The organism is Corynebacterium sp. HMSC064H12 (assembly GCF_001809925.1).
In the GTDB taxonomy this organism is placed as follows: Bacteria; Actinomycetota; Actinomycetes; order Mycobacteriales; family Mycobacteriaceae; genus Corynebacterium; species Corynebacterium jeikeium_D.
The window spans coordinates 36,365-93,576 of record NZ_KV799341.1 but is presented as its reverse complement, the minus strand read 5'-3'; the positions used below and the strand labels follow the sequence as shown (position 1 = coordinate 93,576).

The window sequence follows — 57,212 nt, the reverse complement described above, 5'->3', positions numbered from 1 at the left end:
GTTGTGGTACTCGAAGGGGCGCAGAGTCAGCAGCTCACCGTGCACAATCGCCGAGAGCACGCCAGCATGGATTTGGCTGCGGCCAGTGATGAAGTCACCGAGCACGTGCAGACGCTGCTCCTTCATCGCGGACGAGAGCTTGTCGTCACCGACCGGACGGCCGGCCTTCATCCGCGCCTCGGAACCGTCTTCAGTTTCACCTGCGGGCGATGCGTTCAACGCAAACTTGGCCAGCACCTGCTGCGGAGCGCGCTGCCACACGCGAGTGGTCTCGCCAATCGACTCGGGGGAAATGGTGTCGGCAACCCGCAGGGCTGCTGCGAGCACGGGGTCGGTGATATTGCCGTCGTCGGGAAGCGATGGCTCGCCGCCTTCTAGCCACGCCGATGCCCGAGCGCCACGCAGGACCGACTCGGAGCCGGTGACGTTGTGCTTGCGCAGGTTGGCCTTGTGTCGGTGGACGGCCTGGATAGCCTTGGCCGCGACATCAGCCGCGTGCGCAACGCCGTCGAGCTGCCACAGGGGCGCGAGGGGGTCCTTGGGGTCAAGCTGCGGAATAGCAGCGGCGGGAGCACTGTCAGCGCCACCGGCACCCGATTCAGATGCCTTCGCCTGCGCTGCCTCACGCTCTGCGCGCTTCTTCGCCGACACGGAGGACACACCCAGGCTCATGCCAGCTAGGCCCCCCTTTCCGGCACCGGCGCCATTGCCGACACCATTGCCAGCACCGGCGCCAATTCCATCGGCTCCACGCACGTTCTCAGGCTGATTGTTCATATCCCACACCCTAATTCTTCACCGCTAAGTAAGTGACAAACTTATATAGAAATGGTCAAAGATGAGAAAAACTTCAACGAGTTCTTGGCTTTTTCGCCCTTATGGCGCGCCCTACCCACAATCAGAGGTAGTATGGCAGTTTGTAACTGCAGTTTTAAAGTTTCAAACCATCTTTTCCAACCATCTGCGTAGGAGGAAGTACACGTGAGCAACGACGATACGAAGGGTCTCTTTACCGACGGCACCGAACCGCGTGTTACCGCTATCCCGCTGAGTGATGTGGATAGCAACGCATCGGGTGATGCTAGCGTCGGCCAGCTCGTGTCTAATGCTTCTTCGCAGATTTCCGCTCTGGTTCGCTCTGAGATTGAGCTGGCCAAGGCCGAAATTGCTGGCGAGGCTAAGAAGGGCGCAGTTGGCGGTGGCTTCTTCGCGGTTGCCGGCGTCGTCGCGCTGTACTCCTCGTTCTTCTTTTTCTTCTTCCTCGGCTGGCTGCTGGATGTTTGGCTGCCAACCTGGGCTGCGTTCCTCATCGTTTTCGTTCTGATGCTGGTCATCGCCGGTGTTGCAGCACTGCTGGGTCTGAAGAAGGTCAAGTCGATCCGCAAGCCGGAGAAGACCATCGAGTCGATGCAGGAGCTGAAGGGGGTCGTGCCGTCGGGGTCGGCGAAGAAGTCTTCGCAGTCGAACGGTATGTACACCTAAAGGCTTGAAAGAAATTGGGCGGGACTTTGTTGGTCTCGCCCTTTTGTCTTATTCAGTCCCGGTTTAAGCCCTTCGGATAAGGTATTTTCCCCTCATGACCTCCCTCCGCGATTCTCTCACTGGCCCCTGGCGTCATCGTCTCATTCACGTCCGCGGCCAGCGCCTACACATCGCCGAGTGCGGCCGCCCCTCCGATCCGCTCGTGTTGTTTATTCACGGCTCGACTGGCGGTTGGTTTGAATGGCGCGAGGTTTTGCCGCTGCTTAACGACGACTCGGGCGATCCCCTCCCCGTGCACGCTGTGGCTATTTCTATGCGTGGCTACGGTCAGTCCGACCGAACACCGCAAGGCTACGATCCGTTTGAGGCGGCCCAGGACATCGCCTCATCGATTCGCTCGTTGGGGCATTCGACCGCGCTGCTGGTCTGTCAGGGGTTCGGCACCTGGGTGGCGTGGACGTTGGCTTCGCGGCAGCCCAATCTTGTCTCCGGAATTATTGGTTGTGGTGCTGCACATCCGAAAGTGTGGCTGAACCAGTTGAAGAGCCCGTGGTCGGAGGACTTCCGCAGTAGCCTGGCTCCTCTGCTGCGCCGTTCGTGGTGGGACTCGCGGCCACGGGTACCGCAGTTGCGTCGCAATAAGTTCAGCACGCAGGCGGCTGAGGCTCGCCAGCAGCGGCTCATTGAGCGCATCGTGCGCGAGTCCATGTCCACCGCCGGGGAGGGGTTCGCCGAGGCCCCCGCGGGGAAACAGACCGCGGAACTCATGACCGATAGCCTGGCCAGTGGTGCACTCCGTCCTGCACTGGCTCACATGAATTGGTGGACGCGGCCGGCTCCGGCCGCTTTCCGCAAGTGGTTGAGTGCGATGGAGGGCCCGTCGAAAAGCGATGAGCACACGGTGCTGCTCGTCGGCGAGCAGGACACTCGTACCCCACGTGCGCTAGTGGAGCTCAGCTCGAGTCACGTGCGCGTTGTGCCGGATTGTGGGCACTTCCTGCCGGCAGAGAAACCTCAGGCTGTGGTGCAGGCAATCAGGGATCACTTGGACTGGTTGCCGGAGGGGTCTTAGGCTTCGGCTCGGCTGAAGCTAGCCGGAACTCTCCTGCGGTTGCGGCTGGGGCTGACCTGTCCACAGACACACAACTTTCCGCTTACCCCGCCACGCACTGCTGCGTGCCGATGGCCCCGTAGTTATTCATCGCCTCATCGATGTGTGGCTGGACCTCGGCGTGCGTCAGCGCGTAACCAGTCTGGTCATTGTTCACACCGGCACCGAAGACCAAGCCCAGGATCTGGCCCTGCGGCGTAATCAGTGGGCCGCCCGAGTTGCCGTGGCGCACATCCGCCTTCAGAACATAGGACTGACGCTCGTGCCGAGTCGACGAATAAATATCCGGGCCTCGAATAATGATGTTCTCCGTCACGCGCGCAGGTGTGGCCTTAAAGGGCCCGGACTCGGGAAAGCCCAGCACTACCGCGTCATCGCCCGGACGAGCTTCCTGATCTGCCCACTGCATGGGCTCCAGGGGTAGGTCGGTGGTTCGGAGCAGGGCGACGTCGTCAAGCGGATCGTAGTGCACGACGTTCGCGTCAGCCATGCCGACCACGGTTTCCAGTCGAACAGTGGTGGCACCGGCAACCACGTGCGCGTTGGTCAGAATCAGATCCGGCGCGATGACAAAGCCCGTGCCCTGCAGCAAGCGTTCGCACTGCGGGGCCTCGCCCAAGACGCGGACGATGGACGGTCGAATACTGTCGACGACACCCTGCGAAATCACGTTGGGGTCGGCGGGTTCATCGGGGACGTTCTGCTTGTAGCCGAATGGCGGAGCGATGGCGGGCATTCCATCATCGCGGAGCTGACGGAGGATGCCACTGAAGCCGTCGCTCCATTCGTCGGGCGCGACCTGGTCAATGAGGTTCATGCCCTTGGACTCACGCACCCAGTCGGCAAACTGCCCAGGCACGGCGGTGGCCAGGGGTACGGCGATCATCCATGTCACTACCAGCGCCGTCACGGACTGCACGATGGCACCGAGGCTAGAATCCAGGCCGACAGCCAACGGCGAGCGAATGGTATTCCGCAGCGACTGCCCTGCCACTGTTCCCACCGCATGACCAATCAACGCCAACAGAATCACCGTGCCGAGGCCCAGAAGAACCTTTCCCGACTGGTTCTCGACCTGCGCCATAGCTAGCGGCGCCAAGGGCACACCAATGACCAAGCCCAGGACAACGCCCAAAATGGCCATAATCGACGAGACGGCGCCCTGCTGCCAGCCGACGATAAGCGCGAAAATGAAGACCGCCAGCAGCGCAACGTCAAACACAGCGATTGCAGGCATCATCGTCGGCCTCCCTTCAGTACGGACAGTTTTTCACCATTAGCGGAACGCGCGAGCACCGGCAAAAGTTTCTGCACGTTGGTGTCGTCCCACGGTTCCGACCAGCCGGCCACGTCTAGCAAGTAGGACAGCACGCCGCCGGTAAAGCCCCAAACGACGAAGTCACCAACCTTAAATGCCGGTCCTGTCCAGCCGTGATAGCCCAGCATCATGCGGTTGTCCGGATTCGTCAGGTGGCTAATTGGCACATTGAGCACCGATTCCGTCTCTGCAGGGTCGACCACACGCAGCGGATGCGGTGCATGCCAATACGCCAACACCGGATTCACCGCGAAGCCAGTCCGCGAAATGTCAATCGAGTCCAGCACCCGCACCGGCGTCACCGTCTCTCGGTTCAGGCCGGTTTCTTCCTCGGCTTCACGCAGCGCGGTATCGATTTCATCCACGTCCTCGGGATCGACACGACCGCCCGGAAAAGCCATCTGGCCTGCATGCTTACGCAGGGTTGTCGCCCTGTGCGTAAGTACCACGCTGGCATCCTCCGGCCGTTGGTGCGCCTCCGCATCACCGCTGATCAGCACCAACACCGCCGACCGCGCCGGATTCCGCAACGGTTTCTCCTGCGTCGAGGAGTCTCGCCGCAACTTCGCAAACGCACGCTTCACGCTTGACGACGAAGCGGAGCGACCGGCCACCTGCTGCTCCGAGTGGCCTGTTGTGGCGTGGCTGGCGCTGCTGGCGTGACCTGCCGCGTCGTGATCAGCACTGACCAGGTGCGGCGGCAAACTATTGGTCAACCACTTCGGCAGATACAGCCCCGAGCTTGCGTCACGATTCCACGACTGTCCCTGAGTCACTTCAATGCACCTCGCACGAGATCAGTAATCTGCTGCGCATCGGTGAATTCACCAGGATGAATGGCCGCCACCGTGCCATCTGCCTTAAACACCACGGTGATGGGCACAACTCGCGGTAGATTCAACGCTGGTCCGACCACGTCGACCGTGTCCGAGTAGGTCGGTAGCTTCACTCCGATTTCCTGCAGGAAGGCTTGGCCACGCCCCGCCTCGCGAGCCGCATGCACCGTCGCCACCTGCACATCTGGGTTGTCCTTGGCCCATTGCTCGATAAGCGGTAGCTCTTGGCGACACGGCGCACAGTTCCACGCCCAGACATTAAGCACCGTCGGCTTGCCCGCGACGACCTGCCCCATGTCCACCAGTTCCACTTGCCCAGCCTCGTTGTCCTGGCCTGCTGAGTCTCCCGACTCCGCCAACAGCGGCAAGCGCACACCGGTCAGTGAGCCACTACCCGCTACCGCCGCGATCTCATCCTTTGACATCGCTGGCGCTGCCGGTGCACCATCCACTTCACCATCACTGCCAGCGCCATCACCATTGCCAGCGCCATCCGCACCGACACTCACACCAGATCCGGTCCCACCACCGTCGGCCTCGTCATTGCCATCAGTGGTATTCACAATCGCGAAAATCACCAGACCCACAATGCTAACTCCCGCGATGAGCAGCGTAATCAGCGATGCCGAACGGTTAACGTCCACCTGCCGATCCTCATAGTGGCCACCATTGTGACTATGACCGCCCTGCTCATTCACGAAAAGTGCTCCTCGACTAGTCCTGTGTCGCTGTGGTGTTGCGCGCGCTATCCCCGTCGTCAAGCGCGGAAAGTTCCTCCCCACTGTAGCCGTCATTAAGACCGGCCAGGTAGAGAAGCCATTCCCTGTCGTCTGACTTAATCAACTTCTCCGCAGTCTCCGGCTCCGCCGGACCCTCGACGCCATACGACGGGCAATCCGCCGCCAAGAAGCACGCCCCGCACGCCGCCCGGCGCGAATGGCACACCCGGCGACCGTGGAAAATCAGCCGGTGCGAAAACCACGTCCACTCCGCGCGCGGTAGCACGTCCATCATCTCGTGCTCAACGCGCACCGGATCTTCCTGCTCTGTGAGGCCCATGCGCCGCACCAGACGCCCAAAATGCGTATCGACCGTCAAACCCGGCACCCCAAAAGCATTCCCCAGCACCACGTTTGCCGTCTTTCGCCCCACGCCCGGCAGCTTCACAAGCTCCTCCAACGTGCCCGGCACCTCGCCGCCGTGCTGCTCCATCACCCCCTGCGCAAAACCGATGATGTTCGCAGCCTTATTCCTGTAGAAACCCGTCGGCCGAACGAGCTCCTCGACCTCTTCCTGGTTCGCAACCGCCAAATCGGCTGGGCTGGGGTACCTAGCGAACAGCGCCGGCGTGGTCATATTCACCCGCACGTCCGTACACTGCGCCGACAGAATCGTCGCCACCGCAAGCTCATACGGATTACGAAAGTCCAGTTCACAGTGCGCATTCGGGTACGCCACCGCCAGCGTGCGGTTAATCCGCCGCGCGCGCCGCACCATACCCAGGCGCGTCTCCTTCCCCCGCGCCGCCGGATGCGCCCCCACCGCCCGACGCTTCTTCGACGTCAGGGATCCCTGCGGGTGCGTGGGCTGGGGTTTGCTCGTCGCCTGGTGCTTGCTTATCTGGTGCTTGCTTATCGACGATGCCTTGCCGGTCGTATCCATGGTCGTAGTGTATCGGCTACCCCGGATTGCAATTCGCGTGCGCACCTTTCGCGGGCCGAATCCTTCGATTCGTCCGGGATGCGGATGGAACCGGTAGCAGCTCGGGCATATTCGGTCAAAAACCAAAGAAGTCATGCCCCACCACATCTTGGAACACCGTTAGCGAATTATTAGTTATAAATACACAGTTCAGCGGCTTTTCACCAGAATTCCCCACAGGCGCAGTGGCTCTTTTGCTACAGTGGTGCTTATCACATCTTGGTGACGGCGTAGTTTTGGGATGCATCTGTAGAGGCGATTTGTCGTGAAATTCGCCCAGGGATGAACCTGCCTTGAAAGCTGGCAGCGGCGTTACCGGGAAAGACCGAAAGTAGTGGGACTAGTGGGACGGGGTAGTTTCTCTTCCTGTTTGGCCACTGCAATCTGTAGTCGAGTGCTAATTTGGCGGCTGCTGGCCTGTATTTACGGTGGTTAGTGGCCAAAGACAGGAGAATTTTACCGTGGATGACGTCAAGGAGATTCTCTCCCGGGCCGGTGTATTTCAGGGAGTCGACCAGGAGGCTGTGCAGGCCTTGCTCGGCGAGCTCGAGACGGTTCGCTTCCCGCGTGGAACCACCATCTTCAATGAGGGTGAGCCGGGCGATCGGCTCTACATCATTATTGATGGCAAGGTGAAGCTGGCTCGTCGCTCAGCCGACGGTCGTGAAAACCTGTTGACCATCATGGGCCCGTCCGACATGTTCGGCGAGCTCTCCATCTTCGACCCGGGCCCGCGCACCTCTTCGGCGGTCTGCGTCACCGAAGTTTCCGCCGCGTCCATGAGTGCCGATCAGCTGCAGGAATGGGTTGGTTCGCACCCTGATGTTCCAGCTCAGCTGCTGCGCATGCTGGCCCGCCGTCTGCGCCGCACCAACAATTCACTGGCTGACCTCATTTTCACCGACGTCCCTGGTCGCGTTGCTAAGTCCCTGCTTCAGCTGGCCAATCGCTTCGGTGTTCAGGAAGGTTCTGCTCTCCGCGTGAACCACGACCTGACTCAGGAGGAAATCGCACAGCTCGTCGGCGCCTCCCGGGAAACCGTGAACAAGGCTCTGGCAGAGTTCGCCCACCGCGGCTGGATTCGCCTTGAGGGCAAGTCCGTGCTCATCTCCGATACGGAGCGTTTGGCTCGACGCGCACGTTAGCTTGTTGCGCACGTTAGCTTGTGGCGCACGTTAGCTTGTTGCGCTTGTGGCGCTGCCCAAACGACTCACATCCCGCAGCCTCTGCTTTTGGATCCTCGGTTCCCGTAGGAGCACATGAAACGCATGAGGCTCGCGGGATTTTTGTTGTCTTCCCCCGCTGGCCTGGCATGCTGACCTGGTATGCCGGCCTGCCATGCTGACCTGGCATGCCGGCCAAGTTTGGCGCACTTATCGATGCTTTTCTGCCACTTATCGATGCTTTCCCGGCACCTATCGATGCACCATTCACCGATTTCTCCTTGCATCAATCACTTATCGATGCGCTGTTCACTTGTGCGCGCGCTATAGCTCATCGACAAGTGGATACCTCATCGATAAGTGATTGAGCTGGCCCCGACGAGGCCAACCCACCCAACCGGCACTAGCCCACCCCAACCAGCACTACCCCAAACAAAAAGCGCGCAACCCGCAAAATTGCAGGTCACACGCTCTTTTCATGCGGTGAGTCAAGCTCAGCTTCACTCAAGCTCGGCTTCAGCCTAGCCTCAATTAAGCCCAGCCCAGACCAGCCCAGCAACTGGCCCAAGCCGAAGCCAAAGCCAAAACCCAAGCCGAAGCCCAGCAACTACTCCCCGTGATCGCGCAGGTAGCGCAGGGTCACACGAGTCGACTGCTCAGCAGCATGACGCAGCACCGGATCGACATCGGTGTAAATCTCATCCACAATCTGGTCGACCGTAGCTTCGTCGCCCAGCTTGGCAACGGCATCCTTCACCTGCTGAAGGCGCAGCTTACGACGCTCAATGTACTTCTGCGTCATCACAGTGATGTCCGGCAGGTCAGCACCATGACCAGGCAGCAGACGAACACCCTTGCCGCGCGAATCCAGCATTTTCAGGGTTTCCATGTACTTACCCAGGTCGCCGTCGGTCTCCGAGATCATAGTGGTGTGGCGGCCAGCGATCGTGTCACCGGTAACGATGCCTTCAACATCGTCCTCGCCATCACCAGTGTGGATGAAGAAGCAGACGGAATCAGCGGTGTGACCAGGGGTTGCCACGACCTCAATCTGCGGAGTCACTCCGTCGAGGACGATACGTTCGCCGTCGACAAGCGGATCCTGACCTCCCGCGCAGTACTGAGACTCCAGCTCACGAATCGGCGCGCCGGTGAGCTGGCGGAAACGTGCGGCGCCATCAGCATGGTCGCCATGACGGTGCGTCAGCAGAATCAACGCAACGTCGCCGGCATAACGCTGCAGGACGTTCAGGTGTCCCTCGTCCTCCGGACCCGGATCGATGACAATGCTGCGGCTATCCCCCTCAGCCTTAATAACGTAGGAGTTCGTACCCTCCAGCGAAGAGTAGCTGGGGTTCGGGCACAGAACGACGCCCACAGACTGAGAAATCTGACGCAGTTGGCTATACGCAGGATGCTCCATGTCCTCTATCCTACGTGGTTGCGCAATCCGGGGAGCGCGCCACGTCGTCCAATTCGGCTCATTTGGGTGTAAGCACGCTTTACGACGCCCCGGAGAACGCAACATTCCCGCTGTTCACGGCAGCAAACACAGCAGCTACTGGGCTACTTCAACGATGATCTCGACTTCCACGGGAGCGTCCAGCGGAAGCTGATTCACACCCACTGCCGAGCGAGCGTGCTGGCCGCGTTCGCCAAAGACGTCGCCGAAGAGTTCCGAGGCTCCATTGATAACGCCCGGCTGACCAGTGAATCCGGCGGCGGAGTTGACGAAGCCGACGACCTTCACGATGCGGGTGACATTGTCGAGGCCAACCTCAGCATCGACTGCGGCCAAAGCGTTAAGAGCGCAGGTGCGGGCTGCCTCCTTGGCCTCCTCAGCAGTGACTTCTGCGCCGACGTGGCCGACGTGGGTGAGCTCGCCGTTAACGAATGGGAGCTGACCGGAGGTGAAAACGAGGTTGCCCGTGCGCGTTGCGGGTACGTAGGCCGCCACTGGCGCGGCAACTGCAGGCAGGGTAAGCCCCAGGGCTTCGAGGGCCTGGGAAGGAGTGCGAGATTCAGAGTTGCTCATTTAAGTTAAGCCTTTCCATGGCGGCTGGGGGCCGGGCGAATAAAGCCGGACAAAGCAAGATGGCAGCCAACAGTGAGTCAGCTGCCAATCGAAAGCACAACCGCCGTTGTTAGTTAGGTGCTAGACACCGAGGTAATTAGTCAGCCTTCGGGCGCTTGAAGTAACCGACGTGGTTTTCGCCGGTCGGGCCCGGGAGAACAGTGACAAGTTCCCAGCCGTCCTCACCAAAGTTGTCCAGGATGGCCTTGGTGTTGTGAATGAGCAGCGGTGCGGTGAAGTATTCCCATTTAGTAGTCATGGAAGCTACTTTATCTGTCCCCCAGCCTCGCGCGCTGGGGGTTTAGTTTTACTTCGGTCTAAGTTCGGTTTTTACTTAGCCAGCTTTGCCTTGCGCTGAGCTGCGTACTGCTCAGCGTAGAAGTCGGCCCACGAAGTAATTTCCGGGTGCTCGCGCAGCATTGCGCGGCGCTGACGCTCGGTCAGGCCACCCCAGACGCCGAACTCGACGCGGTTATCCAGAGCGTCGGCACGGCACTGCAGAACCACTGGGCAGTGGCGGCAGATAACTGCGGCTTCGCGCTGTGCGGCGCCGCGAACGAACAACTTATCCGGGTCAATATCGCGGCACTTAGCGCGCGGGACCCACTCCTGACGATCGCGGAAGCTCTCTACACCGAGCTCGTAGTCTGGCGTAGTAGCAGTGCGGTTGCGATCGGGAATCGTGGCGGTCATTGTAGCCTCCTCGTGCCTGCGATTTTCGTTATTTCGAAATAGTTTCAACTAAATAGTGCTGAAATTTTGTTGTAAGTCTATTCACACCACCCAAATAATGTCGATTGGGTCACACTGGGAGGGTGGACGTGGCGCAGCTCTAAATACAACAATGCAGGTGGGGCAACTTTTTCCAACAAAAGCACGGGGGTGATTTGCGTCACTATGAAAATCTTTTTCCGGAAACCACCACACGACGAGTTGCCCGGTATTGTAAGGGCGCTCGTAGCACTCCGCCCCCGCTCGCCAGGCGTTTTTCTGGGCTCGCCGGGCATGCCTCTAGGCGGATTTTCGAAAACTCACTTCGGCTCAATCCGCCCTACCTTGTAGTGTGATTGCTGTGAATAAAGGTTCGACGCTGTTCAAGCTCTCCGTTGCCACTGTGTTGGCTGCGTTGATTGTGGCCAGCGCCCTCTTTCCTCTTGTGGGCGGCTCGGCCTACCTCGTCGCGCGCACGGCTGATGAATTCGCGTCGGCGTCGCGGTCGGTGATTTCTAAGGACGCACCAGGGGTCACCACTATTACGGATCGGAATGATCAGCCAATTGCGTGGCTCTATGATCAGCGGCGGTTTAATGTGCCGTCGGAACGCATCTCGCCCGCTATGAAGGACGCGCTGGTCAGCGTGGAAGATAGGCGCTTTTATGAGCACTCTGGTGTGGACTGGAAGGGCACTGCTCGTGCGGCGGTAAAGAACTTCATGTCCCAGTCGGTGCAGGAAGGCGCCTCCACAATTGAGCAGCAGTTGATTAAGAACCACACGCTGCTGGTGGACGCAGAGTCGGAGTCGGAGCGCCGCGCTGCTACTGCCACGGATTATGGTCGCAAGATCCGCGAGATTCGCATCGCGTTGGACCTGGAAGATGAGCTGACGAAAGACGAGATTCTGACTAAGTACCTGAACTTGGTCCCCTTCGGCAATGGCGCTTTCGGCGTGGAAGCTGCAGCTCAGACATACTTCGGCATTCCCGCGTCGGATCTGAATGTCCCGCAGGCCGCTCTGCTCGCGGGCATGGTTCAGCAGTCCTCCGGGCTCGATCCGTATACGAATCCGGAAGGTGCGCATGCACGGCGTAACGACGTGCTTGCGGCTATGGAATCCACGGGGGCAATCGGCCCGCAGGAGGCTCAGGACGCCAAGGCAGCTGATCTCGGCATCCTCCCAGAGCCTCAGCGCCTGCCGCAGGGCTGTATCGCGGCGGGCGATCGCGGTTTCTTCTGTGACTATGTGGTCTCCTACTTGGAGAACCACGGTATTGAGACCGAGAAGCTCAAGCGCGGTGGCTTCCATGTGAAGACCACACTGGACCCGCGTGTGCAGGACAGCGTGCAGGAGTCTCTGCGTCAGCAGGCCTCACCGACTGCGGATGGCGCAGCCGAGGTTATGAGTTTGCTTGAGCCTGGGGATGACTCCAGGAAGTTGCTCGCGATGGCGTCGTCACGCGTATACGGCCTCGATGCGGAACAAATGCAGACCGTGCAGCCGCAGCCATTTACGCCGGTGGGCAATGGCGCGGGCTCGATTTTTAAGATTTTCGCGGCGACGTCGGCGGTGGAAAAGGGGCTGGGTATTGACACCAACTTCCCGGTGCCGCGTCGTTATGAGGCCTCCGGGCTGGGCACCGGTGGCGCAGAGGGCTGCCCGCCGGGCCTGTACTGCGTGGAGAACGTAGGTAGTTTCCCGCCGTCGATGTCGCTACGTGAGACGCTCGCACGGTCGCCGAATACTCCTTTTATTCAGATTTCGGAGCTGGTCGGCGTCGATGGCGTGATGGACATGGCGGTACGCCTGGGCATGCGCTCATACACGGAGCCGGGCAGTTTTGATGGCGAGTCCTCGGTGGCGGACTATGTCTCGGAGCATAAGCTCGGCTCGTTCGTGCTGGGTCCGACGCCGGTGAATAACCTTGAGCTGTCCAATGTCGCTGCCACCCTGGCCAGCAATGGCCGCTGGTGCGAGCCCTCTCCAATTGAGTCGATCACGGACTCCAAGGGCAATGCGGTCAAGCTGAATGTGCCACCGTGCGAACAGGCAGTGGAGCCGGGTGTCGCGCACGCGATTGCTAATGCGCTCAGCAATGACGCCACCGATGGCACCGCGAAGGATGCCGCGAAAGAGCTGAATTGGGAAGGTCCAGTCGCGGCTAAGACCGGTACCACCGAGTCGAACCAGTCCGCGGCATTCCTGGGCTTCACCGGCGGCCTGGCCGGATCGGTGTACGCCTACAACGACACCCCGACTGTCACGGAGCTGTGCACGTCGCCGCTGCGCCAGTGCCCGAACGGCAACCTCTTTGGTGGTCGCGAGCCCGCGCGGACATGGTTCGGCGCAGTCGGCCCGGTCATCGAGGACTATGGCGGAAAGAACCTCCCACCACTGGATTCGGACTACGGACTGGGTACCTCTATCACCCAAATGCCGAATGTGGTGGGCATGCAGAAGGCCGAGGCCCGGGAGACCCTTAAGAAGGCCGGCTACAAGGTAGAGGAACGCACAGTCTCCCTCACCGGCGAGTCGCGAGGAATCGTGGTCGGGCTGGATCAGCCGCCGCTGCTACTCAAGGGTGGCACCGTCACGATCCGCGTGGCCGATGGCACCCGCCGTCCGACCCCGCCGCCAGCACCGTCGCCGCGGCCGGACTCGACGACGAACCGGCCGGATCCGCTACCGCAGTTCCCTCGTCCGAATACTCCGCCAGCGCCGAGCTTGCGGGATCTGATTCCGCTGCTGCCGTTCTAGTTCGCCCTAGAAGGCAGCTCCAACGCTTATCGCCGAAAAGGGAAAACGGCGAAAGGTCGCGCTAGCCCTGCAGGGCAGCCTTAACGGCCTCGGAAAGCCGCTTGCCATCGACCTGGCCAGCGGCCTTTTCCTTAGCCACCTTCATAACCTGGCCCATGATCTTCATGCTCGGCGCGTCATCGCCAGCAACCTCGGCCACAGATTCCGCGACGAGGTTCTTCACGGCGTCGTCGTCAAGCTGTTCCGGCTGGTAGCGGGCGAAAACCTCTGCTTCGGCGAGTTCGGCGTCGGCAAGTTCCTGACGGCCGTTCTGGGCGTACATCTCAGCGGACTCGCGACGCTTCTTGACCTCCCGCTCAATCACACGCAGCACCTCGTCATCGGTGAGCTCGTGCTTGGAGCCGGAAACCTCCTCGGTCTGGATGGCGGCCTTCAGCATGCGCAGCGCCGCAACGGTTTCCTTGTCGCGGGCCTTCATCGCGGCGGTCATATCGGAGACAATTGTGTTCTTCAGTTCACTCATACGCCCTAGATTACCGCTGTAGTTGATAGTGTCTCTGTCATGACATCGCGCGCTTTTTCCAACCAAATTCTGCGGTCTGCCGCAGCTCTCGCCACGCTTGGCTTGACGACGTTCCTCTACGCGAACCAAATCGAATTGCGTGCATTTAAACTCCACCGTGTGCAAGTTCCCGTGCTGGCACCCGGCACGCTCGCCCGGGTGGGAAAGCGCGAGGGTGAGCCTTTCCGGATTCTGCATGTCTCCGACTTCCACATGCTCCCCGACCAGAAGTTGAAGCAGAAGTGGGTTGCCAGCCTCGATGCTCTGAACCCTGACCTGGTGATTAATACCGGCGACAACCTGGGCAGCGACAAGGCCGTCCCCAGTGTCCTCGCAGCGCTCGGCCCCCTACTGAACCGTCCGGGTGCCTTCGTGTTCGGTACGAATGACTACTTCGCGCCACGGCCTGTCAATCCGCTGAAGTACCTGACAGGCAAGAAGCGCAAGCCCTCACGCGTCGAACTGCCGTGGCGCGGCATGCGCGCTGCGTTTATCGAGCACGGCTGGCAGGATGCCACCCATGCCCGGCTGGAGTTTGTGGCGGGTGGCGTGAAGGTGGCGCTGTCCGGTGTGGATGACCCTCATCACGAGTTGGAGGACTATTCGCAGATTGCCGGTGCCCCGAATGCGGATGCCGACATCGCTATCGGCCTGTCGCACTCGCCGGAGCCCCACGTGTTGGATGCTTTTGCGGAAGACTGCTACGACCTGGTGCTTTCCGGCCATACCCACGGTGGTCAGGTCTGCCTGCCCGGAGGGAAGGCCATTGTGACCAACTGCGGTATCGACCGCTCGCGGGCCTCGGGGCTGTCGCGCTGGACCGAGAAGACGTGGCTGCACGTTTCTAATGGCCTCGGCACTTCCCCTTACGCCCCGGTGCGCCTGTTCTGCCGCCCATCCGCGACCTTGATTGAGGTTGTGGAGCGGGATTCGTAGTTCGTAGGGTGCGACAGGGCCTGTGCCCCCCCCACACACAGCCCGTTAAGCAGGCGTTTTGCATTCTTGCTCGGCGTCGGGCTAAAGTAAGTCCTCGCAAGCACAGCGCTGGAGCTATGCTCTAGCTTGTGTCTGTGGCCTCGGGGTATGGCGCAGCTTGGTAGCGCGCTTCGTTCGGGACGAAGAGGCCGTGGGTTCAAATCCCGCTACCCCGACCATTTAGAACAGGTTGGTGATTTGCACTTTTCAGAAGTGTGGATTGCCAGCCTGTTTTTCTATGCGCATCCTGTCACCCGTTTGTCACCTATTCATCCGTTCATATGCTGCCAGGTCGATTCCCATCCCCGAATAAGTGGCGTGAATCGCCGTAGTTTCAAGATTTGCATGTCCAGGCCAATATCGTACGGTATTTACCGGCACTTCCCTTCCGAGCCAGTTACAAGCCGCACTATGCCGCAGATCGTGCACAACGAACCGGCCGTCACGACTCCCAGGTTTTGAGCTCCTTTGTCGTCCGCATCAAGCTTCGACGTCTTCGAGAAATTCGAGGTCTGCCCCAAGATTGAGCCATTGCACGGCTCGGACCTCTCGACTCGCTGTCAGCATCCTCGAAAAAATCGAGAACGACGATAGAGCAATCACCATTGAGGAACTCGTTCAGCTGTCCGTTGCCTACCAAGTACCAATTCAGGCAATCGTCACACCGTGGGAATCCTTGGGAATGGAAAAGCGCCCACTACCGTCCGGAGCCGATCGGAACAGTTCCGAAGGGAACATCCAGAAGTGGTTGTTCCATGGCAATTACCCCACATATCCAGACGTCATCACACGAGACGGATCCTCGCTTGAAGGTGCTACCAGCACCTTGATGTCCAGTGCCCCACCGCACTCAACGAACTAGCGAAATCCCCCACCCCAAAGACTTATTAAAAACTCACGAATGAAGCACTTAAAGGGGTTCTAATTCCGATTCAGGTGGCAATCACTTCATTCATTGATGAGGTTTCACAATGGATCGGATTCGATCCATTTACATACTTCGATGATTTCGAGAACAACTCCCAGTCACTTTGGCCTCCGGATTTGAAAGAACAGCTCTTTGCCACTGAGCTACCTGATGCTGCTAAAAAGCTAGAGTTACTCAAGCAAGCGCATAATACCGTAAAGCACCTACTACACGAAGCCAAAGATGGTCTATTAACAGACCGTCGCTGCACCACGCCGGAATTCCCAGCCTGCGTCGAAGAATGGGTGCAGCCTCAAGCGATAAAACTCATAAATTGGACTCGAATTGAATTGGCGATCGAACATGCAATTAAAAAGCAGTAGGCCTCATCAATCAACGGGTTTTCGCAGCTGATACCGTTAGGTTAGATTTAGCCTCACCTAGCGAAGGCAAAGGACGAATGGAGAACATTTCGCCGTCTGGAAATGGGACGCTCGAATCCATCGCACGGAGAATCGGTGATTTTATACAGGATCGAAATTAACCAGCATCTGGGCCGGGCTAGTTTTTAGGACCGGGTGGTTTGAGTGCCTTCCTGGGTTTGGGCCTCTGGTTCGCCTCCGCGCAGCTGACAGGCACGGTGCTGCGGGATATTCCCGTCGATGACTCCGGGCAAGCCTCCGCAACGCAAAGCACCGTGCTCCTGGGGCAGCGGTGCGGGCCTTAAGCGAAGGCATGGCCAACGCCGCGCAGTGGTCGCTCGTCGCCGCCACCGCATTCCTCGCTCTGGGCTTTGTTGGTGCACTTAGGGTTCGCCGTGCTGCGGGGGAGAAGGGTGCCCCCGCAAACAACGCCGATCTCGGTTCCCGCGTTAATCGCGTCCCGAACTGATTTTCCACCCGCGTGCTGCTTTGCGTTGCTGCCAGAAGTGACGGTAGATACCGGGGACAACGGAAAGCTCAGAATGCGTGCCCAGCTGGCTGACTTGCCCGTGTTCATCCAAGACTACGATTTGATCAGCAGATTTGATTGTATCCAGCTTATGGGCGATGACAATAAAAGTAGATTGCTCCCGTAGCTCGTCCATCGCAGCAAGGATGTTTGCCTCATTTTCTGCATCGAGCGCGGAAGTAGCCTCATCAAAGAGTACAATCGGCGCTTGCTTGAGAAGCGCGCGAGCTACAGATACGCGCTGGCGTTCACCACCGGATAGAAGCCGCCCGCCTTCACCAACAGGAGTATGCCACCCTAGGCGGTTGGCAATAGAAGTCACGCCTGAAAGATCAGCTGCGCGGAAGACTTCCTCATCGGAGGCGTCGGGACGACCAACGCGGATATTAGCGATTAACGAGTCGTCGAAGAGGTAGACATCCTGAAAGACCATGGACAGTCTGGACATTAACTGTTCGGTTCCAAGCTCGCGGATATCTACGCCGTCAACCATCACCGCCCCGGAATCTACATCCCAGAATCGCGAAATAAGGCGCGCAATTGTGGTCTTTCCGGAGCCAGAAGGACCGACAATGGCGGTAACGGTGCCTGGTCGAGCACGGAAAGCGATATCTACCAATACTGGTTTATCGCCGTATCCAAACGTGACATTACGCAGCTCTACACTTCCCGAACCATCGCCTGGGCGCGGAGTAGTGGGTTCTGGCAGGGAAGGGGCATCGGTGATGAGCTCAGTTTCTGTGAGCGCGATACGACCTGCGTCTAAACCGACGAAAGAAGAACCCAGCTGCTCAAGCGTGCGGGTAAACCTCAAGCTGATTCCGATGATCGCAATTGTTTCTAGTGGCGATAGGGCGCCTTCAACGGCAAGATCCGCGGAGACCATAATGAGAGCCACGATGAAGATCTGCACTACTATGCCGTTGAGTAGCAAAGCTAATGTGGATACCCATAGCTCGCGTATTCGTGCTTTATGGTCGATTTCTAGCGCTTGCTCTAGTGGCGCAAAAACTTGTGATTGTCCTGCCGCGCGCAGGGCTGGTTGACGGTTAGCAAATTCTACGATGCGCTGGGAGAGCTCTTTACTCGGCCCGAGTGCGCGGTTCGATGCTTTCTTACGAATCCATGCAGCCAACTGCATCACCACGAGCGCCAATGGTGCGATGATAAGAAGGACCAAGCCCAGCTTCGGGTTCCAGAAACACGCTCCTACTAACAAGGTGACAAGTGCCGCGCTATCGCGGTATATCGTTCCTTGAGTATGCGCAATGGTCTCGGCCGCCACCATAAAGCGATCTGAGACGAGGCGAGATAGGCCGCCGGTATTAGCCGGTACGAACCAGCCGAGCGGTAGCGTTGCTAATTTATCACCCACAGTCGTGTGCGCGGTTCGGATGAAATCCAAGGCCGTGTGGTAAGAGGCCATGGTTGCGAAAAATCGTAGCGCAAAAGCTACGAGCGCAATTGCCAAAAGAATCCACATCCATGGTGCGATCGTCGTATCCCCATCGAGTGCCTTTGTAAGTGGCACGAGCGTGAGAACAGCGAGGCCGTCAAGCACGCCAACGATAAGCGATAGACAAGCATGCCTTTTATTGAGCTTATGGCCTACAGGACTTTGCAGCTTTTTGACACTGCGAGTGAGTAGCGGATCAAGAAGACGCGAACTAGCAGGCGTAGTGGCATTAGACATGAGAATTATCCTTCATAGGCTCGAGGCAGATTATTTGGTCTACGCCTTGGATGGACTCCGGCTTGTGGGCGATGACCAAGACGGTCTTGCCTCTGACGAGTGTGGCTAGAGCTGCTTGAATTTCTGCTTCGCAGTCAGGATCAGTTGCCGCAGTAGCTTCATCTAGGATCAAGATTGGGGCATTGGTAATAATTGCCCGTGCAATAGAAATACGTTGCTGTTGTCCACCGGATAAAGAGATGTCCTCACCAACAACGGTGTCGAGCCCAGCCGGTAAAGCGCGAATATCAGCAGCTATGTGCGCGGCCTCTGCTGCTTGCCAGATCTCTTCATCGCGAGCTTCTGGGCGTGCAAGGCGAATGTTTTCCCGAATACTCATGCGCAGTAAGTGAGGATCTTGTAAGACGAAAGCCACAGTGCGGTACAAACTGTCGAAAGTGAGATCACGGATATCCACGTTGTTGATAGTGATTGTGCCCGAATCTGGATCCTGGAAACGCGCCAGCATCGTTGCTGCTGTGGATTTGCCAGACCCGGAGGGGCCAATCAATGCCGTGACAGTGCCTGCGTTTAGTTGCGCAGAAAAGCCTTGGAGGACTGGTGCGTCTGGGGCGTAGCTAAAGCTGACCTCATGGAACTCCACCTCCATGTCTTGACTACTGGCATCGAGGCTCATTGAGCCTTCTTTCACGTGGGAAATTGTCATGACTTCATCAAGGCGCAACGCCGCATTGCCAGCGAGCTGGTAAGACCACAACATTCGGCCGACGGTTTGAATCGTGCCCGGGATCACCAGCGCAATCAACGTTGTTGCGATGACTTCAGCGACCGTGACATAGCCACCAGCTATCAGCAGGGAACCGACTCCTACATTGATAAGAATGAGGACAGGAACCGCCACCACAGACTCTGAGATTGCGGAAACACGCAGAAGCGGACGTACCCACTCGTAATAGAATTCCGCGAATTTTTGGGCAGCTTCGCGATATCGAGCGTGGGCTTTGCCAACGGTGCCGAAAGCCTTGACGACGGAAATACCTTCGGAGAACTCCACCGCAGTCGCAGAGACCTCACCCAGATAATTATCCATTTCCGCAGTTTTTGTGCCCATATCCTTCATTGAATACGCTTGGATTGCTAGGAAAATGGGCACAGTGGCAATAGAAAGTAGACCAAGGCGCCAATCCAAGATAAAGGCATAAACCAGAAGCGCGAGGGGCGTAAAAATCGCGGCAACCTGCTCTACAGGAGCATGGGCTGTCAGGGTGTGCAGAGTTAACGTATCGTCCTCGACGGCTTTGCGAACTTTGCCGGAATTAGTCTGGCTAAACCACGAGAGTGGTGCTTTCGCAATAGCGGTAATAATTCGGCGCCGGTTAATCCCCACCAGCTTCGCATCAGCGAAGTGGGTGATCGCAAGAGCAAGGAAATAGAAGAATAGCTGGCCCAAAAATGCAGCAAGTAGCCATTTCACAATGGACGCGACGTCATCAGTATTGCCGTCGATTAGAGCATTTCCCAGTGCCACCAACGCGACGTAGGGTGCTACGGCGAGTACCGAGGATACAAGCGCGAGAAACTGTGCGAAGTAGATGGTTGTTTGCACTGGGGCCAGTAGCTTTTTTAGAGCGACCTGGCCGGCTTTTAGTTTTGCGCGAGCCTCTTCTTCCGGTGACGCACCGTGTGATTCTGGTGCGTGGGTTCCGCTTGATTCTGTGGAACTTTGTTTTACCTCAGACATTTCTTTCTCAATTCTTGTTGATGTCAGTCATATCGATGATTCTGGTGACTGATTCTTGGATGAATTCGTGGTCATGGGTGATGACGATGACCACTGCTCCGCTTGCTGCAAGAGATCGAAGTAGCGCAGAGATGGATTGCAGTTGGCGCCAGCCCACGCCAGAGGTAGGTTCATCGAAGATGTAGATCGCTGCTTGCTCGGCTTGGGCTGAAGCTATGGCTAAGCGTTGCCGTTGCCCACCGGACAGAGACTGCGGATGCCGTTGAGCCATTCCTGCCAGATCGAGGCGATGGAGAATCTCATTGACATCGATGTGGTCCCGCTTCTTCTTTGCCAGTCCGAGCGTGACTTCTTCTTCGGTGGTGGCTGCGAATAATTGGCGGCCAACATCTTGCATCACCATGTACGCGGCACGTCTGCGGGCAGCCGCTCCTACTCGTTTGCTGTTCAAACGGAGACTACCGCCGCGTTTGGGAGAAGCAAGACCACAAATGATCCTAGCGAGAGTGGTTTTTCCAGCGCCGTTGGGCCCGATTAAGGCGGTGACTTCGCCGCTGGGGAAAAATGCGTGGTCAATGTTTAACACCTCATGTGTGCCATAAGAAAAACAGATGTTGCTTAGCTCGAGTCCGCTCCGCTGGGGATCGGCGTTTTCGAGCGTGGGTGGTACCGGCACGCTCGCGGGCAGGGGAACGTGGTGTAAGCTGCGTAGCCCCAATTGTTTGCGTTCGGGTTCGTCTAAGGCATAAAACTCCTGAGCGTGGAAACTCCGCGTTATTTTTCCCTGAGTCAAGTAAATAACTTGGTCAGCGATATCTTTTAAGAAAAAGAGGCGGTGATCAGCGATAATGATCGTTGTGCCTAATTCCTTCAAGCGGTGTAGCACGCGTGCAAGAATATCGATGCTTTCCATGGAGAGATTGGACGTGGGTTCATCGAGAAGCACGAGACTGCCCGGGGACACAAGCGCGCATGCGCATGCCACGGTTTGTAACTGTCCACCGGATAATTCTTTGAATCGCCGGCCCCGAAGATCGTTAATGCCTAGTAGCTCGACCGCTGATTGAATCCTCGACTCAATTTCTTTGGGATCTACACCAAGGTTTTCTAGCCCGAAGGCCAATTCTGCATTGACGCTTTCAGTGAAAAATTGTGTCCTTGGATTCTGGAATACTGAGGCGCTGAACTCGATGGCTCGGGACAGCGGTTCTTCCGCAGGGGTAAAAGCCTGGTCATCCTTTATAATAGTGATGGTGCCTAGTAGCTCTCCTGGATTGAAATGGGGGATGAGTCCGTTGATCAACTTGAGTACCGTGGACTTTCCCGATCCGGAATCACCGGTAATCAGTAGACACTGTCCTGGAGAGACAGAAAAAGACACATCAGATACGCCTTGAATGCCTGGTCGAGCTCCCAATGGATATGTAAAAGAAACGTTGTGGGCGTCTACACTGGTTGCGATACTGCGTTCGTTCATAAGTGGACCTCCGTGGGAAGCCAGACAGAGGCAACAACGAGGCCCAACCCAGCTAGTGCAGTTGCATCGACAAGCTTGAAGGAAAGATCGGCGGTGGTGGTTGGGCGTGCGGGTCCTCCCAATCCCCGGACAAGAGCAGAGGCAGCGAGCTCATCACCAGCGCGGACGACGGCACCTAATAAGGGGATGACCAGCATCGCGGACGATTGTGTGGGCTGTGTGATCCAGCTTTTTACTCCAGGCTGGAGACCCCGAAGGACCATGGCATCGCGGATGGCTTTGGCTTCTGCCACGATGATCGGCAAAACGCGCAGGAATACCGCCGGTGGAATGGTGACCCAGCCTGGTAAACGCAGGTCCCGCAGTGCTGAGGTCAACGTGGATGGTGTGAGAGTGAGCAAGCCGAATGCGCCGATGGACATGCTGATGACAAAACGGCTTAGCCACGAAAAAATTGCCGCTGAAAAAGCGAAAAATGTGGAGCCAGGAAGCTGTAATAGGCCCCAATACCCTAGATAGGATAATGCAAAAGCGCACAGGCAAATAAGACCATAGTGTGGCTTTACTGTAGCTAGTGCGATGGAGCTGAAGGCGATAGAAATCAGCAGTGTCGGTAGGTGGCCGTGGCTGAGAGCTACCGCATTGATTACTAGAACAGAAAGCAGCACGGTCCGTGGATCGATCGAAGATCGACGAAGCACGCCCTGTTTTTGCAGGCTCACAGGAGACCAGCGCTTTCAAAGTGTTTGCGGCTGACGCGAACTCCGACCTTTCCGCCGATAAAGCCGACGATGAGCGCACAAATGGCCAGTACTCCAATGGTCCATGGCTGGAAGATATCCGACATAGCATCGGCATATTCTTGCCCCATTTGGTCTGCGATATCGACGTAGTAGGAGTCCGTATCCAGAATTAGCGGGATAAAAGGCAAAGAAATCCAGACACAGAAGACGCCGTAGGCAATAGGGAAGGACTTGGCAATACTGAGGTGGCTTTTTGTAATAATCAAATCCGCGATAAACCCTAGAATTATGCTTCCCAGCAGGGTCCAGAAGTAGTGTCCGGTGAGCATGAATGCTAGTCCGTTAATACCACCGACGAGGGTGAAAGCACCCATTTTGGGCGTGCGGGCGGCATAAAGCGCTAGCACGATTCCGTTTGCGATTGCCGCGATGAACCATCCAATAAACATGAATTGTGGTCCTGCGAATCCAATCATTCCGCTTACAAAGGTGATCACAAAGTAAAGTGCAGCAAAGATGCCAGCGTTGATGAGATCTCTGGTGTTTAAACGTGCCGTCAACCCACTGGATGAGCTTGTACTCCGTGTGGACGTAGAGGACTGTTGGGTCATAGTAAACCTCGATTCCTGAATAGTAAGCAAGGTAAGGCTCACCTAAGATGTATAATACTTTTTATATACTGTTTCTAGTTTTGATCTGAAGATTCACCGTTAATGGGGGTGAATGCAGATAAGCGGTTTTAGGGATCATAGAATAACTATGGGTCGGGCTGGTTTTTAGGATCGGCCCAGGTCAAGACATCAATGTTGATCAGTTTGCGCATCAGATTGAGATAGGTTTGGTCAGTCGGTGAGAAGACCGCCAACATGTCAACGAGCTGATCTAGCCGGTAGTAGGCCACCGAGTAGTCTGCTTGGCAGGCCGCAACACCAAGAGCACAGGCAATATATGTTTTGCCGGCCCCAGTCGGGGCGAGGATATGAATGTTGGTTGGGTTTTACCGCCAGTTCGTTGCCGCGATTCTCTTCAACTGCCGCAGGTTGATACCTCGTTCTTCTGCCCTGGTAATTTCAGCCAGGCTGGCGTTTGGAGTAGCGGAACTTGGCTAGGCTGATTGCTTTGGCGATATTGCGTTGTTGGCGTTGCGCATAGGCTTCGTCGACTGCTGCGAGGAAAATGTCTTCTGGCAGGGGTCGGCATAGGCTTCGTCGCTGACGATCTCGTAGAAGATATCCGCAAATGTAGATACGCGGAGTTTGCGCATTTTCGCCCGCATCACTTCATCATCAATTGTGTGCAACATGCACTAAAGCAGCTTGGTCGGCCACACCCTTTTGAATACTGCTTAAAGTCAACGCGCAGGAGCGGGCAGAACAGGTCCGCTCCTGCGCGAATTGACGTCAATTACTTAGTTCGCCGGTGGTCGGCTCATCATGTAAAGCACCATTTTTGCTTTGGTTAGTGCTTTAACCGCATGTGGTAGGCGCGTAGGAAAATGCACCATTCCACCGGGACGCAACGTCACCGTTTTACCGTCCCCGCTGATTTCGATTTCACCTTCAAGGGCTTGAACAATCACTGGCATCGCGGCGGTGTGCTCGGATAGTTCCTCTCCCTCGTCGAACGAGAACAACACCACGTTCACCCCTTCAGCGCGCATTAGCGTTGTAGAAGTGGTTGAGTTCGGACAATACTCAACGCGCTGCGCAAGGTTTTCAATAAACCCCAGTGCGCCGGCTGATGATGGTTTGAGTTCAGTCATAATCAGCTCTCCTTTGCTTCCAGGTTAGCGGCGGGTTTGCGCGCGACGATAGCGATGCCGGTTAAACTGTCGCGGTATTCGTTGAACGTTGCGCGCATATCCAATATACGGCGACGCAACTCCTTATCACGCGCAACGTTACGCATAATTCGCGCAACTCCGACTATGCCTTCATCGGCTAGATTACGACGTGGGGATAGCAAAGCCATCGGCTCATACCCCACCCACTCGATACAAAAACCCGCCTGCTCTAACAATCCGCACCATTCACTGCAAGTAAGAGGGCGAGCATTAACCCTAATCGTGCGGGCTAGGCGCTGTCGCAACTGGTCCGCAAGCGCCGCGTCTATGCTGTCAGGGGTGAGTCCAAGTTCGTGGATCGCATAGCAACCGCCTGGTTTAAGCAGTCGGAACGCTTCGGCGATGATCCCTCGCTTGCCTTTATCGCCTTGCATGGTCAGCATCGCTTCACCAACCACAACCTGAACTGATTCGGACTCAAGGCCGGTGTCTTGCGCATTGGCATTTACAACTGTGCCCCTCGGCCCAACAACGGCCTGCACTCGTGCGACGGCATCTGGATCTTGATCCACGCCCGTGTAGGAGGCGATTCCTTGCTCAAGCATGAGCATGGCCGTACGTCCCAATCCCGGAGCGAATTCCAACACTTTCTTGCCAGATAGATCGGCCGCAACCAACAATCGATTCGTTAGTTTCAATCCGCCCGGGCGTAAAACTCGCTTGCCAGCCCGTGCAAGCACCCAATGGCCTGCCGCAACATGAGTTGACCGGTCATTTTGCGGAAGGCAGGGTTCATTTTTATTTGTGCCCATAATACCAACATTACCAGAGCCACTTAGGCAAGTCTAACCTAAGGGTCGTGTTGTGTTGTTAGAGAGGATTGCGCAGACTCACTCAGCGCCCTCACCATTGGAAAGACGTATTACAAACATAACGAGGGAGCGAGTCGCCATATGCGAGCGATCTCCAACGCCGCCCACAAAAATCTTCACCTCGGTTTTTCTGGGGCCCCAAAATCTGGGCATATTTGCAAAAATGGAAGTTTTGTAAATAGGGCTTAGTTGAATGTGTGCTATTTGCTAAAGATCTTGTTCTTTTGCAACTTCGAAACATGGTCGATAAAACGTTAGGAATAAGATGATGGGAACCTACAAGCCGCTGCGTGTCTTGTTTCATAAGACCAACTTGGACGCTGCCAGTGCTGTCAATGCAGAACGTAAAAACCGTCTGAATAATCCTGCGACCGTAAAGTACCCGTACCACGTTGGAAATAACCCCCTATTCGCTGTTCTCACTCGCAACATCTATGAGTTGTCGGAAACCATATAGAAAACAGAACAGGAAATTCGCGAAGCGTGGAATGTGTTACCTGGCGTGACACAAAATCACTATTTCTACACACTTCTAGTCGGAGCTCTACGCAGACATCAGCCGTCGTGCCGTTTATAGCGACGACCCAGAACCAGCGCAGATGTGGAGGTTGATTTACGTTGACAAATTCCCAGCAGCATGAACGCGACGTGCTCTACTCACAAATTGAGAATGGATATGGGAGCGTAGTCTACTCTCACGCTGCACAAGAAGAGCAACGCACACGACTCACCCGGACCGAACACCGTATCAAAGTGGCCCAGATTGTGCTGTCCGCGCTTTCAGCCGCTGGACTGGTAGGAGTGTTCTTTACCCTGCAGATTTGGATAGCCTCCATCACTGCGGTTATCACCTTCTTCCTGCTGGTTCTCAACTCGTACAGCTTCCGGCTCGAGATCGGAGCCAAGGCAGCACGACACCGCAAAGCCGGTGATCAACTGTGGCTCCTTATACGAAAGTACTTGTCCCTTCTGGTAGATTTCCCAGAGCTCGACATCGCCGAAGCCCGGAAGCGTCGTGACGTGCTGATAGCAGAGACCGCTGAGGCCTACTGCAATGTGGAACGTACCGATGATAAGAGTTTCAGTACCGCCCAAAAACCCTTAAAAGAGGACGGACTGAAGTAATTCACCAGAGAAGAACTCAACAAGCTTTTGCCGGAGGCACTTCAGAAATAGCCCCTCAACCCGAACTTGACAACGCAAGCTACAATCAGCACCCGGTAGGGCTATTTTTGCCATAACCGCAGTCACTAACTTGAAGCAGCCCACCGCCGCCGCCCATCACCCGTTCATTTATTTATTCACTACTGGATCCAGGAAAACTGCATCCGCACAGCCTTTCCCCGCTCCCCCAAATGCCCCTTTCACCCCGCGTGGAGCATTTTCGTGGCTGTTAGTCTGTAGAAGTACGAACCTTTTTAACAGCAATGTGAAAGTAGCCCCCAAGTGACGCACCTGGCAACAGCTCTGGCATCAGCCAGCTCCTTTACAGCCAGTCCGCCGTCGGCGACCGCACCACCAGACCAGACATTGGCTTCTGAGTTTGCGTCCGGCGGCGTATCGGCAACATTGAATTCTTTAGATTCCGTTCTTTCTGCCCCGGCAACGATTACCCCCCAAGCAAGCAGCTCCGCAGAGCACGCAACAACGCTCGCAGCTCAAGCAGCTCAAGCAGTTCAAGCCACCCAAGCAGCCCAAACTTCCGCCAACAGCCTGACCCTCCTTTCGGTTTCGCTGTTGGTCGCGGTTGCCCTGGCGCTGACCCCGCTGTTTGTGAAGCTTCTTGGTCGTCACGCAGGCTGGCCCATCGTCGCGTTTTTTCTCGCGTCGGTGGTCCAGCTTTCGCGTGTAACGGGCGATATTCTCGACGGCACCACCTTCACCTGGTCCCGCGTCTGGTCCCCGGAACTGAACGCGGCGTTTGCGCTGAAGCTCGATCCCCTCTCCATGGTGTTCAGCTTCTTGGCGCTGTTGGTGGGCTCGATAGTCTTCATCTACTCCACCGCGTATTTGCCGCCGAAGAAATCCGCGATGAGCTTCTACGTCCTGATGACGGCGTTCATGCTGGCGGTTTTGCTCCTCGTGCTTGCCGACGACATCATGCTCCTCTTCATCGGGTGGGAACTGGTCTCGATGGCGTCGTTCCTGCTCATTGCGAGGTCGGGCTCGTCGGGCGAGCTGGGCTCGTTGCGCACACTCCTGCTGACCTTCACCGGTGGCCTGCTGCTTCTGGCCGCCCTCGGCGGTGCGGTGTGGCTAACCGGTTCCACGAATCTCACCGAGGTTTTGGCTTCGCCTGAGTGGGAGGCCAACCCGGCAGCGCGCAGCCTCATTGCCGCGCTGGTGGCCCTGGGCGCTTTCACGAAGGCAGCTCAGTTCCCCTTCCACGCCTGGCTTCCAGAGGCCATGGCGGCGGCAACTCCCGTCTCGGCTTTCTTGCACGCTGCGGCCGTCGTCAAGGCAGGCGTTTACCTGCTGATGCGTTTTTCCACGGTCTTCGCGGACGTGCGCGTGTGGCAGTTGCTGCTGATCGTCATGGGTATGTGGACGGCTGTTGCCACGGCCTACTTTGCGCTGCAGCAGACTGACCTGAAGAAGCTGATTGCGTACTCGACGGTCTCGCAGTTGGGTTGGATTGTCGCCACGATTGGTGTGGGCACGAAGTTCGCGATTATGGCTGCGGTTGTGCACACCATTGCGCACGCGATGTTTAAGTCTTCGCTGTTCATGATGGCTGGTGTGGTTGATCACCAGGCAGGCACGCGCGATATTCGTCGCCTCGGTCCGCTGTGGAAGCAGATGCCGTGGAGCTTTGGCTCGATGATTTTCGGTGCGGCATCGATGGCGGCAATTCCGCCGTTCTTCGGCTTCATGTCGAAGGAAGGCATGCTGACCGCATTCGAAGGTGCGCCGCTCAGCAACACCGGTGTCGTCATTCTGCTGACGGTGGCGGCGATTGGTGCGATTGGTACTTTCGCGTACTCGGCACGTTTGGTGTTCGGTGCATTTGTGGATGGTCCGCGCAACGTGGACCACATCACTGAGGCTCCAATTTCGCTGTGGCTCCCGGCTGCCATCCCTGGCGTGCTTAGCCTTCCAGCCGCCTTCGCTGCCGGCGCTATTTTGAACCGCCCGCTGGACCGCGTGGCCGATACGGTCGGTCAGCTTCCGGCTGGCACGACTCAGGAATCGCACTTGAGCCTGTGGCACGGCGTGAATGTGCCGCTGATCATCTCTGTGGTTGTGCTGGCTGTCGGCGTGGGCTTCATCTTCACTCGTGCCCGCGTAGGCGCCGTCATGGCAGACCGCAAGCTCTTCCCGTTCACTGGTGTGGAGGCAATCAACGCGTCGCTGAGCGTCTCGCAGCGTGTGGGGCGCGCGATGGGCAAGGTGGCGCGTTCGCATCAGCCATCGCGTCACCTGTTGCCGCTGCTTGGTTTGCTCGCGGTGTACGCCCTGGTTATTGCAATCGCTCCGGGTGTCGGGGGCGCTCCGGTGCTGCCGAAGATCGACGGCATCGATCACCTGACCGATCTGATTCCGCTGGTTGTTGTCGTGATTGGCGTGTGGGCCACGCTTCGGGCGAAGAACCGTTTGCAGGCGGCTGTGCTGCTCGGCGTCACCGGTGTTGGTGTCACGCTGCAGATTCTCCTGCTGGGCGCACCGGATGTGGCATTGACGCAGTTCATGGTGGAAATCCTGACTGTCGTGCTGATGATGCTGGTGCTGCGCTTCCAGCCGCGTGCGTTCTCTGAGACCTCGAAGAACCGCCGTGCCTCGGCGGCGGTTGTGGCAGTTGCCGTGGGCTTGGCTACGTTCGGCGCGGTGTGGTTCCTCACTGGCCGTCGTCAGATGCCTGAGGTCGCGCAGTGGTACATCGATAACACTGAGAAGGTCACGGGCGAGACCAACATTGTCAACGTGATCCTGGTTGAGTTCCGTGCTTTCGATACCATGGGTGAGCTGGCGGTTCTCGGTATGGCGGGTGTCGCGATGGCGGCGGTTGTCACGTCTATGCCTCGCTTCCCGCACCTGCTCGATCAGCCTTCCCCGCTTGCGGAGCCCGCTCTGAACTCCATCATGATGCGTTGGCTGGTCCGCTGGTTGGCTCCGCTTCTGTTCGCCCTGTCCGCTGTGGTTCTCTACCGCGGCGGTACCGCTCCGGGCGGCGGCTTCAACGCGGCGCTGATTGGCGCCGCTGCCGTCATGCTGATTTACCTGTCCAAGGACCGCGACGAGCTGGTCTTTGGCGAGAAGATCCCGGCAGTGCTCAGCGCTGCGGGTGTCATCACGGCTATCGGCACGGGCTTCATCGGTTTCGCCAAGGGGTCGTTCTTGGCACCGCTGTACGGCGAGTTCCTGGGTCAGCACCTCACCACGGCATTGCTTTTCGACGTCGGCGTGTACCTGGCCGTCATCGGCATTGTGGCAACCGCGCTGAATCTCCTGGGCGGCCCGAACCGTCCTGGTGTGACCGGGTCGGACGATGTGATGCAGGATCTCTACTCAGACCGCTCAAGCTTGCGGGTGCCGCCGGAGATGGGCGTGTTCGCCTCAGAAGCGGAGAGCGCTCCAGCCCCCGCCCCAGCTCATGCCACCGTTGAGGAGGCCAAGAAGTGATTATCGCCATCATGGCTGCCGTCCTCGCAGGCGGTGGCACGTACCTGGTGCTACAGCGCGGCATGCTGCGCACCATCATCGGTATGACTCTGATTTCCCATGCCGCCAACCTGATTATTTTGTCCACGGGTGTCGGCGCCTGGCGCGGCGAACCGCTGCTGGGCAACGAGACCACTGCGGGCGCTGGCGCTGCCGAGCAGATGGCTGACCCGCTGCCGCAGGCATTCGTGCTGACGGCCATCGTGATTACCATGGCCGTCACCGCGTTCATGCTGGCTCTGTCTGGTTTGGGCCGCGATGACGACACTCGTATCCATGAGGACCGCGAGGCTATGCGACAGCTGTCGACGGCTGGTCGTCGTGCGGGTAAGCACATTCCGTCGGACTCGGATTCCACGGTCACCGGCACCCCAGGGGTCTCTTCGGCTCCGAATAAGTTCCCGCGCGAGACCACATTCGGCGGTGACGAGAAATGGTAGAAGCCTCTGCAATGACCTCTGCAATGTCCCCTTCAACTCTGTCTTCGCTACTGCCGCTGTTTGCGGCACTGCCGCTGATTCTGTCGGCGGTCGCAGCCATTCTGCCGAAGCTGTGGATGCGCGCGACGATGGGCATCGCCGTTCCGGCACTGTCGTCGCTGGCTGCGTTTTGGGTGATGTTCTACGTCGCTGACAACGGCCCGGTCGGCCACGGTGTGGGCGCGTTCCCCGGTGGTATCTCGATTCCTTTCTTGGCGGACACGTTCTCCATGCTGATGCTGGGTGTGGCCGCGGCTGTGGTTGCCATCGGTAACTGGTTCGCCCACGTCGCGGGCGAAAACACTTCGCGGTTCTTCCCCTCCCTGACGCTGATGATGTTGTCCGGTATGTCGGGTGCTTTCCTGACTGCCGATTTGTTCAACTTCTTCGTGTTCATGGAGGTCATGCTGCTGCCGTCCTATGGCCTGATCGCGGTAACCGGTACCTGGCACCGCCTGGCTGCTGGCCGTAACTTCGTGCTGGTCAACCTCTTGACCTCCACGGTGCTGCTGATTGGTGTCGCGCTGATTTACGGCTCGGCGGGCAATGTGAACATCGCAATGCTGGCCGACATGGCCAGCGAGGGCGGCCCCGGCGGCACGGGTGTGGTCGCGCTGGGCATTGTCATCATTGCGCTGTGTGTGAAGGCTGGTTTGGTTCCGGCGCACACATGGCTGCCGAGGACGTACCCGTCGACAAGCCCTGCGGTGATGGCACTGTTCTCTGCGGTGCACACGAAGGTTGCGGTGTACATGCTCTTCCGCATTTACGTCGTGATTGTGGGCATGAATCCCTCCTGGCACTGGCCGATCATTATCATCATGGCGATCTCGATGCTGGTCGGCGCGTTTGCTGGTCTCGCGGAGAACACCATGCGTGAGGTGCTGGCCTACCAGATGGTCACGGGTATGCCGTTCATTCTGATCGTGTTGGCGTTCACGGACGCTAACGACGGGGGCAGCGCCAAGGCTGCCCTGGCTGCGGGTATTTTCTACGCAATCCACCACATGGTGACTGTCGGCGCCCTCATTCTGGGCTCCGGCGCGGTGGAAGAGACCTACGGTACGGGTACGCTCTCTAGGCTTTCGGGGCTTGCTCGCCGCGACCAAGCGGTTGCCTGGGTGATGGCGGCAATGAGCTTCTCCATTGTGGGCTTCCCACCGTTTTCCGGCGTGTGGGGCAAGGTGGGCATTGTCTTTGCCTCTGCCGCCACTGGCGATGCTCGCTCGATTGTTGCGATCACCGCAATCATCGTTGCCTCACTGGGCTCGCTGCTGGCCATGATTCGCCTGTGGCGCGCGGTCTTCTGGGGCCGACCCATGCAGGGCGTGGATGATTCGGTTCGTGTTCCGGGAACGCTGGTTGCGCCGTCCGCCATGCTGGCAATTGTTTCCGTGGCCATGTTCGTCGCGGTCGGCGCCGTCACTTGGGCGACCACCGGCGCGGCCGATGCGCTGCTGAATATTGATGGCTACCGCGAGGCCACACTCGGCGGAGTTGAAAACGCCATCGGAGGTATTTACTGATGAAGTTTCTACACGTTATCCGCTATTCCCTCTGGCTGGTCTGGCAGGTTGTTGTAGCTGCGACGGACGTGGTGCTCGATACTCTGCGCCCGAACCAGAAGCAGCAGCCGGTGCTCATTGGACTGCCGCTGCGTGTGAAGTCTGACCTTGAGGTCACTCTCTTTGCCGAGTCCATCACCATGACCCCGGGCACGCTGGTCTGCGGCGTCCGTGAAACCGATGCGGGACGGTTGTTTATCATCCACGCGATCTTCGGTGCCGACCTGGACGCGCTGTACGACTCCCTCTACGACATGGAGGAGCACCTCGTCCCCCGCCTCCGCGATGTCCCCCGCCCGAAGGCATTTGTCTTCGAGGAATACAACGCAGACCAGTTCATTGACCCGGATGCCGTCGTCGGTGTTGCCGCTGAGGTCGACCATGGTCTGCCACTGCCGGATGGCATTGCCTCCAATGGCGAAGACAAAGGAGCACGCTCATGAATGACACATTGATCGATCCCACCGCAGTACAGGTAATTAGCGGCATTGGCATTGCTCTGTGTTCAGTGGCGCTGCTTGTGGGCGTGGTGCTGATCTTCCGGGTCAAGGGCAATGTCTCACGCGCAGTGCTTTCCGACGCCGCCTTCTACCCCATGGTGGGAGTGTTCCTCACAACTGCCATGCTGCGGACTACAGCCATTACTTTCGATATTGCAATGCTGGCGGGCTTGCTTGGCGTTTTGTCGACCGTGGGCCTGGCCCGAGTTATTTCCCGTGGCCGCCGCTAAGACCGATTAAGGACGAATCGCACTATGAGTATCGCTTCAATCCTTGTAACTATCTTGTTTGCCGTGCTGGTCATTGGCGGATCTCTGTACCTGCTCCTGGCGGGCGTGGCCATGTGGCGCTCTAAAGATGCCCTGAGCCGGTTGAACCAACTTTCCGCCGGAATCATGGTGGGCATCCCCGCGCTGGTGATTGCCAACTTGGTCTTAGAGGCCGACCAGGGCGATCTGACGTGGGGCAAAACCCTCACCGCCATTCTGGCCATTGTTGCTGTCCTGGTCGTCGCTACCGTCGCCTCCGAAGTACTTGGACGCGCGGTGCTGGGTGCCCGTGACGGCTCCGCTGAGGACTACGTCCCGGAGCGGTAGCTAGCGGCGCGGGAAACGTCCTGAACACACCGTTAGCGGCCAGTTTCACAGCGACCCCTCAGCGCGCTCCGACACCCCCTTTAGGCCACCCGGCCTACCCAAAAGGGGGTATATTTCCCCACACTTTTGGCCTCCCACAATGTGATGTACCTCTCATGGGCTATGGCCCGCTCGTTAACCCCGCTTATGCCCCTAAATTGAGTGGCAGTTTTTGCCATTTACTAAACTTTGGTTTCCCTTACTTAGGGAACCCTTAGTTATCATTTGTGATGAATTTGCCGTTTGCCTGCACCTTTGTGACACCAAGAACAAAACAATCAATGCAATCCCGGTAAATTTTAAGAAAACAACGCTTTTGTCATCCGATATTCAGGCAGAGGCCGGAGTCGTCACAGACACCACAAAACCGCCCTCTTTCCAATGTTTTTAGGCGAATTTGAGCGAGCTTTGAGGGACGCAACCGACCGAAAGCGGATCGAGGCACTTATTTTTTCATTGCAGCCCCTTGCCCCATCGGTTAACTTAATTTCTGTGAGTCAGCCAAGAGCGACTCAAAATCTTTACCCCCGAGAACCTAAGGATTTTCTCATGTCCTGCTCCGCAGAAGATATCGCAACCATCCTCGAAGCCCTTCCGGCCGTCACCGTCGAGAGCCCGCTGCCGGCTTTCGAGCAGCTGGCTGGCAACGACGTCAACTTCGCTAACGTCGGTGGCGACCTGAACCTGCCGTTCGGTAACGACTTCCTGGACATCTCCGTCACCGACGACCACTCCACCCACGACTCCCACGACGTCGAGGTTTCCGACTTCCTGAACCCGGAGACCACCGTCGACAAGTCCGACCAGCGTAAGTTCGACTTCCTGAACCCGAGCATCTCTGGCATCGGCGCCAAGTAAGCTCCTGGGCTTCATGGCAGGACAATAGCTCCGCCAATCCTTGACACAATAAACCGCCAGTCTCTAAAAAAGACTGCGGTTTATTGTTCAGTTAAAACCGATATTCTTCATTTCGTTACTGTCTAAAAGGAACACCAAAAATGGACGTCACTCCTATCGTTGAGGTTCTGGAAGCAATGCCTTCCGGCCCGACCGTCAACGTCACCTTCGAGATTAACCCGACCATCGATGGTGACCTGACCCTCCTGGAAACCGGTGACTGGAACGCTCCGTTCGGCCGCGACTTCATGGACATCAACATCACGAACGATCAGTCCACCCACAACGACAACTCCACCCACGTCTCCGGCGTTGAGGCTGATAGTGTCTCCGACGCTGCCGAACAGGGTCGAGAGGTGTCCGAGTCCGCCGAAGAAGCCGACGAGGCTGCAGCTGCTCCGAAGTCGCTTTTCAACGGCTCCCCGAGCCTGCCGGGCATCGGTGCCTAAAACAGCTCACACTTAGGGTTGTTCCTTAGCCGCCCAAACCGGGCCGGCGTGCAGGCAACCACAAAGCCGTGGCTGTCATGCACAGACAGAAGTTTTAAATAAAGCGTTAGCCCTGCAGATGGTTCAACCATTTGCAGGGCTAACGCTTTTCTATTTACTTTGATCTACCGCGTGACTGTGCAGCTCTACTCTGCGGTTTTACTGCACAGCCCTACGCGGTTGCTTTACTTCGTTGCCTTAAAGCGCTTTTCCACCTCGGCACCGAGCCAGGAATCAACGTTGGTCCAGTACTGGTAGACACGCTGCTCCACCTCTGGGGAAACACCCTGCATGGCACCGACGATGTTGTTTGCCAAGCGATCGCGCTCGGCATCGTCCATCACGTTGCGAACAAGGTCGCCTGGCTGCGAGAAGTCATCATCCTCAGGGTGCTGCACGTAGGCGCCAGCGTAGAACTCTTCGCCCACGCTCTCCCACTGACCAAAGGCACCAGCATCGACCTGGCCGGCGTGACCGGAGCGCACTGGGCAACCAGCGGCCTTAGCCGCAGCCTCAGTATCGGCCTCCGGGCCGCGAGCGGTGGCGTTGGAGCCGTGAACCGGCAGCTTCGGATCCGAGTAGTAGTACGTGGCCGCACCATCCTGCGAGAAGGAATTCACTGGGCAGCGAGACTGGTTCACCGGCAGCTGATCGCTGTTGACGCCAAGGCGGTAGCGGTGCGCATCAGCGTAGGAGAACACACGCGCCAGCAGCATCTTGTCCGGCGAGAAGCCGACACCCGGGACCGTATTCGACGGTGCGAAAGCGGCCTGCTCAACCTCAGCAAAGAAGTTGCCCGGATTGCGGTTCAGAGTGAAGTGGCCGACCGGAATCAGCGGGTAGTCCTTCTGAGACCAGGTCTTGGTCAGGTCGAACGGGTTCACCTTGTAGCTGGCGGCCTCGTCGTAAGGCATGATCTGCACCTTGACGTCCCAGGTTGGGTAGTCGCCGCGCTCAATCGCCTCGAAGAGATCCTGGCGAGCGTGGTCGGTGTTTTCGCCAACCAGCTCGGCGGCTTCATCATCCGCCAGGAACTCCCAGCCCTGGCGAGTCTTAAAGTGGTACTTAACCCAGAAACGCTCCCCTTCAGCGTTAATCCACTGATAGGTGTGAGAACCGAAGCCATCCATATGACGGAAGTCCTTCGGAATACCGCGGTCACCCATCAAGTAAGTGACCTGGTGAGCGGACTCCGGAGAGGCAGTCCAGAAATCCCACTGCATATTGGCGTCGCGCAAACCTGTGTCCGGCAGGCGCTTCTGAGAGTGGATGAAGTCCGGGAACTTAATGCCATCGCGGATGAAGAACACTGGCGTGTTGTTGCCCACGATGTCGAGGTTGCCCTCTTCGGTGTAGAACTTCAGTGCAAAGCCGCGCACGTCACGCCAGCCATCCGGGGAGCCCTGCTCACCTGCGACAGTAGAGAATCGCGCCAGCATCGGCGTGACCGTGTTCGGCTGGAATACTGCAGCCTTGGTGTACTTGGAGACATCCTCGGTGATGGTCAGTTCACCGAAAGCACCTGCACCCTTAGCGTGAACAACGCGCTCCGGAATGCGCTCGCGGTTGAAGTGCGCGAGCTTTTCCAGCAGGTGGATGTCGTGGAGGTTAATACCTCCCTGTGGGCCATTGGTTAGCGAGTGCTGCTCTGTAGGAACCGGCGCACCGTTGAGGCGAGTGGTCGGACCATTGGAACCTTCATAGAGATTGGACATGGGGATTTCCTCCTAAAGACAGGGGCTAGATGGCAGTCACAACATGCCCTGACGTTTTCCACCCTACACGAAGTTTCATATTTTCCCTATTAGTCTCCCGCGATTGATATGTGGACTTAATTATTAGTCCGATTAGGTTCGCTGTATCAGCCGCAAACACTCGGCCCTAAAAAGGGCAAAATTCCCTCTGCGAAAACCACCCGCAATGACCGTCGAAAAGCACTTACCGCGCTTTCATGCAATACCTATCAGCACTGAATAAAAGGTATAGCCAGCACTACCACTGCCCACGGGGGGTTAAGGGTAGGATTTCACGCGTACCACGCTGTCAATTTGGATTCTGATCGGATACTTCTGCAGACATGAAAAAACAAGGGAGGGGCGCAAAAGCGCTCACAGTCTTCAAGTACACGCTGGCGTTGCTGGCGACCGTTGCGCTTCTCAAGATCGCATTCTTCCCCGCTAACGACGAGGACTATGCGCAAGCAACCGGTGATTTCTCCCAGCCCACCACGGAGCTATCCCCTCAGCGGATCAATAACACGCAGAAGCTGTCTGCCACCATCGTCCCGGATGAGCCCACCGTGATCCGCGCCAACGCTTCCGGTGAAATCACTGACGCCTATGTCAACAGCGGCGGCAACGCCGTAGAGGGGCAGAACCTGCTTCAGGTGAAGAAGACCTCGGTATCTGAGACTGCCAGCACCTCCGGCGGCGCGGATTCCGATGAAGAAGGCGCCGCAGCCGCCGCACCCGAAACTACCGTGACCTGGGGAAACATCACCGCTAAGGCTTCTGGCACTGTGCAGTGGGATATCGTCATTGGCCAGACGGTTGAGATCGGCCAGGAGATTGGCACGATTTCTCCGAACAGCTTCCACGCCGTAGCACCTATTAAGCCGAGCCAGCTGTACACGCTGGGAGACTCGATTAACAATGGCCGCCTCGCCATCAACGATGGCCCGGCACCGTTTTTGTGTGATTCGGTGAAGACTGTCACTGGAAGTAGCGCGGGCTCGCAGAACACTGGCGCCGGAGATGGTGCTGGCATGGGCGCCGCCGCTGCTGGAAATTCCTCGGGCGGCCCACAGCTGCGCTGTGACATTCCCGCAGATCAGACCGTCTACGAAGGTGTTCCTGCCACGCTGATTCTTGGCAGCGGCACCACCTCGGAGGTCCCGGCACTGCCGGTGACCGCGGTGGAGGGACGCTTCCGCGAAGGTGTCGTCTACGCTCCGGCTAAGGATGGCGGCAAGCCCACCAAAATCAAGGTTGAGCTCGGCGCCAACGATGGCACTTTCATTGAGATCAAGCGCGGCCTGAAGGAAGGCCAGCAGGTTTTGGAGTACGTGCCGTCCTACAAGGATGAGTCCGCCGGCGACGGCACTGGCACCGGCGCTGGTGATGGCAGTGACACTGGCTTCGATGAGTCCGGCGATGACGCTGGCTCTGAAAAGTAGGCCCGCGCCATGCTTAGTTTGACCGCAGTCACTCGAACAGTGACGCTGCCCAACGGCGAGGAGCTGCCTATTTTGAAAGGCATCGACCTCGAAGTGCCACGTGGTGAGCACCTCAGCATTGTCGGCCAGTCCGGTTCGGGTAAGTCAACGCTGCTGAACATCATTGGCATGCTCGATTTGCCGGATTCTGGCACGTACACGTTCAACGGCACCGATATTTCCACCTTGTCAGACAGGAAACGCGCTGCGCTCCGGGGCGATAATTTGGGATTCGTCTTCCAGCAGTTCAACCTCTTCCCTTCCCGCACCACGCTGGAAAACGTTGAGGTTCCGCTGATGTACGACCGGGGCGAGAAGTTCTGGAATCGCACCGAGCTCGCCGCCGCGATGCTGGAGCGCGTCGGTCTGGGCGATCGTCTAGAGGCCACGCCCTCGCAGCTTTCCGGTGGTGAACAGCAGCGTGTGGCGATTGCCCGTGCGCTCGTGCGCCAACCGCAGCTCATTCTTGCCGATGAGCCCACTGGTGCGCTCGATGTCGACACCGGCAAGATCGTCATGGATCTGCTCGAAGAAGTCGCCACGGAAAACAATGCTGCGCTGATTGTGATTACGCACGATTTAGAGGTCGCCGAGCGCGGCGATCGGGCACTTGAGCTTCGCGACGGTCAGTTGCACGCCGACTCCGTCCTGCTATCTGCCGCCAACGCTATGCACGGCTTCGAGGAGGTTGCTGATGACGACGAATAAAGAAACAGAATCGAAGTCACGGCCTTCCTTCCTCTATGCAGCAACGCCTTATCTCGGCGCTCTGCTGGAAGCGTGGCATGAGCTGCGCATTAACCGTGGCCGCATCATGCTGTCGCTGGTCAGTGTGGCTGCCGCAGTGTGGGCGATGACCACAGTCATTGCGCTTGGCAATATTCTCACCAGTTCCCAGGATGCGGTAACCGCACAGAGCACGGGCATCGCCGGCACGGTCACGTTGACTGCCGGAGCGGGTAGTTCCGGTTCTGAGGATGGCGGCGACTTCGGCGACGGCGGCTTCAGCAGTGACAGCAGCGCCGGCACGATGGCCGATAGCTTCGGCGACTTCGGCGGTGGAGGCATCGGCGGAAACGGACCGGACGATTTGAGCGTCATCAATCCGGACGGGTCCATCAACGACGCTTTTTCCACTGCCACGCATCGCCTGGTAGAGACCACCCATGCCAACTTGTGGTCGCGTGTTCGCATGCAGCCAGCCACACCTGAGCACAATATGGATGACTGCGCACCGGATGATTACGAGTGTTTTTCGCCAGGCACCCCCGAGCTGATCGCCGCTGACCCGGGCTGGTTCGATATCTACGCCCGCACCATCGTGCAGGGACGTCGCCTTGAAGATGCCGATGGCCAGCGCTTGATGAACCCCGTGGTGGTCAACGACCAGTTCTACGAGAGCCTGGGAAACCCAGCGCTAGCCGACCACCCAACCTTCACCTTGAAGGAAACCGGCAACACCACTTTCACCGTGGTGGGAGTGTATAAGTCCCTCGGATCGTGGGACGCCCCGAGCATTGTCACGCACTACGATTCCTTCCTCAATGCCGGCTACGAGGGTCCGGTGGGTGAGCCGCAACTTCTCGTCGCAACGCCTGAGGAGTCCGCGAAGGAGAACCAGAAGGCGCTGCACAACATTTTCCAGGCGGAGCTCGGCCCCAGCTGGAAGGTGAATACCTCCCTGTCGGAGAAGGACACGGAGATTTCCCAGGAGATGAATAACACCATCACTACGGCGCTGGGCATTATCGGTGGCATCGTGATCGCGCTTGGCGCGTTGGGCCTGCTCACGGTCTCGATTGTCACCATCGGCCACCGTGTCCGTGAGATTGGTATTCGTCGCGCAATGGGCGCGTCGGCAGGCCGGATTTTTATCTCTGTGTTCTTGGAGTCGATTGTCGCCACGACGGTGGCGGGCGTGGTTGGCGTGATTGCCTCGATCATCACGGTCAAGCAGCTGCCGCTGGATAAGATGCTGGCGTTGCCGCTGGAGACGGGCGCCGTGGCCTACCCCGTCACGGCCGCTGTAATCGGCGTGCTGGTCGCGACATTCGTGGGCGCGCTGGCGGGTATTATCCCGGCCACCATCGCAGTCCGCGTCAAGCCCATCGACGCCATCCGCTTCTAACACTTCAGCCCCCTAGTTCGCCTGGCTGCGTTGCTGCCTGCTTTTTGCAGGTGAGGCCACGTGCAGCCAGGCGAATTATCTTTAGGTTTTAAGTTGCTAAGCTATTGCCATGACTCCCGCACGCCTCGTCTCTAATGACGAATACATCACGCAGCTGGCGCTGAAAGCCGGTCGCGGTGATCAGGCTGCGCTGACGGAGTTTGTGCGGCTGACGCAGAAGGACGTGTGGCGTCTGCTCGCACATCTGGGTGGCGTTGATGCTGCGGATGATTTAACGCAGGAGACGTATCTGCGTGTCATGGGGGCGCTTCCCCGCTTTGCGGCGCGTTCTTCTGCCCGCACTTGGCTGTTGTCGCTGGCCCGGCGCGTGTGGGTGGATTCGGTCCGTCATGATTCGGCGCGTCCGAAGAAGTCTGCGGTGGAAGTGGAAAATGCTGCCGAGCAGTTTACGACCGGCGAGTCGTGGTCAGAGCTCGCTGACGCTCGCGTGCTGCTGGAGCAGCTGCCGGAGGAACGCCGCGAGGCACTCATTCTGACGCAGGTGCTGGGTTACTCCTACGCGGAGGCCGCGGAAATCGCAGGTTGTCGTGTGGGCACTATTCGCTCCCGTGTCGCCCGTGCGCGCCGCGATTTGGTTGCTGCGCTTGACGACGGCGACAGTGCCATCGGCGACTCTGCAGCTGTTTAGCCCCCGCTCCGGCCAGGGGACGTAGCCAGCCGTTGTAGGTTGTGGCCTCTCGAAGCTGACTAACGGTCCAGTTCGATTTTGTAGGTCGAGGCGATATCCGCATGGCCGAGGGCATCACGCATTTCACGCTCCGCGTTTTTCAGGGCAGCTACAACGGCGGGGAGGCTCGCCTGCGGTGGCATTGCCACAGTCACTTCCAAGGTGGGTATTCCATTATCCCGGTAGACCCGTGAATCCGCCTGGTTGATGTGGGCGTTGCGCTCTAGATCGGTGCACACCGCATCGGCAACATCGGCGACCGGCAGCGAAATCTCTCCTAACTTTTCCTGTGATTCCGATGCGGCGACCGTGCTGAACCGGTGCGATCGCAGATTAGCGACCACCAGGCTGCAGCCGACCACCGCTAGAATCGCTGTGATTACACCGAGGACGGGAACATACCAGCTTTGCTCAGGTAGTTTTCCCCAGGATTCCATCCGCCCGGTGTCATGAAGCCACTGTGCAGGAGCGACATCGAGGTAGCTAGCAATCGCCCATGTTGCTACCAGTAGTAACAGCGCTGAGAAGAGGAACAACACAATTCGGTCGAATACGCTTACTGATGTTTTCACTTGTCATCACCTTCGTATCCGCCGTGAGTTCCGGAAGCAAGTGCCGTGCCATTCTGGATTTCTTGGTAGTCAGACTTATGCATCCACACTGGCAGGTTGCCATCGTCATCGACGCGTACATACCGGCGCGGGGCGGGAAGAAACACCGCGATGAGCTGTCCCAGCCCATAGATTGCAGCGAGGATTCCGACGAGGAGCAACACCCATGACGCGGCTGAGCCCTGTGGGTTGCTGAACCAGTCGAATACCGGTTGTAACCATGAGGTGTCACCTGAGCTATTGGCGCTAATGATTGCTTCTCTACCTGCGACAATGGCCGCTGCAATCATCAACAGACCGGCGAAAACTCCCAGCCCGCGGACCTTTGGTGATTGACGCGGGTCACGTCCCTGGCGAGTTTCGACTGACTCGTCCGAGACCACCGCGGCCGATGACCTCTCAGTCGGCGTCATAGGGTGTCACCTCAATCTTTTTCAGTGGGCGCGGCTCTGGCGTGCTTACCACCACGGTACGTGGTTGTGGCACGGATACCGGGCGCAGCTGCTCCTGTCGTGGTGCGCGAACCTGTTTCAACCGGGTTGGACGCGGCACTTTAACCGGCCGTAGTAGTGCTGGTCGTGGCGTCTTAACGTTAATTGTGCGTGGCGACGGCACTCGTACCGGACGCAGCTTTGGTTGCCGGGGGACACTCACCTGCACCAAGGACTTCGGCTTTGGTGCTGCGACTTTTCGCAGCTGTATTGGCCGTGGAGTTGGTGTGCGACGCACCTGTACCGGCTTCGGCGCCGAGGTGCGAGTCACTGGTAACGGCGGTGGCGCAACAACGCGACGGGCCGGTTGCGGCTTTGGTGCCTTAATAGCCACAGCTGGTTGCGGCTTCGGCTGCATGACAAAGCGCATCGGTTGTGGAGCAGGTGCTGGGACACTGCGTACTCGTTCTGGACGCGGCGGAGTAACGCTGCGTACCAGCTGCGGTGTCACCGGCTGAATGCTACGCACTGACTGTGGCTGCGGTACTGAAATACTGCGCACTGGCTGCGGCGTCGGCACGGCGATAGACCGCACTTCTGGGACCCGCCGCACCTGCGGTGCGGTTACTACCTGCTGGTTCACCCGGACAGGTGTCAACTGCGGGTGATCTGAAAAGTACGCTAAGTCCTGTCGGGTGACACGCACGTGCCCGGGTTCGACGCTGTCGATGTCAACATCGACGGTGACATTTTCAAGACCGGCCATATCAGCGAGCCAGGCGGCGACGCTTGAACGAATGCGCACCGCAATTTCCGCTGTCGGCGCCGGCCATGATGCAACGGCGCGAACTGCGACTCGAACTGCACTAACGGCATTGGTCGTGGCAGAACTAGGGGCAATCGCACTATCGATAGAGACAATTGGATAGTCGCGCCCTAGCACACGGGATTGGTCGAGGGTGCCGGGAACCGCGCGCACGGCCATCTCTACGATGCGGCGGATTGCCTTTTCGCTTACGACGGTGGTGCCACGCGTTGCTGGAACGTGGATAGTCACCGTCGGCGGCCTCCTCGGTTGAACTTACGGTTGAGTTCGGGCGCATCGATTTTGCCATCGAGTACCGCACCGGCTGCACCGGCCAGAACTCCGAAGGCAATAACCGCAAGAAAACCCGTGAAACCACCAATCATTGCGGCGAAGCACAGGACAACGGCAATCGTCGCGAAGGTCTTTGTGTAATTATCGAACATGAAATTCCCCTTTATACGGGCCTAACTACCCATCCTGCCCTGCTCCGACGCGCAATAGTTGTCAACTACTGGACGCGTGGCTGTTCCTTGGGCTCGTTAGCAGCCGCGATGGCCTTGCGCTGCTCTTCGCGCTGCTTAGCGGCCTCTTCTTCGCGCTCCTGCGGGGTCTGGTAGTCGGTGTGAACATCGGAAACATCGACATTGACTTCAGTGACCTCGAGGCCGGTCATACGCTCAACGGAGCTAATGACGTTCTGACGGATAGCCTCAGCCAGTTCATGGATGGCAACGCCGTACTCGGCAATGATGGTGACGTCGACTGCAGCCTGGCGCTCGCCGACCTCAACAGCAATTCCCTGGGATACGTTGGCGCTGCCGCCGGAAACAAACTCACGGACGGAGCCAGCGAAGCGATCCATGCCGCCGCCAAGGTCATAGACACCGGAGACCTCGCGGGTAGCGATACCGGCAATCTTGGAGACGACGCTGTCGTCGATAGAAGTGTGGCCGTGGCCGGTTCCCTTATTCGCGGAGTCCGAGCCAGCCTGAGTTGCCGGGGTGTTCTTAGCAGTGTTCTTTGCATTGTCAGCCATGATGTGCCGTTCCTGTTCTCAGTGTTGTAGACGAAATGTCTGGACAATGCCGATGCTATAGCCGCCACAGGCAATCTGCAGTGCGGCTAGGAATACATGACTGCGAGAGAGCCCCTCCAGCAGGGATTTCGTTATGAAAGGCTCTTAGAAAACTGGATTACAGACTTGATGTACCCTTCTTCCCCGGCATCACGGAGAGCTCTGTAATTTCTATATTATCCCTGCTTGACGGCAGGATATGACCTCTCATTTCCCGTTCTGGCATCACGAACGAACCCCACGTGCCAGCCGTTTGCTAACAAATTCGACAACTTTGTATAACGAGTGGCAACTTACAGCGAGATTCCACGTTTCAGCGGTGTGTTAATGCCGACCACGATCGGAACTCGTGCGCACCGCGATTTGGTTGCCGCGCTTGACGACGGCGACAGCGCCAGCGGCGACTCGGCTGCTGTTTAGCCCCGCCCCCCCCCCCGATGGGCGTTGGCCTTTCTTCTACCCCATTTTTAGAACGCTATCGCGCATGATTGACCACTTGAGCGTAGGTTCTGTCTTAACTGATAGGTTTATATATTTCCTTATATTCGCGATACGAAACAGGTATATGAACTGCCCGACACGCATACGTTCCATCTTTCTCGACGAGATTAGCTTTGTTTTTACGCATCTTTGGGATGATTGGACGCTCACCATGCGCGTTCGTATTCGCCCTCTAGGAAACCCAGCCTGAGGAAATGCTTTTCAATGTGCGGCATGAAAACGCCACAACCAGTTTTTGGGCCGCCACCGACCGACTCACTGAGGAGCAGATTTCCCCATGAATAGACCTTCATGGATTTTCACTGTCACTGCCGTTATCACGGCTACAACCGGGCTACCGGCCTACGCGGCCACCATCAACCAAGGCGATCCAGTTGTCATCATTCACGCTGATGGACCGCAAGCTAGTGTCTGTACAGCCGGCTATGTCGACAAGACCAACTCTCAGATTTATACCGCAGGGCATTGTGGACAAGATGGAGACACGGTGACGGATGGGACCTTTCAGAAAATTGGAGTATTCCAACCGTCTCCCACCTATGACCATTCACTAGATACAGGGAACGACATTGGAGTTGTCTCGCTTGACGACCCCGCTACTGCAGGTGAGAATTCGTATTCGGGCGATTCGACTCTATTCCCAACAGATGTTCAAACAGGCGAGACAGTCTGCATATACGGAAACACTACGGGGAGAGTTTCCTGCGGTTTAGCCGCTGATCGCGAGGCATACCAAATCGAGGACAACGCTCTACAGGTTCAGAACGTACACGCTCAACGAGGCGATTCCGGTGGCCCTGTATGGGTTCCGGAAAAAGGCGCTGTCGGCGTTGTATCGACTACCTGGAACATCATCGATGGGAACGGGCAGCAGCTTGGTTCCTATATCACCGCTAACTCACCCTGGTAAGAGGGCTTTGTTTGCGTAGGGCTTCCTGATGGTGGGACGCGAGTCTTGTTCTTTGTGCGGCCCAATGGGTTCTGTGCAGGCGACTGCACAGAACCCATTCTTGTTATTAGGACTGCTGGCGGCGAGTCCAGAACCAACCGCAGGCTGCGATTACCGCACCAAACAGTGGCCAGAGAAGGACTCCGTTTCCACCGGTCTTTGGCAGCTTACCGGTCTTGGTGTCGGTCACCTGCATGATCATGAGTTCACCGGAGCCTTCGGCCTTAATAAGCGGGCTACTGCCGCCTACCACCGAGACGGTGTACTCCTTAGTCTCTTGGTCAATTGAGATTTCAAAAGCTACTGGCTCTGGCAGCAGGCTAAGTCCTGCCGGCGCCATCGTTTCTACAAGGTAGAAAGTGCCAGTTTCAGTGATTTCAATTGACTTCTGATCAGGCGTGATGGTGTAGACCGGTCCTCCACTGAAATCCGGCTTACCACCAGCCGAGGGGTAGATATCGAAGGTTGCACCACCAAGCCCCGGTAGAATCTTGACTCCCTCACCATCGACGTACTCCGCCTTTTCCAAGGTCAGCTTGCCTGGCTTGGTGTCCGGCGCTTCGTAGTTATCGACAACACAGGAAATGGAAGACAGGACCTTATTGGATTCCGACATCTTTACACGGAAACCAAACTCGCCCACATTTTCCACCTTGAGAGGTGAGGTTTTCCCGTCGCGGGTTTGAGTACATACGGCGTTGTAGTCACCGGTGGAATCCAAGGTGTCACCGCGACGGAACAAGGTGTAGCCCTGCTTCTGCGTTTCAGTCAGAACCAGCGACTGTTCCCTCTCGCTTTCGATGTTCCACGATGCAGTACCCTTATCGGATTCAGAACCGGAGGTCACCTTCATCGACTGGTGAACCAACGGGCCATTACCAGAACCGATGACATTGTTATTTGCGGACAGGGTGAACTCCCAACCAGGGGCACCGTCTTCGAGAACCTTGCCGTTTTCATCGACAATCCTCTTCTTGACCTTCACTACACCGTTGCATCGTGTGGTTACGTCTTGGGCGATTGTTTTCATCTGTTCCGCAAGATTGCTGTAGTTAGACACCCTCACCGTGTCACCAGTGCCCGAGATATCCTCGCCCATGGTCTTGACACCACGTGCACCGTAGGTCCACCTAGACATGTCCGAAGTAACTGTGTTTAACCTCCCATTAGGCATCCGTTCAAACACCTGCAGGGCCTGGTTGCCTGCCGCGTCGTACGCCATTTTCAGATTCGCCATGGTGTCGGTGTTGATGTAATTGGCGTGCGAAGCCTTCGGGTGATCACTTCGAATTTTGTAGTAGAGGCCTGGGGCTTGTCCCGGATCTGCTTGCCAGCCAATGCGCTTGGCGTCTTTGAGCACCAGATCATTCGTTACAACGGGGCGTTGGCTGCTTCGCCCGCCAAGAGTCAGGTCGACCATGAGCGGCACAACACGGGTACCGGCAGCTTTGAGTTCGTTGGATGCTTTGATTGCGTCGTTGAGAGCACTAGCCTGAACGAATTCACCACCGATGCCCTTGCTCTTGATTGTCGAGGAGGTCGTGGGCATACCATCAGTGATGAAGTACACCACGTCGTAGTCGTTATCCTTGACCTGCTTCAGGCCCGCTTCCCAGTTCGTAGCACTGTTATTTGCGTTATAGCTCCAGTTCTTAACTACGTCCTTTGCTCGCTGGACGCCCTGCTCCGACAGCATTGAAATATATGGTGGGTTCTGACCGTGTGTCGTTCCAGCCTGATTAGCCGGACCGTCACTTGCGAAGTTATAGATGCCGAGCTCGGCTGGAGTGCCCTGCAGGGAATCGATAAATGCATTCGCGGCCTTTTTAGATGCTTCGAAACCATCAGTATCTGCGTAACGGAGCGATGTCGAAAGGTCTGCTACTACAGCAATACGCAGACCACAACGCTGTGGCATCGGCGGGTTAGGGACTCGCCCATGCACCCATTTGGCTCCATCTGGTGGCGAGATAATCTCCGGTGGTTTTGGCTCGTCCTTTTTCTCTCCATACACATCGAGGGTGACCTTCAAATTCTTGTTCTGCGAAAGATTATTAGTGAAAGTGAATACCGCATCCTTCGGTACAAGGGCAGAGTCAACCGGCTTACCATCCTTTACCGGAACAACGTCCATGGTGATGAAGCCGTTGCCAATATTGACGTTGCGTTTCTGCAGAGTTACGCCTGGCTCAATCTGGTCCAGAGTGAGGTTGTACTTCTGCGGATCCAAGAAGGTCGCGTCAGTCTCGATACGCACGGTTGCGTACTTCATGTGAGATTCCTCAGTCACCTTAGCCGTAAAGGCATTAGGCTTCTTCGGATCTACTGGGTCAGCTTTAACTGCAAACTCGTGGCCGATGGCATCAAAGTGACGCCCTTCGACAGCCGGTGGCTTGGGATCTTCAGAAGAATTTGAGCAGTCTTTAACTTCACCACTTAGATTGAAAGTCCACTCGGTACGCGCGTTCGGAGCAAGCTTAAACCCCGACTGTGCCATTGCAGTGACCTTGACTGTACCCGGCTTGTTCTGCTCGTAGACGTGCCGGCCAGCCGGCTTCTTCTCTGCGTTGAGGTAGTAATCAACACCCTTGGTGTCCGGGATATTGATGTACGCCTTCTCCACGCACTCCGGTGCAGTCGCGGGATCAACAAGGGTCGGATCCGCAGGAGTTACCGTTCCTGGTTCTGGCTCCGGATTCTCCGGCTCGGTGGGCTCGGTGGGCTCAGTTGGCTCTGTCGGCTGGGTAGGCTCCGTCGGGTCAGTTGGCTCACTTGGGCCGGTGGGCTCAGTAGAGCCGTCGGGAGTACCGCGAAGGGTGACGGATACGCTGCCAGTTGCTGTCGAACTGTTGTAGTTCAATACTAAGTTAATCTTATCGCCCGCTTTCACCGTTTGATTCAATCCGCTGTGCACAATTTCAAACGGTGCCTTTTTCGATGCACCAGACCCTATATTTGGGGCGAACTGAGACGGAATCGTCCTGCCATTAATACTTAGCTCATATCCCTTAAGCCACTCTGATCCACCAACATTGAACTGAAGACTGTCAATCGTCGCGTCGCTATCAATAGTGAACTCAAATTTTGCATCGCCCGGATTGGGCTGCACCTTAATCTTGTTAAACTCATGCTTCGGCGGAGACGTCGGAATAACCTCCGTCTGCGCCTGTGCCTGTGGCGCATTGGGCGCAAACGCCTGACCGCTGACAACGAGAGCTACCGCTAGCAAAGCGGCCAAGAACATGCGAAGCGTAGTTCGCATTGAATCCGGCAAGCGGAATGTTGTCGAAAACATTAGTTCTTCCCACTTTCTGAGTTCTTCTTGCTAGCGGCGATAATGACGAATCCTCCGCCGATTAGTGCTGCAGCGGCAGCTACCAGGCCTGCTACCTGCACACCGGTGAGCGCCAAGGAGCCGGATCCTCCGCTACTTCCCGAGCTTGAGGATGAACCCGACGAGCCCGAAGGCGTCGAGGTACCAGGCTCATCAGGTGGCGTGGAGGTAGTCGAAGTGGTCGTCGAGGTTCCCGGTTCACCCGGAGTGGTCGGAGGAGTCTTCGGCGGGGTCGATGTGCCCGGCGTAGTCGGCGGAGTTCCAGGTGGTGTTGTCGGAGGGGTCTTCGGCGGAGTGGCCGGAGGCGTCGACGGTGGTGGTGTCTCCCCCGGCTTGTGCGACTTCGCCACAATGACTCCCTCTACAGGAGTGGAGTCATAGTCCGCGCCATAGAAAGGCACCGATACCAAGAAGGGGTTGATCTCCCGATAACTGTCGTTCGGAGCCGTCGAGGTCACAAGGTAAATACCCTCCGGCAGGTCACTGAATTTAACAGAGCCGTTTTCGTCAGTGACCTGGCTGAAGTGGAGGTCTTTTGGCCACTCGGCAAGCTCAGCTGCGGTGGCATTTTCCACCTTCTCGCGGTCCTGCTGGCTTGACGGCGAAATTCCCTTAAGACGATGCAGATGAATGGTCACGCCAGAAATAGAGCCCGACGCCGTCGAATTATCATCGTCCGGGTTTCCTGGGCTCAAGGTAATTCGCACAATGTCAGTGCCGCTTGTTGCTGAAACGCCTGGAGCGTCCACGCGTCCAACAATCCTGGCCGCGTTGGCGTCATTCGCGCCGATTGCACCCATCACTGCAACCAGAGCGCAGGCAGCTAAGAACGCAGCTATCCGGTTCCAGGTGGATGTCAAATATTTATTCATTGTCGTTTTCCCACCACGAAGTGTTGTTATTATCCTCGGATGCCGATTCGCTGCCGTCAGCGAGTTCATCGCTGTCTGCGTCGCCATCAGCAGTCTCGACGTCCGCGTTCTCAGCGTCGTCGTCAAGCTCTTCGTCGGCGTCGAGGCGCTGGCGCCAGAGCCACCACGCAAAGCCTGCGCCAAGCACAAGCACTGTTACAAGCAGGGCGTACATCCACCACTGCCATCCAGCTCCGTGCGTTTGGTCGAAGACATTGCTTTCCGACGGATCCATCGGCACTTGGTGCCCACGCACTAGCAGACGGTGCGTGTTGATTCCGTAAGGAGTGCAAGTGATGAGGGTGATGTAGTCCTGGCCTTCAATGGGACGAAGATCATCGGTCTCATGCGGAAGTACAACCTTGATTTGATCAATCTCGTACTTCAGCTTGTGACCTGCGACCTGGATATAGAAGGCGTCTCCCTCTTTTGCTTTCCGCAGGTTATCGAAGAGCGTTACGTTAGTAAGTCCGGTATGACCGGTAATGATGGAGTGGGTTCCAACACCGCCGACTGGAAGATCGGATCCGTATAGGTGTCCGAGCCCCTTAGCGAGCACCTCATCGCTGGTGCCGTGGTAGATCGGCAGGTCGGCCTTAATCTCTGGGAAGATTAGACGCGCCATCACGTCGGTAGCGTTTAGCTGATCGAGATAAGCGGCGTACTCAGGGTTGTGGTCATTAATTTCGTTAAGCCACGGGTCCAGAATCGGGCCGGTGGTGTGGCGCTCATTGTAAGAATGAGCACGCTCCCACTGTTCATCTTTAACTTCTTGGGGTACGGACTTCTCCAGCTTGGCGAACTCTTTGGCCGCCTTAGAGGTGCCGTAGTTATTCAATGCCGTGGAGACAACCGGGTACAGCATCACAAGTAAACCCACAATCACCAGAATTGCGGGGAGAACCATGCTGTTCTTTTTCGCCTGCTCAGGCTGATTAGGCTGCTCAGCTGATGCGTCCCGCGTCAGAGTCGACGCAGAGTGTTTACCCACGGAGGAACTCCCAAGAAGTCAATCAAAAAGGGATGTGGCCTTTCTCTTTCTCACCGGCATGGGAATGCCTGCTGTTGAAAAAGAGCACATCGAAAGGCCGCAACAGTAATTTCAGTGATGCGCAAACTACAGGAATGGCGTGCGCTGTTGAACGCACGCTATTCCCGCAACACTGGAGCTAAAGAGCTCCAGTGACCGAGCCTTTACTCGGGTTTAGTTCTTGGAACCGCGGCGGGCGAACCATGCACCAGCTGCGACGATAGCTGCACCGATAGCAGCCAGGATGCCAATACCGGCACCACCGGTCATCGGCAGGTTCGGGGTAGTGTCGTCGGAGTTAACGACCTCACCCGGGTTAGCGCCGACCTGGACGGAAGCCAGCTTGTAGACGCGCTCCGGGTCAGTCGAGGTAGCAACCAGCTTGAACTCGAGTGCCTCCGGCAGCAGCTCCTTGCCCTTCGGAGCCTTGGTCTCAATCAGGCAGTAGTGGGACTGGTCATCAGCGGCAACCTCAGCATTGTCTTCGAAGTCGTTGACGTGAAGACCGGTAATCTTGACGATACCGTCCTGGCCAGAGACGAAGGTGGTCTTAATTTCGCCGCCCTGCTGACCGTTTACCGGAGTCCAGGAATCCTTCTTGGTGGTGTCAATTTCGGAGCACTGCTTGCCAGCCTCCTGGCGGACAATCTGGAACTCGGCGCCTTCCAGACCCTTGCGGTTGCCATCGACCTTCTTGAACTGCAGGCCACCCCAGTAGGTCTTGACCTCCGGAGTCTCCTTCGGAGTGGAGTTTTCGGTACCATCCGGGTTGTTCTGGAAGACCAGAGCCTTGTTCGGCGCGATATCGGTATCCTTCGCGAACTCAGGCTTCAGCTTGGTGGTGATGGTAACGACGACCTTGTCACCGGCCTTGAGAGTATTTGCAACTTCTGGCTTCAGGGCGACGTCGACCTTGTTGCCCTCGAAGAACTTCCCATCAACATCCTGCGTCGGCTGGATCTCCTGGCCAGCGACCGTCACCTTCACGTCGGTGATTTCCAGCTTCGGGTCAATCTGGTCAGTGATCTGGAACTGGGTGCGCTCCGTGTTCGGCTTCAGCTGGCGAGCAGTACCTGTGACGGTGTAGACAAGGTTCTTATCACCAGCGTTCTGGTCCTTGTCCTTGACGGTCTTGGTCGGCTCTTCGTCCTTGTAGTTCTTCGGGAACGCGTGGACATCGTAGTTCCAGCTAGTGCCCTGGTTATCCCCACCGTTATCCGCGGTCATCGGAACGAAAGCGATGAACGGAACAGCCGGGTCGTAGCCTTCCTTCGGACCGGTCTCAACAACCAGGTAAGCACCGAGGTCAAGATTCTGGGAAACGACCCACTTGCCGTCTGGGCCGGTCTTACCGGATGCGACCTCGGTGAGGACTCCAGCCGGGAGGCCGTCCTTCAGCTGTGCGCCCTGGGAGAAGTCTTCAGCCTTCAGCTTCGAAGCAGCCAGCAGACCCTCGTTGGTGGTGACATCGATGGGGGTAGCGCCATCTGCAGTCTTGTTGATCTTGTAGACGGTAAAGCCGACACCCTCAAGCACCTTACCACCGTTGGCCTTAACGTCCTCGACATCAGCTTCGGTACCAGACGGCTGGCCTTCGCTGGTCGGGTTACCGAACTTGTGAATGGTGAGCGAGCCCTTGGCGTTCTTATTCACCAGTGGGGAGTCCCCGGCAGCCTGGTTGATGGAAGTGTCCTGAGCGATTGCAGCCGGGGCGGAGACACCCATCGACAGACCGACGATGGCAGCGAAAGTTACCGAGCGGGCGGTACGGGAGAACTTATTCACGAAAACAGGTCCTTTACAGAAGTCCAAAATGAAGCGACACGCTTCAATACGTCTCGCGATTCACTCCAGACGGCGACACCAACGTTCCCCGACTTGCCAAAACTGAGATTTTCCTTAAGAAAAAGACCAGTCTGTCTAACCTTTTAAGCCTAAGCGTTATGAACTTTAATGTTTGAATGTATAAACATTGCAGCTCAAGCTCATTGCTTGCTCGGTTAACAGCGCTCAGTGAACCGCTTATAAATAACTTAACCGCTTAAGCATCTGGCCGATACCCCCAAGGAGAACGGGCCGCGACACCTAGGCATGAAAACCCTTCGCATTCACACTTCGTACTACCTCCGCGATAGCTCTTTACACTGTTCGCGACGGGCTTTTGCTCATTCACCCAAAAAAGCGTAAAGATTTCCGCGATTTATCCCCCTCCCCCCAATCAGGGCTAACCAGTTGGTTTGTATCAATAGCTTTTACCCCCTACCGCTATCGTCGCAGCGCACGCCGGGCAAATGAGGGCTCATCAACCTTCTCGTATTTGCTGTCACGACAACGTCGTCAAGCGAAAGCAAAAGGACACCATCAAAAAACCAAGAAACGCCCCGCGACCCACCGCCTTGTGCTAGGACCTGTAAAAGCACAGAGACAGTAAGCGACACGGGGCGCGCTTCGGCGTCACAGGGGACGTTTAGAGAACCGCCCAGTAGTGAACATCGTTGTAGCCGTTGAGCTTGAGGACGTCACCAATCTGGTCGACCTTCTTCTTGCCCTCAGGGGTCATGCCATCCGGCATGATCTGCACGTCAGCGCTGTGATCGCCGGTGAAGGTGATGTTGACGTAGTCCTTGCCATCGCGGTGCTCAAGCTCGAAGACGTAGCGGTTGACGGCTAGCTTGCCCGAGTGGAGGAACCCACCCTTGCCCGGAGCGACAACTGCAGTGTCAGCAGAGTTTGCAGGTGCAGCTACTGCCTGTGCGGCAGTGGCAACCGGAGCGGCAAGCACGAGTGCGCCCACACCCCAGACACCGATTTTCTTCAACATGCTCATAGGTACTTCCTTATCTTCTGTGTTTCTGCAGGGTTTCTGCAGATTTGTTCTGTGTTTTTCTGTGACTGTCGGCGCCGCCGTTGTTCGACGGCGTTCAACAGCCACAGCCAATGAAATTGGTCAACTAGTTGAGGCTGAGCCCCAGCGCCCTAGTGCTCTGATCTAGCGCACTGGATTAGCGCACTGGAGTGGCCTCGACGATGATGTTGTCGGCGTAACCCAAAGTGCCGCCGACGAACTCGCCTCCACAGGTAATGAGGACCAAGCGGTTCTCACCAACTGCATCGTTGACGACCTCAGGCATCTGAGCGCCCTTGACCACCTGGATCGGATCCTTGCTGACGGTGAAGTCTCGGCTTTCGCCATCCACCTTCACCGTGACAGTGTCACCAGCCTTCAAGTCAGCGAAACGTGCAGCGTAACCATCACCCTGATCCACCTCATTGACGTGACCAGTAATGACGGACGATCCAGCAGCACCTTTCTCACCGGGAATCGCTGAGGCGGAATACCAGCCCAGGCGAGAAACATCGGTCGGAGGAATCAGAGATCCCTGATCAGTCAGCTGAACGAAATCAATCGGAGCCGACTTACCATCAATGAGCATCTCCATCTCGTGCACAGCTCCCCGAGAACCCTGTGCTGGAGTAGGAAGATTCTCCTGCGCACCTTCGAGCGCCGAATCATTGCGGTTCAGTTGGGCAATCACCAGCAGAGCGATAACGCCGATTAATGCGATAGCGGCGATATACACCCGTGGCTGCTTCCACCAAGGCACGTCCTGCAGGTCTTCGACTTGGCCATCGGCCTGATCTTCGTCCTGGCCAAACGCATCAACATGGCCGAGTGCGCCAGTTTCGGTTTCCGGTTCGAATCCTGGTGCGTTTCCAGGTTCCTTGCCGGTCTCGTCCGAGCCAAACTGATCAGTCATGGAATCTCCTTAGTTCGTGGCTACCGTCGGCAGAGCGTGAGTAGCCAAACCAGTCGGGCCAGACGGAACCGAACTAATTGCACGTCGTTCCGAGTTCGGAGCCAACGGCTTTCCGTGGTTCTTCTGCTTGTCCTGGCCAGTGCCACCGATGATGGTGACGTTGGTGTTGTTCTGCTCCGAGTGCTGATTAATCACAGTGGTCGGGGTAGCAGCTTCGCTGGTAGGTGCAGAGGAATCGTCGTTAGGCGTGTTCTGCTCGCCCTCATCCTTCGGCTGCTCAGATGGCGTGTTCTCTGGGGTCTTGCCGTTCGTGACAGTCTGCTCCGCAGAGTTGATGTCCTTGTGAACAGCAACTTCCTTGCCATTGGCATCGGTCAGAGTCTCGAAGACAACCTGGGAAGCGCAGTCGCCGTCAGTGATGATGATCGGGACATCAACCGTGCCTGCGGATGCCGTCGGCACAAAGTGCAGGCGGCTCCTAGCGCCAGTGGACTTGCCCGTCTCCTTGCACATCAGCTCACCGGTCAACGTGTACTTCGTGCCCGGCTTCAGGCCAGTGAAGTGCACGGTGTCGATGACGACAGCACCCTTTTCAACCAGAGCCTTGCCGGCAATACCGGCAGTAGTCGTGATGGCTGGGTTGTCCTCAGACTGCGCTGGGGTGCTCGGGTGGTTCGGCTTTTCCGGCTGGGCAGGCTTCGTCGGCTTGGACGGCTTTTCCGGCTGGGCAGGCTTCGTCGGCTTGCTCGGCTTTTCCGGCTGAGCGGGCTTAGTCGGCTTGCTCGGCTTGCTCGGCTTTTCGGACTCGGACGTAGACGGAGTTGTCGTCTCAGACGGCTCTTCCGGCTGTGTCGTCTCCGGCTGCTCGGACGGCTCATCGTCGCTCGGCGTTGCCGGAACCGTGGACGTGGTCGGCTCAGTCGAGCTGGTCTCCGGTGCGGTCGTCTCCTCGGACGGAGTTTCGCTTTCCTCAGTCGGGGTGTCTTCCGGCTTCTCCGGAACCTCGCCGGTCACGGTCTGGCTAGCGTCGTTGATGTCTGCGTGGTCAGCGATCTCATTGACCTGACCAGCGCTTTCCTTACCAGTCGAGTCAACCTCATCAGAGGTCAGGTGCTCGAACACGACAGCCTCGGCAACAGGAGTCTTAACAGAGCCAGACACCTCAAGAGTGACAGTCACAGTACCGCTTGCCGACGTCGGCTTGAACGTCGCCTCGCCATGACCAATCACAGAGCCATCAGCCTTGTTAACCAGTTCACCGGAGAGGGTGTAGTTCTTACCAGGCACCAGGCCCTCGAAATGCACGGTGTCGACAACCTTGGCATTAGCCTCAATGCGGTTGCCCTGAAGCTCGGCTACCGTGCGCAGCTCCGGCTCCAGCGGCGTATCAGCTGGCTCGCTCGGCTTAGACGGTTCGGTAGTCTCAGTCGGCTCGGTCGGTTCCGTGGTCTGCGACTCAGTGCTGTCAGTCGGCTCGGTCGGTTCCGTCGGAGCGGCCGGCTTCGTGGACTCGGAGGTGTTAGGAGTAGTCGTCGAAGAGCTCGGCTGCTCTTCGCTTTCCGACGTCGTCGGAGTCTCAGACTCACTGGTCTCAGAAGTAGCGGTCTCGCTGGACGACGGCTCCGTTGTCTCCTCGGTCGTCTCTTCGCTCGTCGGGGTCTCTTCGGAGGTCGACGGCTGCTCCGGCTTTTCGCCGTGAACGGTCTGAGCTGCGTCGTTAATGTCCTCGTGGGAGGCGATCTCTACCCGCTGACCATCGGTGTTGTCCTGTCCATCAGCGGTGACCTCTGTCGAGGTCAGCTTTTCAAATGCAACAGCAGCGGAAACCGGCTCATCTACATCATCGGAGACGGTAATCATGACAGCCTGCTCACCCGAAGAGGTCTCCGGAGTGAATTCGACGCTGCCGGTACCCAGGATGCGATCAGCATTGGCCTTGTCCACCAGGGTGGCGTCTAGGCGGTAGTTCTTACCCGGAACCAGGTCAGTGAACTTCACGATGTCCTTAACCACAGCACCCGCGACAATCTTGTTGCCGTTCAGTCGAGCCTGAGTGGAAATCGACGGCTTACGCGTCTTCGGCTTTTCTGGCTCGGACGGTTTGGTCGACTCGGACGGGGTCGTGGTCTCCGCAGGCGTGGTCGGAGTAGTCGGCTTCTCCGGCTCGGTTGGCTTTTCTGGCTCAGACGGCTTCGTCGGCTCTGCCGGAACTTCACCGGAAGACGGAGTGACATTATCAATCACGATGATGTCTTGTTTCTTACCATTGTTGAAAATGTAGCCAGTGCGGTTCGTACCGTCGACGGTGTCCTGACCGACGTTAGCCGGACCAGTGAGGTAGTCGTAGACAGCCTTCGTCGATGGGTTGTGAATGCCCTTGGAGAAGTCAATGTCATCGGAGAAGTGCCACAGAGCGAATTGAGTTGCGTTATTGGCGTCCAGCACATTCAGACGTCCTTTAACTCCAGCTGCCTTCCCCAGTTCATCCAAACCAACAGCTGGAGAACCGTGGTGCGCAATCCAGTTGAGCTTCCGGTATCGGTCAAAGTCGTTCCGCAGCTTGTTATTGGTATCTGTACTGCGCGAGAACTGACTGAAGTTCTGCACACGACCGGTGTCATACAGATCACCGGCGACGCTGGCCTCAATGCAGTAACCCATTTTGTGGCTACCAAATGGAGTTGCAGCCTCGTCAAATGCCGCAATGAGTGGCCCAAAATCACGGACATTTCCATTGGCTTCAACACCCTTAACTGTTCCAGGAACACTCAAAATCTTCTGGATCGTCAGGGTTTCGCCAGTGTCTTCTGCCTCCTGCGCATGCGCAATTATTGGAGATTTAGCGAAGAAAAGAGCGAGCACAGCCACGAAGCTAAAAAGCGCCAACCAGCGCTTCTCGTTTGTAAAACGACCGAACATGAGCCCTCCCCCTTCCTTCGATTTCAGTGCGTTATACACCTTTCGCTACCTTTCCAGCCTTCAATTAACAATCAATGACCACGCATAAGCGTCTCCAGCCCCCATCACAGGTAGCCCAGTTGACATCGCCTTCTAATTCTCATTTATAGCGTTGGCCGTCCCCGAATATAACAAATACATTTTATGTTTGTTGAGCCATTTAATTGCCACCCCTATTGTCTTTTATTTCAATGTCAATAATTGTTGTTTGCATATTTTTTCTGGGGTGGACATTTGGACACCACACACATGCCGAAGTTCCACCTTTCGCCACGACACCTAGCCATTCAACCCATAAAATCACGATTAACCTGCGCATATGAAGTTTTTTCAATGAATCCCCGCCCATTAATTTGGGTTAGAATGTCTCCCATGTCACGATTTTCATAATTGTGAGTTACGGCACAAATGACACCCCACCCCCACCTAATGAAAATGCAAGCCAATAAATCTCTAAGAGCAAAAATGATGTCTCAAGACTATTTACAAAAGAATCCCCGGACATCATTTAATAAGCCACATAATTGTGTGCTAATTGCGGCTGCATAAATAATCGCCTCTCCGCCCCAACCTCTCCATCCGCGGTTAATAGACAAAAATGGGTCTGATTCACGGCATTCCAACAGATCACGTTATGTAAAACGCGACTGAATAGGGGACTGCAAATGTGAAACTGTGCGAGTTTATGACGCT

51 protein-coding genes, 1 tRNA gene and 1 pseudogene (1 of these 53 cut by a window edge) are annotated in these 57,212 nt (G+C 57.1%); 22 read left to right on the top strand and 31 right to left on the bottom strand.

Going from position 1 to position 57,212, the window contains the following annotated elements; translation table 11 throughout:
• Positions 1 to 777 carry the 5' portion of a Fic family protein gene (locus HMPREF2681_RS05355; protein ID WP_083295710.1) on the bottom strand. 231 nt of this gene lie to the left of the window's left edge, so the window shows 777 of its 1,008 coding nt (coding positions 1–777); its start codon is at positions 775 to 777; its stop codon lies off the left edge, out of view.
• Positions 778 to 981: 204 nt separating this feature from the next.
• Between HMPREF2681_RS05355 and HMPREF2681_RS05350 the strand changes: the two genes are divergently transcribed.
• Complete coding sequence (locus HMPREF2681_RS05350; protein WP_016421928.1) at positions 982 to 1,482, top strand: phage holin family protein; 501 nt, start codon at positions 982 to 984, stop codon at positions 1,480 to 1,482.
• Positions 1,483 to 1,576: 94 nt separating this feature from the next.
• A complete protein-coding gene (locus HMPREF2681_RS05345) occupies positions 1,577 to 2,554 on the top strand; it encodes an alpha/beta fold hydrolase (protein ID WP_070546339.1) in 978 nt (325 codons plus the stop codon).
• Positions 2,555 to 2,636: 82 nt separating this feature from the next.
• Here the strand turns inward: HMPREF2681_RS05345 and HMPREF2681_RS05340 are convergent, their stop codons facing one another.
• From HMPREF2681_RS05340 to nth, 4 genes are read right to left on the bottom strand one after another with little or no spacing between them, the layout of a single operon-like run.
• The gene (locus HMPREF2681_RS05340) at positions 2,637 to 3,833 is read right to left on the bottom strand and encodes a MarP family serine protease (RefSeq protein ID WP_049189453.1); all 1,197 of its coding nucleotides are present in this window, start codon (positions 3,831 to 3,833) and stop codon (positions 2,637 to 2,639) included.
• Positions 3,830 to 4,687, bottom strand: coding sequence for an NUDIX hydrolase (locus HMPREF2681_RS05335; RefSeq protein ID WP_016421925.1), 858 nt, complete (start codon positions 4,685 to 4,687; stop codon positions 3,830 to 3,832). The genes HMPREF2681_RS05340 and HMPREF2681_RS05335 overlap by 4 nt, the downstream gene beginning before the upstream one ends.
• Positions 4,684 to 5,445 carry a TlpA family protein disulfide reductase gene (locus HMPREF2681_RS05330; protein WP_070546337.1) on the bottom strand — a complete coding sequence of 254 codons (762 nt, stop codon included), beginning with the start codon at positions 5,443 to 5,445 and terminating at the stop codon, positions 4,684 to 4,686. The genes HMPREF2681_RS05335 and HMPREF2681_RS05330 overlap by 4 nt, the downstream gene beginning before the upstream one ends.
• A gap of 16 nt (positions 5,446 to 5,461) precedes the next feature.
• On the bottom strand, positions 5,462 to 6,289 hold the full coding sequence (gene nth / locus HMPREF2681_RS05325; protein WP_370550197.1) for an endonuclease III: 828 nt from the start codon (positions 6,287 to 6,289) through the stop codon (positions 5,462 to 5,464).
• A gap of 620 nt (positions 6,290 to 6,909) precedes the next feature.
• Between nth and glxR the strand changes: the two genes are divergently transcribed.
• Positions 6,910 to 7,593, top strand: coding sequence for a CRP-like cAMP-activated global transcriptional regulator GlxR (glxR, locus tag HMPREF2681_RS05320; RefSeq protein WP_005511668.1), 684 nt, complete (start codon positions 6,910 to 6,912; stop codon positions 7,591 to 7,593).
• Between the two features lie 625 nt (positions 7,594 to 8,218).
• Here the strand turns inward: glxR and HMPREF2681_RS05315 are convergent.
• The 4 genes from HMPREF2681_RS05315 to HMPREF2681_RS05305 all read right to left on the bottom strand — a co-directional run bounded on the left by HMPREF2681_RS05315 (position 8,219) and on the right by HMPREF2681_RS05305 (position 10,378).
• Complete coding sequence (locus HMPREF2681_RS05315) at positions 8,219 to 9,034, bottom strand: MBL fold metallo-hydrolase (protein ID WP_005511689.1); 816 nt, start codon at positions 9,032 to 9,034, stop codon at positions 8,219 to 8,221.
• Between the two features lie 135 nt (positions 9,035 to 9,169).
• Positions 9,170 to 9,646 carry a RidA family protein gene (locus HMPREF2681_RS05310; RefSeq protein WP_005511683.1) on the bottom strand — a complete coding sequence of 159 codons (477 nt, stop codon included), beginning with the start codon at positions 9,644 to 9,646 and terminating at the stop codon, positions 9,170 to 9,172.
• A gap of 136 nt (positions 9,647 to 9,782) precedes the next feature.
• The gene (locus tag HMPREF2681_RS11035) at positions 9,783 to 9,944 is read right to left on the bottom strand and encodes a Sp36 family protein (protein ID WP_005511670.1); all 162 of its coding nucleotides are present in this window, start codon (positions 9,942 to 9,944) and stop codon (positions 9,783 to 9,785) included.
• Between the two features lie 71 nt (positions 9,945 to 10,015).
• The gene (locus tag HMPREF2681_RS05305) at positions 10,016 to 10,378 is read right to left on the bottom strand and encodes a WhiB family transcriptional regulator (protein ID WP_005511664.1); all 363 of its coding nucleotides are present in this window, start codon (positions 10,376 to 10,378) and stop codon (positions 10,016 to 10,018) included.
• Between the two features lie 370 nt (positions 10,379 to 10,748).
• Here HMPREF2681_RS05305 and HMPREF2681_RS05300 point away from each other — a divergent pair, with 370 nt between their 5' ends.
• Positions 10,749 to 13,157 (top strand): transglycosylase domain-containing protein, encoded by a 2,409-nt coding sequence (locus HMPREF2681_RS05300; protein ID WP_070546335.1) that lies wholly within the window; start codon positions 10,749 to 10,751, stop codon positions 13,155 to 13,157.
• Positions 13,158 to 13,218: 61 nt separating this feature from the next.
• Here the strand turns inward: HMPREF2681_RS05300 and HMPREF2681_RS05295 are convergent, their stop codons facing one another.
• Complete coding sequence (locus HMPREF2681_RS05295) at positions 13,219 to 13,680, bottom strand: GatB/YqeY domain-containing protein (protein WP_016421920.1); 462 nt, start codon at positions 13,678 to 13,680, stop codon at positions 13,219 to 13,221.
• Positions 13,681 to 13,719: 39 nt separating this feature from the next.
• Between HMPREF2681_RS05295 and HMPREF2681_RS05290 the strand changes: the two genes are divergently transcribed.
• The 4 genes from HMPREF2681_RS05290 to HMPREF2681_RS11320 all read left to right on the top strand — a co-directional run bounded on the left by HMPREF2681_RS05290 (position 13,720) and on the right by HMPREF2681_RS11320 (position 16,492).
• Positions 13,720 to 14,655 carry a metallophosphoesterase gene (locus HMPREF2681_RS05290; protein WP_070546333.1) on the top strand — a complete coding sequence of 312 codons (936 nt, stop codon included), beginning with the start codon at positions 13,720 to 13,722 and terminating at the stop codon, positions 14,653 to 14,655.
• Positions 14,656 to 14,796: 141 nt separating this feature from the next.
• A tRNA-Pro gene (locus tag HMPREF2681_RS05285) sits at positions 14,797 to 14,873 on the top strand.
• A gap of 757 nt (positions 14,874 to 15,630) precedes the next feature.
• The gene (locus HMPREF2681_RS05280) at positions 15,631 to 15,984 is read left to right on the top strand and encodes a hypothetical protein (RefSeq protein WP_070546331.1); all 354 of its coding nucleotides are present in this window, start codon (positions 15,631 to 15,633) and stop codon (positions 15,982 to 15,984) included.
• A gap of 352 nt (positions 15,985 to 16,336) precedes the next feature.
• Positions 16,337 to 16,492 (top strand): hypothetical protein, encoded by a 156-nt coding sequence (locus HMPREF2681_RS11320; protein ID WP_168162080.1) that lies wholly within the window; start codon positions 16,337 to 16,339, stop codon positions 16,490 to 16,492.
• On the opposite strand, the gene HMPREF2681_RS05275 is transcribed toward HMPREF2681_RS11320, so the two are convergent.
• The 8 genes and pseudogenes from HMPREF2681_RS05275 to HMPREF2681_RS05240 all read right to left on the bottom strand — a co-directional run bounded on the left by HMPREF2681_RS05275 (position 16,473) and on the right by HMPREF2681_RS05240 (position 24,801).
• Complete coding sequence (locus tag HMPREF2681_RS05275; protein ID WP_070546329.1) at positions 16,473 to 18,245, bottom strand: ABC transporter ATP-binding protein; 1,773 nt, start codon at positions 18,243 to 18,245, stop codon at positions 16,473 to 16,475. The genes HMPREF2681_RS11320 and HMPREF2681_RS05275 overlap by 20 nt on opposite strands.
• Positions 18,238 to 19,986 (bottom strand): ABC transporter ATP-binding protein, encoded by a 1,749-nt coding sequence (locus tag HMPREF2681_RS05270; protein ID WP_070546327.1) that lies wholly within the window; start codon positions 19,984 to 19,986, stop codon positions 18,238 to 18,240. The genes HMPREF2681_RS05275 and HMPREF2681_RS05270 overlap by 8 nt, the downstream gene beginning before the upstream one ends.
• A gap of 7 nt (positions 19,987 to 19,993) precedes the next feature.
• On the bottom strand, positions 19,994 to 21,463 hold the full coding sequence (locus HMPREF2681_RS05265; RefSeq protein ID WP_049181699.1) for an ABC transporter ATP-binding protein: 1,470 nt from the start codon (positions 21,461 to 21,463) through the stop codon (positions 19,994 to 19,996).
• A complete protein-coding gene (locus HMPREF2681_RS05260; protein ID WP_049181703.1) occupies positions 21,460 to 22,185 on the bottom strand; it encodes an energy-coupling factor transporter transmembrane component T family protein in 726 nt (241 codons plus the stop codon). Before HMPREF2681_RS05260 ends, HMPREF2681_RS05265 begins: the two co-directional genes overlap by 4 nt.
• Positions 22,182 to 22,817 carry an MptD family putative ECF transporter S component gene (locus HMPREF2681_RS05255; RefSeq protein ID WP_070546325.1) on the bottom strand — a complete coding sequence of 212 codons (636 nt, stop codon included), beginning with the start codon at positions 22,815 to 22,817 and terminating at the stop codon, positions 22,182 to 22,184. Before HMPREF2681_RS05255 ends, HMPREF2681_RS05260 begins: the two co-directional genes overlap by 4 nt.
• Positions 22,818 to 22,999: 182 nt before the next feature.
• Positions 23,000 to 23,509 (bottom strand): annotated as a pseudogene (locus HMPREF2681_RS05250) (ATP-binding protein); the annotation flags it as partial.
• Between the two features lie 105 nt (positions 23,510 to 23,614).
• On the bottom strand, positions 23,615 to 23,968 hold the full coding sequence (locus tag HMPREF2681_RS05245; protein WP_049181708.1) for a cupin domain-containing protein: 354 nt from the start codon (positions 23,966 to 23,968) through the stop codon (positions 23,615 to 23,617).
• Positions 23,969 to 23,970: 2 nt separating this feature from the next.
• Entirely contained in the window at positions 23,971 to 24,801 is an 831-nt protein-coding gene (locus HMPREF2681_RS05240) for a class I SAM-dependent methyltransferase (protein ID WP_070546323.1), read from the bottom strand.
• Between the two features lie 678 nt (positions 24,802 to 25,479).
• On the opposite strand from HMPREF2681_RS05240, the gene HMPREF2681_RS05230 reads away from it, so the two are divergent.
• From HMPREF2681_RS05230 to HMPREF2681_RS05190, 9 genes are all read left to right on the top strand, one after another.
• Positions 25,480 to 25,986 (top strand): SLATT domain-containing protein, encoded by a 507-nt coding sequence (locus HMPREF2681_RS05230; RefSeq protein WP_070546320.1) that lies wholly within the window; start codon positions 25,480 to 25,482, stop codon positions 25,984 to 25,986.
• 588 nt (positions 25,987 to 26,574) lie between these two features.
• Positions 26,575 to 29,481: a DUF4040 family protein gene (locus HMPREF2681_RS05225; protein WP_070546380.1), complete on the top strand. Its 2,907-nt coding sequence runs from the start codon at positions 26,575 to 26,577 to the stop codon at positions 29,479 to 29,481.
• Positions 29,478 to 29,960, top strand: coding sequence for a sodium:proton antiporter (locus tag HMPREF2681_RS05220; RefSeq protein ID WP_070546318.1), 483 nt, complete (start codon positions 29,478 to 29,480; stop codon positions 29,958 to 29,960). The genes HMPREF2681_RS05225 and HMPREF2681_RS05220 overlap by 4 nt, the downstream gene beginning before the upstream one ends.
• 23 nt (positions 29,961 to 29,983) lie before the next feature.
• Complete coding sequence (locus tag HMPREF2681_RS05215) at positions 29,984 to 31,525, top strand: monovalent cation/H+ antiporter subunit D family protein (protein WP_070546379.1); 1,542 nt, start codon at positions 29,984 to 29,986, stop codon at positions 31,523 to 31,525.
• On the top strand, positions 31,525 to 32,007 hold the full coding sequence (locus HMPREF2681_RS05210; protein WP_016421915.1) for a Na+/H+ antiporter subunit E: 483 nt from the start codon (positions 31,525 to 31,527) through the stop codon (positions 32,005 to 32,007). The genes HMPREF2681_RS05215 and HMPREF2681_RS05210 overlap by 1 nt, the downstream gene beginning before the upstream one ends.
• On the top strand, positions 32,004 to 32,294 hold the full coding sequence (locus HMPREF2681_RS05205; protein ID WP_070546316.1) for an MnhF protein: 291 nt from the start codon (positions 32,004 to 32,006) through the stop codon (positions 32,292 to 32,294). The genes HMPREF2681_RS05210 and HMPREF2681_RS05205 overlap by 4 nt, the downstream gene beginning before the upstream one ends.
• A gap of 24 nt (positions 32,295 to 32,318) precedes the next feature.
• Positions 32,319 to 32,660, top strand: coding sequence for a monovalent cation/H(+) antiporter subunit G (locus HMPREF2681_RS05200; RefSeq protein ID WP_016421914.1), 342 nt, complete (start codon positions 32,319 to 32,321; stop codon positions 32,658 to 32,660).
• A 588-nt stretch (positions 32,661 to 33,248) separates the two neighbouring features.
• Positions 33,249 to 33,557: a hypothetical protein gene (locus HMPREF2681_RS05195; protein WP_016421913.1), complete on the top strand. Its 309-nt coding sequence runs from the start codon at positions 33,249 to 33,251 to the stop codon at positions 33,555 to 33,557.
• A gap of 140 nt (positions 33,558 to 33,697) precedes the next feature.
• Entirely contained in the window at positions 33,698 to 34,045 is a 348-nt protein-coding gene (locus HMPREF2681_RS05190) for a hypothetical protein (protein WP_016421912.1), read from the top strand.
• Positions 34,046 to 34,269: 224 nt separating this feature from the next.
• On the opposite strand, the gene HMPREF2681_RS05185 is transcribed toward HMPREF2681_RS05190, so the two are convergent.
• A complete protein-coding gene (locus HMPREF2681_RS05185; RefSeq protein ID WP_070546314.1) occupies positions 34,270 to 35,799 on the bottom strand; it encodes a catalase in 1,530 nt (509 codons plus the stop codon).
• A gap of 362 nt (positions 35,800 to 36,161) precedes the next feature.
• Between HMPREF2681_RS05185 and HMPREF2681_RS05180 the strand changes: the two genes are divergently transcribed.
• The 4 genes from HMPREF2681_RS05180 (at position 36,162) to HMPREF2681_RS05165 (ending at position 40,114) form a co-directional block, all read left to right on the top strand.
• Positions 36,162 to 37,259, top strand: a complete 1,098-nt coding sequence (locus HMPREF2681_RS05180) for an efflux RND transporter periplasmic adaptor subunit (RefSeq protein ID WP_070546313.1) — start codon at positions 36,162 to 36,164, stop codon at positions 37,257 to 37,259.
• 9 nt (positions 37,260 to 37,268) lie between these two features.
• A complete protein-coding gene (locus HMPREF2681_RS05175; protein ID WP_005511665.1) occupies positions 37,269 to 38,006 on the top strand; it encodes an ABC transporter ATP-binding protein in 738 nt (245 codons plus the stop codon).
• Positions 37,993 to 39,426: an ABC transporter permease gene (locus HMPREF2681_RS05170; RefSeq protein ID WP_070546312.1), complete on the top strand. Its 1,434-nt coding sequence runs from the start codon at positions 37,993 to 37,995 to the stop codon at positions 39,424 to 39,426. Before HMPREF2681_RS05175 ends, HMPREF2681_RS05170 begins: the two co-directional genes overlap by 14 nt.
• A 109-nt stretch (positions 39,427 to 39,535) precedes the next feature.
• Entirely contained in the window at positions 39,536 to 40,114 is a 579-nt protein-coding gene (locus HMPREF2681_RS05165) for an RNA polymerase sigma factor (RefSeq protein WP_070546310.1), read from the top strand.
• A gap of 59 nt (positions 40,115 to 40,173) precedes the next feature.
• Here HMPREF2681_RS05165 and HMPREF2681_RS05160 read toward each other — a convergent pair whose 3' ends face one another.
• The 5 genes from HMPREF2681_RS05160 to HMPREF2681_RS05140 all read right to left on the bottom strand — a co-directional run bounded on the left by HMPREF2681_RS05160 (position 40,174) and on the right by HMPREF2681_RS05140 (position 43,039).
• Positions 40,174 to 40,725, bottom strand: a complete 552-nt coding sequence (locus tag HMPREF2681_RS05160; protein WP_049192917.1) for a hypothetical protein — start codon at positions 40,723 to 40,725, stop codon at positions 40,174 to 40,176.
• Positions 40,722 to 41,177: a hypothetical protein gene (locus HMPREF2681_RS05155; RefSeq protein WP_049192916.1), complete on the bottom strand. Its 456-nt coding sequence runs from the start codon at positions 41,175 to 41,177 to the stop codon at positions 40,722 to 40,724. Before HMPREF2681_RS05155 ends, HMPREF2681_RS05160 begins: the two co-directional genes overlap by 4 nt.
• Positions 41,164 to 42,252, bottom strand: a complete 1,089-nt coding sequence (locus HMPREF2681_RS05150) for an Asp23/Gls24 family envelope stress response protein (RefSeq protein WP_016421904.1) — start codon at positions 42,250 to 42,252, stop codon at positions 41,164 to 41,166. Before HMPREF2681_RS05150 ends, HMPREF2681_RS05155 begins: the two co-directional genes overlap by 14 nt.
• Positions 42,249 to 42,446: a hypothetical protein gene (locus HMPREF2681_RS05145; RefSeq protein ID WP_016421903.1), complete on the bottom strand. Its 198-nt coding sequence runs from the start codon at positions 42,444 to 42,446 to the stop codon at positions 42,249 to 42,251. Before HMPREF2681_RS05145 ends, HMPREF2681_RS05150 begins: the two co-directional genes overlap by 4 nt.
• Positions 42,447 to 42,511: 65 nt before the next feature.
• On the bottom strand, positions 42,512 to 43,039 hold the full coding sequence (locus tag HMPREF2681_RS05140) for an Asp23/Gls24 family envelope stress response protein (RefSeq protein WP_016421902.1): 528 nt from the start codon (positions 43,037 to 43,039) through the stop codon (positions 42,512 to 42,514).
• Between the two features lie 817 nt (positions 43,040 to 43,856).
• Between HMPREF2681_RS05140 and HMPREF2681_RS05135 the strand changes: the two genes are divergently transcribed.
• Entirely contained in the window at positions 43,857 to 44,489 is a 633-nt protein-coding gene (locus HMPREF2681_RS05135) for a trypsin-like serine protease (protein ID WP_016421901.1), read from the top strand.
• Positions 44,490 to 44,595: 106 nt separating this feature from the next.
• Here HMPREF2681_RS05135 and HMPREF2681_RS05130 read toward each other — a convergent pair whose 3' ends face one another.
• The 7 genes from HMPREF2681_RS05130 to HMPREF2681_RS05100 form a co-directional block, all read right to left on the bottom strand.
• Positions 44,596 to 47,823 carry an LPXTG cell wall anchor domain-containing protein gene (locus HMPREF2681_RS05130; protein WP_083301595.1) on the bottom strand — a complete coding sequence of 1,076 codons (3,228 nt, stop codon included), beginning with the start codon at positions 47,821 to 47,823 and terminating at the stop codon, positions 44,596 to 44,598.
• Positions 47,823 to 48,734, bottom strand: coding sequence for an isopeptide-forming domain-containing protein (locus HMPREF2681_RS05125; protein WP_070546308.1), 912 nt, complete (start codon positions 48,732 to 48,734; stop codon positions 47,823 to 47,825). Before HMPREF2681_RS05125 ends, HMPREF2681_RS05130 begins: the two co-directional genes overlap by 1 nt.
• The gene (locus tag HMPREF2681_RS05120; protein ID WP_222865602.1) at positions 48,727 to 49,740 is read right to left on the bottom strand and encodes a class C sortase; all 1,014 of its coding nucleotides are present in this window, start codon (positions 49,738 to 49,740) and stop codon (positions 48,727 to 48,729) included. Before HMPREF2681_RS05120 ends, HMPREF2681_RS05125 begins: the two co-directional genes overlap by 8 nt.
• A 237-nt stretch (positions 49,741 to 49,977) precedes the next feature.
• A complete protein-coding gene (locus tag HMPREF2681_RS05115; protein ID WP_070546306.1) occupies positions 49,978 to 51,588 on the bottom strand; it encodes a SpaH/EbpB family LPXTG-anchored major pilin in 1,611 nt (536 codons plus the stop codon).
• 682 nt (positions 51,589 to 52,270) lie between these two features.
• A complete protein-coding gene (locus HMPREF2681_RS05110; protein WP_005511660.1) occupies positions 52,271 to 52,630 on the bottom strand; it encodes a hypothetical protein in 360 nt (119 codons plus the stop codon).
• A 175-nt stretch (positions 52,631 to 52,805) separates the two neighbouring features.
• Positions 52,806 to 53,561, bottom strand: a complete 756-nt coding sequence (locus HMPREF2681_RS05105; protein WP_070546304.1) for a class F sortase — start codon at positions 53,559 to 53,561, stop codon at positions 52,806 to 52,808.
• A 9-nt stretch (positions 53,562 to 53,570) separates the two neighbouring features.
• Positions 53,571 to 56,480, bottom strand: a complete 2,910-nt coding sequence (locus HMPREF2681_RS05100) for a VaFE repeat-containing surface-anchored protein (protein WP_070546302.1) — start codon at positions 56,478 to 56,480, stop codon at positions 53,571 to 53,573.
• Positions 56,481 to 57,212 lie beyond the last annotated feature (732 nt).

Excerpts from the sequence above, each read along its gene's own strand:
- HMPREF2681_RS05345 (WP_070546339.1), top strand. The coding sequence starts at position 1,577 with ATGACCTCCCTCCGCGATTCTCTCACTGGCCCCTGGCGTCATCGTCTC.
- HMPREF2681_RS05340 (WP_049189453.1), bottom strand. The coding sequence starts at position 3,833 with ATGATGCCTGCAATCGCTGTGTTTGACGTTGCGCTGCTGGCGGTCTTC.
- HMPREF2681_RS05315 (WP_005511689.1), bottom strand. The coding sequence starts at position 9,034 with ATGGAGCATCCTGCGTATAGCCAACTGCGTCAGATTTCTCAGTCTGTG.
- HMPREF2681_RS05310 (WP_005511683.1), bottom strand. The coding sequence starts at position 9,646 with ATGAGCAACTCTGAATCTCGCACTCCTTCCCAGGCCCTCGAAGCCCTG.
- HMPREF2681_RS11035 (WP_005511670.1), bottom strand. The coding sequence starts at position 9,944 with ATGACTACTAAATGGGAATACTTCACCGCACCGCTGCTCATTCACAAC.
- HMPREF2681_RS05305 (WP_005511664.1), bottom strand. The coding sequence starts at position 10,378 with ATGACCGCCACGATTCCCGATCGCAACCGCACTGCTACTACGCCAGAC.
- HMPREF2681_RS05295 (WP_016421920.1), bottom strand. The coding sequence starts at position 13,680 with ATGAGTGAACTGAAGAACACAATTGTCTCCGATATGACCGCCGCGATG.
- HMPREF2681_RS05290 (WP_070546333.1), top strand. The coding sequence starts at position 13,720 with ATGACATCGCGCGCTTTTTCCAACCAAATTCTGCGGTCTGCCGCAGCT.
- HMPREF2681_RS11320 (WP_168162080.1), top strand. The coding sequence starts at position 16,337 with ATGGCCAACGCCGCGCAGTGGTCGCTCGTCGCCGCCACCGCATTCCTC.
- HMPREF2681_RS05275 (WP_070546329.1), bottom strand. The coding sequence starts at position 18,245 with ATGTCTAATGCCACTACGCCTGCTAGTTCGCGTCTTCTTGATCCGCTA.
- HMPREF2681_RS05270 (WP_070546327.1), bottom strand. The coding sequence starts at position 19,986 with ATGTCTGAGGTAAAACAAAGTTCCACAGAATCAAGCGGAACCCACGCA.
- HMPREF2681_RS05265 (WP_049181699.1), bottom strand. The coding sequence starts at position 21,463 with ATGAACGAACGCAGTATCGCAACCAGTGTAGACGCCCACAACGTTTCT.
- HMPREF2681_RS05255 (WP_070546325.1), bottom strand. The coding sequence starts at position 22,817 with ATGACCCAACAGTCCTCTACGTCCACACGGAGTACAAGCTCATCCAGT.
- HMPREF2681_RS05245 (WP_049181708.1), bottom strand. The coding sequence starts at position 23,968 with ATGACTGAACTCAAACCATCATCAGCCGGCGCACTGGGGTTTATTGAA.
- HMPREF2681_RS05240 (WP_070546323.1), bottom strand. The coding sequence starts at position 24,801 with ATGGGCACAAATAAAAATGAACCCTGCCTTCCGCAAAATGACCGGTCA.
- HMPREF2681_RS05215 (WP_070546379.1), top strand. The coding sequence starts at position 29,984 with ATGTCCCCTTCAACTCTGTCTTCGCTACTGCCGCTGTTTGCGGCACTG.
- HMPREF2681_RS05210 (WP_016421915.1), top strand. The coding sequence starts at position 31,525 with ATGAAGTTTCTACACGTTATCCGCTATTCCCTCTGGCTGGTCTGGCAG.
- HMPREF2681_RS05205 (WP_070546316.1), top strand. The coding sequence starts at position 32,004 with ATGAATGACACATTGATCGATCCCACCGCAGTACAGGTAATTAGCGGC.
- HMPREF2681_RS05200 (WP_016421914.1), top strand. The coding sequence starts at position 32,319 with ATGAGTATCGCTTCAATCCTTGTAACTATCTTGTTTGCCGTGCTGGTC.
- HMPREF2681_RS05195 (WP_016421913.1), top strand. The coding sequence starts at position 33,249 with ATGTCCTGCTCCGCAGAAGATATCGCAACCATCCTCGAAGCCCTTCCG.
- HMPREF2681_RS05190 (WP_016421912.1), top strand. The coding sequence starts at position 33,698 with ATGGACGTCACTCCTATCGTTGAGGTTCTGGAAGCAATGCCTTCCGGC.
- HMPREF2681_RS05185 (WP_070546314.1), bottom strand. The coding sequence starts at position 35,799 with ATGTCCAATCTCTATGAAGGTTCCAATGGTCCGACCACTCGCCTCAAC.
- HMPREF2681_RS05180 (WP_070546313.1), top strand. The coding sequence starts at position 36,162 with ATGAAAAAACAAGGGAGGGGCGCAAAAGCGCTCACAGTCTTCAAGTAC.
- HMPREF2681_RS05175 (WP_005511665.1), top strand. The coding sequence starts at position 37,269 with ATGCTTAGTTTGACCGCAGTCACTCGAACAGTGACGCTGCCCAACGGC.
- HMPREF2681_RS05170 (WP_070546312.1), top strand. The coding sequence starts at position 37,993 with ATGACGACGAATAAAGAAACAGAATCGAAGTCACGGCCTTCCTTCCTC.
- HMPREF2681_RS05165 (WP_070546310.1), top strand. The coding sequence starts at position 39,536 with ATGACTCCCGCACGCCTCGTCTCTAATGACGAATACATCACGCAGCTG.
- HMPREF2681_RS05155 (WP_049192916.1), bottom strand. The coding sequence starts at position 41,177 with ATGACGCCGACTGAGAGGTCATCGGCCGCGGTGGTCTCGGACGAGTCA.
- HMPREF2681_RS05145 (WP_016421903.1), bottom strand. The coding sequence starts at position 42,446 with ATGTTCGATAATTACACAAAGACCTTCGCGACGATTGCCGTTGTCCTG.
- HMPREF2681_RS05140 (WP_016421902.1), bottom strand. The coding sequence starts at position 43,039 with ATGGCTGACAATGCAAAGAACACTGCTAAGAACACCCCGGCAACTCAG.
- HMPREF2681_RS05135 (WP_016421901.1), top strand. The coding sequence starts at position 43,857 with ATGAATAGACCTTCATGGATTTTCACTGTCACTGCCGTTATCACGGCT.
- HMPREF2681_RS05130 (WP_083301595.1), bottom strand. The coding sequence starts at position 47,823 with ATGTTTTCGACAACATTCCGCTTGCCGGATTCAATGCGAACTACGCTT.
- HMPREF2681_RS05125 (WP_070546308.1), bottom strand. The coding sequence starts at position 48,734 with ATGAATAAATATTTGACATCCACCTGGAACCGGATAGCTGCGTTCTTA.
- HMPREF2681_RS05110 (WP_005511660.1), bottom strand. The coding sequence starts at position 52,630 with ATGAGCATGTTGAAGAAAATCGGTGTCTGGGGTGTGGGCGCACTCGTG.
- HMPREF2681_RS05105 (WP_070546304.1), bottom strand. The coding sequence starts at position 53,561 with ATGACTGATCAGTTTGGCTCGGACGAGACCGGCAAGGAACCTGGAAAC.
- HMPREF2681_RS05100 (WP_070546302.1), bottom strand. The coding sequence starts at position 56,480 with ATGTTCGGTCGTTTTACAAACGAGAAGCGCTGGTTGGCGCTTTTTAGC.